Here is a 57,671-nt window from a genome sequence, read left to right as displayed (position 1 = left end):
GACGGGGACTGGGAGGTCTCGGCCATGACGGACAACGCGATCTCGTACCCGTCCGCCTCGGGCCGGTCGAGCTGCGCGTAGACGGTCCGCTTGCCGATGGCCTTCGACGCCCGGCTCCCCCGCGTGGCCCGAGCCAGCAGGTCGTCTGTGGCGGTGTCCAGCTCGTCGGCGGGCACCGCTCGGTTGATCAGCCCCCACTCCACCGCCGTGGCCGCGTCGATCACGTCCCCGGTCAGCACGAGCTCCATCAACCGCTTGCGCCCGATCGACCGCGCCACCGGCACCGCGGGCGTGTGGCAGAACCAGCCGGCCTTGCCACCGGGCAGCGAGAACCCGGCCGTGTCCGCCGCCACGGCAAGATCACACGACGCCACCAGCTGACACCCGGCCGCCGTCGCCAGCCCCTGCACGCGCGCGATCACCACCTGCGGCGCGGACTGGATGGTCTTCATCAGCACGGTGCACAGCTCCAGAAGCAGCCGCACACCCTCCTCGTCGCGTGCGTGCACGTCCGCGAAGTCGTGCCCAGCGGAGAACACGGGCCCTTCGGCGGCCAGCACGATCCCGGCCGCGTCCGACGCCCGCACCTCGCGGAACGCGTCCAGCAGCTCGCTGAGGTGCTCCGCGGACAGCGCGTTGCGCTTGGCCGCGCGGTTCATCGTGATCCGGACGACGGAACCTTCGCGTGCGATATCGACCATCCCCAGACGCTAACCCAAAACCTCGTCCGCGAGCCGCTGAAGCACACCCAGGTCTACCTTGCCGACGGCCTCGAGTGCCGCAGTCCATCCCTTGGAAGCAAGTACCTCCGCCACGTGACGACGCGCTGCCTCGGTCTCCCTGCCGTCCACGACGGCCTTCATCCTGAAGTCCCGCAGGAGGTTCTCGCGAAGCACGCTGTCGGCGATCAGGCCGACCAGCCGCACCGCGTCGCCGTGCTCGCCGAGCGCATCGCGCGCGACCGCGACGTCTTTCAGGGTCATGTCGCGGTAGAAGGTGTCCGTGCTGGTCGCGGCCGCCGCCTCGCAACGCGCCAGCCATTCCGAGGCCTGGGCCGGCTTTTGCGCGGTGGCCTCCCCCGCCACCACTCTAACCACGTCCGCCAGCACGCCTGGCTCCTGGACCGTGTCCACCAGCTCAAGCATCCTGTCGAACTCACCGATCGCGGCCAGCGCACCGACCAGATAACCGCCCTCGTACCGCTCCGGTTCAGCCTGGTAGTTCACCATCAGGACCATGATCTCCGCACGTGCCCTGGCCAGAGTCGGGCCTTCCGGTGCATTCCTGGCGATTGCGGCCAGAGCCGCGTAGCGGTCCCTCCCGCGGTCGAGCTCACCTATGTGCTCGAAGGCCTCCGCACACCGTCCGACTACTGCCAGCGCTTCGACGTAGACGACGAACAACTGCTTGTACTCGTAGTCAGCCGAGCTGGCCGCGAGCACGCTCTCGATCTCGTCCACAACCTGTTCGGCCGCCTCCACCGCGCCCGTGCGCGCGAGCAAGTCGAGCAGGGGCATGTAGCGCCAGTACGCCCTGTCTTCGCGCTTGACGCTGGCGGCCTCAGCTGCGAGCTCTCGGGCCCTGGCAGCGTCTCCTCGTCGCAGCACTCGCCTCGCGAGCCCGGAGAGCGCCTGCTCCTGGGGGACATCGTGCGCGTCCGACCGGGCCAACTGTTCGGCTCTGGTGTAGTCACCTGCCGAGCCCAGGACGTTCGCCAGCTGAACGAAGACCTTACCCGCGGTCCGGGTGGCGGCGTCCGATCGTGCGCATTCCTCGGCCGCGGCGCACAACGCGACCGCTCTCCGCACGTCGCCAGCCTCGGCGACGGTCCGGGCGAGCTCGACGATGCCGATCGCCCGGACCTGCGGATTCGGCACCTGGCCGAGGAACCCGAGCGCCCGGTCGTGATCACCACTGTTGGCTGCCGCGCGCGCGAGCGTGCGGAGCACGCCGGAACGGTGGTAGCCCTTCTCGGCTGCCTCCAGGTACAGAGCCGCACGATCGAACTGCCCGGATTCGGCCAGGACCTCGACGATCTCGCCACAGGTCCTGTTTCGGTCGTATGACCCGCTGAGCGCCGCGATGAGCCGCAACGCGCGGTCGTCATCCCCCTCGGCCGCCACCGCCTCCGCTGCGACGACGAGGTACCTGTTCTTCAGGTAGGTGCTGTCGGTCGACCCCGCGTAGACCTCGAGGGCCGCCTCGTCCTCGCCCAGTTCCACGAGAACGACCAGTTGCTCCATCAGGTCGAGCGTGGCAGCGCGGCGTGCCCAGACGGCAACGACCTGATCCGCACGTTCGACGTCGTCTGCGGCAAGCGCGGCCTCCAGCACCGCCCGGATCCACACCGACCTCGGATTGGACGCGAGTAGAGCAGGCACGAGGTGCGGCGCGCCGATCGCGGCCGCGACGTTGATCAGCGGCACGTCGTACCGAAGCCGCATGTCCTGGGAGACGTGGCTCTCCACGAGGCTCGACGCTCGTTCGACCAGACGACGTGCACGAGCATCATCAACGGCCCGCGCCGCGGTTTCGGCCAAGTCGACGATGCCGTCGAAGTAACTGCCAGCCGACCACGGCAGGCCGATCAGGATCTCCTCTGCCAGGTCTGCCGACTCCGTGTATCGGGCGGCATCGCCGCACTCCGCCGCAACGGCCGCCATCGCCGTAAACGCACGGGCTTTGGACACGGCGGTCCTGATCTGGTCGACGCGTTCGTGCGCGGCGAGGTGCAGCTGTCCCGCGCGGCCTTGCTCGCCGAGATCGCTCACGGCCGCCGCCAATCGGACCAACGCGACCGCCTGGTCATGTGGCCTCTTGATCTGGCTCACGAGCGTCTCGCCCACCGCCACGAACTCGGCCGCCCGCAGGGGTTCGCCAGCGCCAACGCAGTCCGATGCCAGCCGGGCCAGCACGCCCACCACCACCTCGGGCCCGGTGAGCGCTTCTGCGATCCGAGCCCTGCGGTCGATCCCGTCCAGCCGTTCGAAGAGCTCACCAAGCAGGTCGTCTGGATCGTCCGCGTCCAGCGCGTACCTCAACGCCCGGCCGTCGTCTCCCGCGTCCAGCGCATCTACGGCCAGTGTCCGCAACCGGTCGTTGGTCTTGTACCTGTATCCGAACCGGTCGTCAGCGTGACGAAGGAGCCTCAACGCGAGTTCTGGATCGCTTCTCGCCTCGTGCGCCAGCGACCACAGCACCTCTTCGAACTGGTAGGACTCTTTGAGACACTCCGCGTACCGGAGCCCCAGTTCGTGCTCCCCAGCCAGCGGCAGCGATGCGACCACTGCATCGCGCCGGTAGTCCGCGGACATGGTCGCGAGCAGTTCGAGCGCGTGCTCGTGCTCGCCTTCGTCGAACGCCAGTCGCACGAGATCACCGAGCACGTTGTCACGTTCGTACGGAACGTCGATCAACTCCACGAGAGCTTCGAGACCACTTATGACCCGCCGCGCCCGTTCGTCCTCCGCACCCTCCAGCAACATCCTGGCGAACCGGATCATCACGCTGTAGGGCTGCCCGAAGCTGTAGGTGGTCAGATCGACACTGCGCTCCACGTCGTCCGCAAGCACGGCGATCCGGTCGTGCTCTCCTCTGGCCTGCAACTCCTCGATGATCCGCACGAGCGCTTCGGTCCTCAGCCCGCCGGAAAAGCTTTCGGCAAGGGCGACCGCTCGGTCGGTGTGCCCAAGTCGTGCCCAAAGGGGAGGCAGGGCGTCCGGGATGTTGAGGTTGCGCCCGCTCAGCCGCGATCGCGCTACGGCAACGCGCACCAGTCGGTCCAGGTCGGGTTCAGGTGCGCGGGCCAACAGCCCGGCCACAGACGCGATCTCGCTCATCGCGAGGCCGTCGCCACCGGTCACGGCCAGCATGCGGTCGTGCCGCAGGCGGTCAAGTGCGCAGGCCACCAAACGGTCCACGTCACCGCGCGCGGCGAGCAGGCTGGGATAGCCGCGGAACAGGTAGAGAGGCGTATCTTCTGGCCAGTCCCGGTCGCGGTAGCTGTCGGCCCACGCGTGCACCTTCGCGCGATGCTCGGCGATTTCGCCCTCGAGCCACTTCTCTGCCTGCTCGCGCAGGGTGTCGTGGGTGAACGTGTAGACGGGTTCGTCCTGGTCTCGGGAAGCGCTGGCACCGACGCTGCGTCCGACCATGCTGCCGAGGAGCACTGTCAGCGCGTAACGAGACTGGCCGAGCAGCTCCCTCAAATCGCGTTGCGTGAGGCCGCCGCCGGACGCCGTGATCAAAGCGAGCAGTTCGCGTTGCACGCCCTCGTTGCCGAGCAGGAAGTACAGCTCCTGGTAGGCCGCGGTCCTCAGGTCGCTGGCGTAGGGCGAAGGAGTCAGCTGTCGCGGCTCGACCCTCCTGAGCGGATGCCCCGCATCCACGTCCGGTGGGAGGTCAGGGTGGGGGCGGCTCGCCACCAGGACGCGCAGGCCTAGCTTGGAACGTTGTGGGAGCAGGCTGGCGATGCTTGGGCGTTCCAGTCCGTCCTTGCGGCTGGTGTCCTCGTCCAGACCGTCGACCACGAGCAGCAGGGTGCGTCCTCTCTCGTGGCGCTCCTTCGCCGCGGTTTCGAGCAGGTTCAACATGTTCCTGTGCACGGACCGAACAGGTTCGAAGGACGCGTCGACCATCTCCGTCAGCTGTAGCACCACCTCCTCGATGAAGGCGTTGCTGTCCGAGTCACCGACGCGCCTCGCCTTGACGAAGAACGCCACGACGTCCACGTTCTCAGGTGGGTGCAGTGCGAACCACGCCAGCAGCGCCGACTTGCCGGCCCACGGGCCTGCTTGCCACCACGCGCAAGGCTCGCTGCCCGCGCAGAACCTGACGAGTTCGTCGATCTCCCGTTTGCGGTCGTGGAGGTGTTCGGGGGCCGTCTCCCGGACTTCCGACCAGTAAGAGCCGGAGAGACGTTCGCGCCGTGACTCGCCCGGGACGCCGGGGAACGGCGCACGTGCCTCCAGGACCTCGCTCAACGTCGTGCCGCGAGACGGATCCACCTGGTCCAGTGCCAGGTCCAGGCGGGCCGCGGCCAGGCGTTCCAGGCCGTCGCCGGGGTGGTGCTTCACGATCACGCCGACCACGTGGTCGTCGGACCACAGGACCGCGCCGGACATCCCCTCCCACGGGGACCGCTCGTCGTCGCGGGCTCTTGGGGGACCCTCCACCACTACTTCGAGGGTTCGTTCGCGCCAGTTCGAGAAGACCGGGACCTTGCCGACGGCGTGGGCCGAGTCGCGGTACGTCCGAGAGTCCGTGCGCATCTTCCAGAGCGGGAAGCCCACGGCCACAACGGGAAGGACAGCGGCGCGGTCGTTGATCGAGCCGAAGCGGACCGGCGGGACCACGTCGTCATGGCGCGGTTCGATCGTGAGAACGGCGATGTCCGAGACCGGGTCCGACCACCAGGACGTGGCGGGAACCGTCCACTCCTCCGGCAGGCCAGGGGCGAACTTCACAGTCACCGAGTCTGCGCCGTCCACCACGTGCGCGGCGGTCAGGACGGCGCCGGAACGGATCCGGTAGCCAGAGCCTCTGCTCCCCTCACCAGCTCGGGTCACGATCAGTTGTGCAACCCGGAGCCTGTCGAGGTGCTGGGCAGTCATTCCTCGCCCTGCACCTCGCGACCGGAGATCACCGGGGAAGTGGTCTCGCCGCGGCGGCGCGGGTCCAGGATCAGCTTGATGGTCTGGGTGGTGGCGGAGGAAATGCTGACGTCGGCACCCAGTTCGACCACCCAGAACTTGACCTTGGCACCAGGCTTGGCCTCCTTGGTGACCGCCACGGTCAGCTCGAGCTCGACGGGGCCGAGCACGAAACGCAGGTCCTCGTTCTCGCCGGCGTGCATCGCCTCCGTGAGTTCGGCCCTCAGCTGGCCGATGAGATCCGCGAGCTCCACAGCCATCGAACGCCCCTCCCCGTGTACTGACGAACTACGGGGAGGTCGGGTTCGACGGGTGTTTTGTTACCGGGTCACCCGAGCTCGCGCACCTCTCGAATGACCGTGACGATCTCGTCCATGATCTCGGTCAGCTCGTAGTCCTTGGGCGTGAACACCCGCGCCACACCGCGCTCCCGCAGCTTGGCCGCGTCGTCCGGCGGGATGATGCCGCCGACGATCACCGGGATGTCCCCGGCACCGGCCGCGCGCAGGCCGTCGACCACCGCGGGCACGACCTCCAGGTGCGAGCCGGAGAGGATCGAGAGGCCCACGACGTGCACGTCCTCCTGCACGGCCGCCGAGACGATCTGCGACGGCGTCAGACGGATGCCCTGGTAGACGACCTCGAAGCCGACGTCGCGGGCGCGCACGGCGACCTGCTCGGCGCCGTTGGAGTGGCCGTCGAGGCCCGGCTTGCCGACCAGCATGCGCAGCCGTTCGCCCAGGTCCTCGCCGGTGGAGCGCACGCGGTCGCGCACGCGGGCGATCTCCGAGCCCGCCTCGCCGGACGCCGACGCGCCGGAAACGCCTGTGGGGGCACGGTATTCGCCGAACGTCTCACGCAACGCCTGCGACCACTCGCCCGTGGTCACGCCGGCGCGCGCACACGCCAGCGTCACCTCCACGAGGTTCTGGTCGGTCTTCGCGGCCTCGCGCAGGGCGTCCAGGGACGCCTCGGCCGCGGCGTTGTCCCGGGTGGCGCGCCACTGCTGGATCGCCTCGACGGCGTGCAGTTCGACGATCGGGTCGATGGTCTCGATCGCGTTCGCGCCTTCGGCCTGCAGCGGCGACGGCTCGGTCGTGTCGAACTTGTTGACGCCGACGACGATGTCCTCGCCCGCCTCGACGCGGCGACGGCGATCGGCCAGTGACGACACCAGGTTCGACTTCATGTAGCCGGACTCGACGGCCGCGACGGCACCGCCCATCGCCTGCACGCGGTCGATCTCCTCGCGGGCTCCGGCGAGGATCTCGTTCACCTTCGCCTCGATGACCGGTGAGCCGTCGAAGATGTCGTCGTACTCCAGAAGGTCCGTCTCGTAGGCGAGGACCTGCTGCATGCGCAACGCCCACTGCTGGTCCCACGGGCGCGGCAGGCCGAGGGCCTCGTTCCACGCGGGGAGCTGGATGGCGCGCGCACGGGCGTTGCGGGACAACGAGACCGCGAGCATCTCCAGCACGATGCGCTGGACGTTGTTCTCCGGCTGCGCCTCGGTCAGGCCCAGCGAGTTGACCTGCACGCCGTAGCGGAACCGGCGGTGCTTGGGGTTCTCGACGCCGTACCGCTCGCGCGTGATCTCGTCCCACAACTGGGCGAACGCGCGCATCTTGCACATCTCCTCGATGAACCGCACGCCGGCGTTCACGAAGAAGGAGATGCGGGCGACGACGTCACCGAACTTCTCCTGCGGCACCTGCCCGGAGTCGCGCACCGAGTCGAGGACCGCGATCGCCGTGCACATCGCGTACGCGACCTCCTGCGCCGGCGTCGCGCCGACCTCCTGGAGGTGGTAGCTGCAGATGTTGATCGGGTTCCACTTGGGCACGTTGGAGACGGTCCACGCGACCATGTCGGTGATCAGCCGCAGCGACGGTCCCGGCGGGAACACGTAAGTGCCGCGGGACAGGTACTCCTTGATGATGTCGTTCTGCGTCGTGCCGGCGAGCGCCGACGGGTCCGCGCCCTGCTCCTCGGCCACGGTGACGTAGAGCGCGAGCAGCCACATGGCCGTGGCGTTGATCGTCATCGACGTGTTGGCGCCGCCGAGCGGGATCTGGTCGAACAGCTGCCGCATGTCGCCGATGTGGCTGATCGGCACGCCGACCTTGCCGACCTCGCCCTTCGCGAGCTCGTCGTCGGGGTCGTAGCCGGTCTGCGTCGGCAGGTCGAACGCCACGGACAGGCCCGTCTGGCCCTTGGAGAGGTTCCGGCGGTAGAGCGCGTTGGACGCCGCGGCCGAGGAGTGGCCCGCGTACGTGCGCATCACCCAGGGGCGGTCGCGCTCCCGGTCAGCGGGGTACGGCACAGCAACCTCCCACATCGTCGTTCTCCGGAGCGTACTGGCCGGTAACCAACGCTGCGCGTGCGATTGCTCACTGAATCGAGAACGCTGGGAGCATGATGAAGAGGTGACGGGGATTTACCAGACGGTCGTCGTGTTCGCGGTGCTCGGCCTGCTGGCGTTGACGCTCAGGTACTTCGCGGGCAACGACAAGCGGCCCGTGCCGGATCTGGACGGCACGGACTTCGGGTTGCTGAGCGAGGTCGCGGTCGTCCCGACGGAAGAGGCCGCGAACGTCCTCGTGCAGAAGCTCAAGCGCAACGGCGTGCGCGCCACGCGTTCGAGGAACGCGCCCTACCAGGTGATGGTGTTCCCGGCGGACGTCCCGAACGCGCGGCTCGTGCTCAAGAGCTGACGCGCTCCACGTCGGCGCCCAGCTTCCGGAGGTTCTCCACGAACCCGGGGTAGCCGCGCTCGATGTGGAAGATCTCGTAGACCTCGGTGGCCCCGTCCGCGCACAGACCGGCGAGCACGAGCCCCGCACCAGCGCGGATGTCCGACGCCCACACCGGCGCGCTGGACAGCTTCTCGATGCCGCGGATGACGGCGTGATGCCCGTCCGTGCGCGCGTCGGCGCCCAGTCGGATCATCTCGTCGATGAACCGGAACCGGGACTCGAACAGGTTCTCGGTGATCATCGACGTGCCCTCGGACACCGTGGACAGCGCGATCGCGAACGGCTGGTTGTCCGTGGCGAAGCCGGGGTAGGGCAGCGTCACGAAGTCGACGGCCTTGGGCCGCCCTTCCATGACGACGCGGAACCCCTCGTCCTCACCCTCGTAGACCGTGACCTCGGCACCGGCCATGCGCAGCTTCTCGAGCACCAGGTCGAGGTGGTGCGGGTTCACGCCGCGCACCCGCACGTCACCACGCGTCATCGCGGCGGCGAAACCCCAGGTGGCGCCCACGATCCGGTCACCGATCACGCGGTGCTCGGTCGGCTTGAGCTCGGTGACGCCGTGGACCGTGAGGGTCGACGTGCCGGCGCCCTCGACCTTCGCGCCCATCTGGTTGAGCATCAGGCAGAGGTCGACGATCTCGGGCTCGCGCGCGGCGTTGTCGATGACCGTCGTGCCGTTGGCCAGCACGGCCGCCATCAGGATGTTCTCGGTCGCGCCCATGCTCGGGAAGTCGAGCCAGATCTGCGTGCCGTGCAGCCCCTCGGCCTCGGCGACGATGCACCCGTGCTCGATCCACGTGGTCGCGCCGAGCTTCTCCAGCCCGCTCTGGTGCATGTCGAGCGGCCGCGACCCGATCGCGTCCCCGCCCGGCAACGCCACCACGGCACGCTTGCAACGCCCGACCAGCGGCCCGAGCACGCAGATGGACGCCCGGAGCTTGCCCATCGCCTCGGAGTCGGCCCGGTGGCTCAGCTCGGCGGGCGTGGTGATCCTCGCCACGTCGCCTTCGAGCTCGACCTCACAGCCGAGGCTCCGCAGCGCGTCCGCCATCAACGGCACGTCGAGGATGTCCGGGCAGTTGGTGATGGTCGTCGTGCCCTCCGCCAAGAGGGCAGCGGCCATCAGCTTGAGCACGCTGTTCTTGGCGCCGACGACATCAACTTCGCCGACCAGCCTTGCGCCACCGTGTACCCGGAAATGCTCGCTCACGCGGCAATCCTACGTACGGCCCTAAAGTGCCAGCCATGGCGGTACATCTCACCAAGATCTACACCCGCGTGGGCGACGACGGCACGACCGGCCTCGGCGACTTCTCGCGCGTCCCGAAGACCTCACCACGCATCGAGGCCTACGCCGACGTGGACGAGACCAACGCGTCCCTCGGCGTGGCCCTGGCCCTGGGCAACCTGGCCGAAGACGTCCACGACGTGGTGCGCAAGGTGCAGAACGACCTCTTCGACGTCGGAGCGGACCTCTGCACCCCGATCGCCCCCGACCCCAAGTACCCCCCACTCCGCGTCACCCAGGCCTACGTGGACCGCCTGGAGACCTACTGCGACACGTTCAACGACCGCCTGGGCAAACTCGACTCGTTCATCCTGAACGGCGGCACCCCGGGAGCGGCCCTCCTGCACCAGGCCCGCACCATCGCCCGCCGGGCGGAGCGCCGCGCGTGGTCGCTGATCGAGGACGACCCGGACCGCACCAACGTGCTCACGGCCAAGTACCTGAACCGGCTGTCCGACCTGCTGTTCATCCTGGCGCGGGTGGCGAACCCGGACGGCGACGTGCTCTGGCAGCCGGGCGAGAACGCCTGACGGAGACGCGCGGGGAGGCAACGGCTCGCCGGTAGGCGCGCAGCCACCGCGATACCAACCGCAGTCGCCCGAGCAAGGCGACCACACCGGCAGGCCAGGCACGCGGTGCCAACCGCAGTCGCCCCCACAAGGCGACCACACACGCAAGCCCGGCGCGCGGTGCCAACCGGACAGCCACCAACGCAAGCGAACCACGCACGCAGCCTGGCGTGGCGATGCGCAGCGAGCCGTCCGAACTATGAGGCGATGGGCAGCGGTGCACACCTGCATTGGCGATTGGGGCTTGACCTTGAGGGGCGGGGTGCTACCCCTTCGGGCACGGCCGGGCGCTTTTCAGCCCGGCCTTTTCCGGCCGTCAAGCACCCCGCCAGAGGCTCAAGGTCAAGCCCCAATCGCACACACAAACTCGTCAAGACCCGCGCAACCACCCTCGCAAGGCGACCCGACCCCACAAACGCGACCAACCCCGCTGGAACGCAACCAACCCGCGAAACCGGCACCAGCCCCCACCAAAACCGGCACCAGCCGAACGCAAAACGACCCCGCCGAAACCCGACGGGGTCGTTCACGAAGAACCTCAAGAAGCCCAGGGAATCGATCGCCCAGGCGGAGCGGACTCGAGCCAGGACAAGAACCCGGTGAGCGCGTCCGGCCCCATGGCGATCTCGACCTCACCGGAAGCGGACCGGCACCGCAGCACCGTCGCCCCCACGGGCATCGCATAGGCCTCGGGCCCGGTCGGCTCCCGCCGGGCGTCGATCTCCAGCCCGTCCCGCGAGATCAGCTGGTTCGGCCCTGATCCGAGCGACAACACCCGGAACCAGGCGAACGAGTCCCCGCGGTAGTGCCCCACACCCAGGTGCCAGCCACGCCCGCGGTCGTCGAAGACGCTGCGCAGGGCGACGTGCACACCCCCCTCGCGCAGCAGCCGGATCCGGCGCCAGGCGAAGTAGGTGATGACGATCGCCACCCCAAGAAGGATCAGGCCGGCAATCTCGGTGATCCCCACGGCTGCGGCCTCGTGCCCGGTCTCAGGCCGACTGTTCCACGGCCCGCACGCGCGCTGCCGCACGTGCGCGCTCTGCGTCGTCCGCGTCCTGCAGCGCCGTTCGCGCCGCGTCCACGTCGATCTCGCCCGCGAGCTCGGCGTCCTCGGCGAGAATGGAAACGCCGGTGCCGGTCACGGAGAGGAAGCCACCGTGCACAGCGGCGGTGACCAGGCCACCGTCCGTCGTGCGCACGCGCACCACGCCACCCTCGACCAGCTGGCCGAGAACGGGCTCGTGACCGGGCAGGATGCCGATCTCGCCCTCGGTCGTCTGCGCCGAAACAGAGGTGGCCTTACCGGACCACAGGCGGCGTTCAACGGCGACCAGTTCAACGGTCATCTCGGCCACGCGTATCTCCCTCGTCGTCTGGAGTCGATCTGAGTCTAAACGGTCGCCTGACAACCTTGCCGCCCGCCCGGTGTCAGCAGCTTCGACGACTGCCGAAGAGAGAACACGCAGGACTTCGAGGACTACGTGGCGTTGCGTTCGCAGGCATTGCTGCACACGGCGGATCTGCTGTGCGGCGGCGACAAAAGCGCCGCACAGGACATTCTGCCGGACATCCTGATGATCAGGTACGGCAAGTGGCGCCGACACCAGGTCCTCGCCGCTAGGGCCGGCCGTGGGAGCGGGACGAGCCCGTGACCGAAGTCTCGTCGCAGCTCGGCCCGCACCGTGCGGGAGGAGGGGTTCCCGGCGAGCCCTCTAGCCGTGCCACGAACGCCAGAGCGTGGCGTAGACCCCCTCCCTGGCCACCAGCTCGGCGTGAGTGCCCAGCTCCACGACACGGCCCGCGTCGACGACCGCGATCCGGTCGGCGTCCTGCGCGGTCTGCAGGCGGTGCGCGATCGCGATCACCGTGCGGTTGTCCCGCACGGCCGCGATCGCGCGCTCCGCGTGCCTGGCCGTGGCCGGGTCGAGCGAGGACGTCGCCTCGTCGAGCACCAGCGTGTGCGGATCGGCGACCTCCACTCGTGCGAGCGCGAGCTGTTGCGCCTGCGCGGGATCAAGTTCCACGCCGCCCGCGCCGAGCTGCGTGGCGAGCCCCTCTGGCAGTTCGTCGAACCAGCTCGCGCCCACGGTGCTCAGCGCCCCGAGCAGCCGGTCGTCCGAGGCGTCCGGTGCCGCCATCGCGAGGTTCTCCCTCACCGTGCCGATGAACACGTGGTGCTCCTGCGTCACCAGTACGATCCGCTGCTCACCCGCCGCCACGAGATCCGCGACGGGCACGCCACCGACGAGCACCGAGCCCTCGGCCGGCCGGTCGACACCGGCGATCAGCCTGCCCAGCGTCGACTTGCCCGCGCCGGAGACACCGACGATCGCGAGCCGCTCTCCCTGCTGCACCACGAGATCAACGCCGTGCAGCACCTCGTGGCCGTCCACATAGGAGTAGCGGACGCCGCTCACCTCGATGCGGTCGCCCGCCGGTTCCGGGACGGCGGGCGCGGGCTCGACGTGGGCCCCGATGCCTTCGATCCGGGCGAACGACGCACCGCCGCGTTGCAGGAACTCGACCCAGAACATGATGCGTTCCAACGGCTCGATGAGCCGCCACACGTAGAGACTGCCCGTGACGACGACCTCGATGCCCACCCCGTCGGCCGCGTAGAACAGGCCACCGGCGAGCAGCACCAACGCCGTCGGCACCGCGCTCACGAAGCTGATGACCGGGAACAGCACGTTCCGCAGGCGCAGGGTCCGCATCCTCGCGCGGAACGACCGCCCGATCGCACCTTCCGCGACCCCGACGAGCCTGTCCCGCAACGCGTACGTCTCGATCGTCCGGCTGCCCTCACCGACCGCGGCCGAGATCTCCGCCACGTCCCCCGCGGCCTGACTCTCCTCCAGGTACGCGTCACGCGCACGGGCGAGGTACCAGCGCAGCACCCACGCCACGAACGGCATGCCCACCAGCGCGACGAGGCCGAGCACGGGGTCCAGCAGGAAGAGCGCCACGTACACGACCACCAGGTGCACGACACCCGTGAACACCTCGGGCACGCTGTCCCGCAACGCCTGCCCGACCGTCCCGACGTCGCTCGTCATGCGGGTGAGCAGGTCGCCGGTGCTCAGCCGGTCCACCACCCGCGCGGGCAACGCCAGCGTGCGCGCCACGGCCTCCTCGCGCAACGAGGCCAGCACCCGTTCACCGAGCCGCGCGGCCTGCAAAGCGCTGTACCGCACCAGAACCAGGTTCACCACGGCCGCCCCGAGCACGCCCAGGGCGAGTCCATCCACAGTGGACAGCGTCAGGTCGCCGGCCTCGATCCCGCCGACGATCTTGCCGAGCAGGTACGGCCCGACGAGCCCCAGCACCGCTGTGAGCGCGGTGAGCACGAGCACCACGACCAGCGCCCGCCGTTCACCCCGCATCAGCCGCATGGCCGCCCGCCGCACCTCGCGGCGGTCCGCGATCGGGAGGCGGGTCACCGGCCGTTCTCCAGGTGCACGACCTGATCCGCCTGACCTGCCCACAACGGCGACGACGAGACGACCACGGTGGTCAGCCCGGACCGTCTCTCCCGCACCCGTCTCGCCACCGCCGCCTCGGTCACCGCGTCGAGCGCCGACGTCGGCTCCACCAGCACGAGCAGCTCCGGTTCGCTGAGCAGGGCCCGCACGAGCCGCAACCGCTGCCGCTGGCCGCCGGACACGTTGCGCCCCTGCGACTCCAGGTGGGAGTCGAGCCCGTCCGGCATGGCCTCCACGACGTCCACCGCGGCCGCCGCCCGCAACGCCTCGTCGAGCGCCCGGTCGTCGTGATCGGCGACCGACACCGCCTCGCGCACCGTCCCCGGGAACAGGTAGTCGTCGTTGTCCGCCACCACACCCGGCAACCGCTCGACCGCTTCCCGTGCCAGCGCGGCGTTCGAGGACACCACGACCGTCAGCGCACCCGCCTTCACGTCCAACGTCCCGGCGCCGTCGTCCTTCTCCTCAGGCTTCAGCCGCAACACGTCCACGACCCGCCGCGCCGACACCAGCGCCCGCGGGATCATGTCCGCACCTTCGACGAAGAAGCTGACGGGCACGATCAACGTCGTGACGTACAGGTAGACCGCGACCATCTCCTCGACCGAGATCTCCCCGGTGACCGCCATCCGCGCCACGATCCAGGTGACCACCGCGAGGAACAGCGCCGGCAGCCCCCACGTGAGTGCCTGCACCCAACTGAGCCACGTCGACACCCGGTAGCCGTCCCGCAGCACCTCCTGCGACCTGCCCCGGAAGCGCTCCTCGAACGCCGGCTTCCCGCCGATCCCGGACAGCACCTTCAGCCCGCCCACGATGTCCCCCGCCCGTGCGCTCAGCTCCCCCAGGCTGTGCCGATAACCGGACTCCACCGCGTGCAGCCGCTGCAGCACCGGACCGGTCACCAGCGCGAGCACCGGCACGCCGAGCAGCACGACGACGGCGACGAGCGGTGAGATCCGCACCAGCAACACCGCGGTGACCGCGTACGCGACCACCGCTCCGACTCCGGGCCCGGTGCTGGTGAGCGCGTGCGCGATCCGCTGCGTGTCGCCGTTCTGCAGGTACGTCAGCTCCCCGGTGGACAGCTTCCGCCGCACCACCCCGCCGAGCCGCGTGACGTGCCGGACCACGACCTGCGCCGTCCTGAGCGCGGCGTCCGTGCGCACCAACGTCATCGTGCTGTGCCGGGCGATCCCGACGAGGGCCAGCGCCCCCGCGGTGACGAGCAGCGCCGCGCACCACCACGCCAGCGCGACGCGATCGCCGCCCCGCAGACCGTCCTCAATGGCCCGTGAGATGAGGTACGGCGGCAGGATCAGCCCGCACATCCACAGCGATCCCCACCACGCACCGGCCAGCACCCGCCCGCGCTGCATGACGACGAGCCACCACAGGTACCGCGCTGGGGATCGGACGTCCGGCGTTCCGGGGTCGTCGTACGGAGCATGTCGGGCCATGCACCTGACCTTGCCATCACCCGGCGGGCGTCACGACCGATTTCGCCTTCAGCCCAATTGCACCAACGGCCGTTGCGCCCAACGCCGCGATGAACGCGAACGCGTAGAAGCCCCACGGGTGCGCCAATCCTGCCGTGAGCAACGCACCGCCCAACAGCGGCCCACTGATCGCACCGAGCCGCCCAACGCCCGCGGCCCACCCGATCCCGGTAGCCCGGTTCTCCTCGTAGACCCGCCCCGCGTAGGCGTAGACGAGCACCTGCGCGCTGAACACGAAGCAGCCGGCGAGGAACACCGCGACGTACACCCCGACGCCGGGCAGCTTGATGCTCAGCAACGCCAGGAACACCACGGCCCCGGCGAACCACCCGATGGCAGCGGGCCTCACGCCGATCCTGTCGGCGACCGCACCGGCGATCAGAAGTCCAACAACAGCACCGATGTTGAGCGTCAGCAACAACGCCAGCGCCGTCCCCAGCTCGTACCCGGCACTGCGCATGATCTGCGGCAACCACGTGTTCAGCCCGTACACGAGCAACAGCCCCATGAACGACGCCACCCAGAATGCGATCGTCGCCTTCCTCAGCCCCGGCTTGAACAGCGACCCGACCGCCTCCAGCGCGGGCGCCCTGCGCACCGCGGTCTCCGGAAGGTGCTTGACCATCAACGGAATCAGCACCAACGCGGGCAACGCCCCCACCACGAACAGCGCCCGCCACCCCAGCTGCGGAATGAGCACGATCCCCAGCAACGCCGTGATGACCGCACCGACGTGGTACCCGGTCATGATGAGCGTCGTGGCCCGCCCGCCCTGCTGAGGCCGAGCCTCGTTGACCAGCGCGATGGCGGTGGGCAGGCACCCGCCGAGCCCGAGTCCCGCGAGGAACCGGAGGACGCCGAACGTCGTCGCGTCCGGCGCGAACGCGCAGGCGAGCGTGAACACGGAGAACCCGGCCACGGCGTAGATCATCACCTTGCGACGCCCGATGACGTCGGTGATGGTCCCGATGACCAGCGCGCCGAGCATCATCCCGACCAGCCCTGCCGTGGACACGACGCTCGCACTGGCCGTGGTGAGCAGCTTCTCCTGCAGCAGCACGGGAATCACCGTGCCGAGCACCACGAGGTCAAAGCCGTCGAGCAGGACAGCGGTCCAGCACAGCGGCAACACCCACTTGTTCACGCGCACTCTCCTCGTCGAGGGCCAGGTGACGCTGTGCATCGTGCGACCTGGGAGCGCGCGTGCGGGAGTGCGGTTTCCGTTCAGTGGAAACGTCATGACCCCGGAAAGCCCGAAGGGCCGTCCCTCCACAAAGGAGGAACGGCCCTTCGGAAAGCCAGGACTCAGCTCAGTTGCCGGCCAGCTTCTTGGCGTTGGCCTCGACGTCGTCCAACCCGCCGCAGGAGAAGAACGCCTGCTCCGGGAAGTGGTCGAACTCGCCCTTGCAGACGCGGTCGAACGCCTCGACGGTCTCCTTGATCGGCACGAAGGAGCCCTTCTGGCCGGTGAACTTCTCCGCGACGAAGAAGTTCTGGCCGAGGAAGCGCTCGAGACGACGCGCGCGACCGACGAGGACCTTGTCCTCCTCGGAGAGCTCGTCCATGCCGAGGATGGCGATGATGTCCTGCAGCTCCTTGTACTTCTGCAGGATCCGCTTCACCTCCTGGGCCACCCGGTAGTGCTCCTCGCCGACGATCGACGGCTCGAGGATTCGAGACGACGACGACAGCGGGTCGACGGCCGGGTAGATGCCCTTCTGGGAGATCGGACGGGAAAGCTCCGTCGTCGCGTCCAGGTGGGCGAAGGTGGTCGCCGGGGCGGGGTCGGTGTAGTCGTCAGCGGGCACGTAGATGGCCTGCAGCGACGTGATCGACTTACCGCGCGTCGAGGTGATGCGCTCCTGGAGCTCACCCATCTCGTCCGCCAGCGTCGGCTGGTAACCCACGGCGGAAGGCATGCGGCCCAGCAGGGTCGACACCTCGGAACCGGCCTGGGTGAAGCGGAAGATGTTGTCGATGAAGAGCAGCACGTCCTGGTTCTGCACGTCGCGGAAGTACTCCGCCATCGTGAGAGCGGACAGCGCGACGCGCATGCGCGTGCCGGGCGGCTCGTCCATCTGACCGAAGACGAGAGCGGTGTCCGGAAGAACACCCATCTCTTCCATCTCCAGGTGGAGGTCCGTGCCCTCACGGGTGCGCTCGCCGACACCGGCGAACACGGAGGTACCGGAGAACTCACGGGCAATACGCGTGATCATCTCCTGGATGAGCACGGTCTTGCCGACACCCGCGCCGCCGAACAGGCCGATCTTGCCGCCCTTGACGTACGGGGTGAGCAGGTCGATGACCTTGACGCCGGTCTCGAGGATTTCGGTCTTGCCCTCGAGCTGGTCGAACGACGGAGCCTTGCGGTGGATGCCCCACTGCTCGCCGTCGCGGCCGAGGCCGGGCTCGTCGAGGCAGTCACCCAGGGCGTTGAACACGTGGCCCTTGACGACGTCGCCGACGGGCACCGAGATGGCCTTGCCGGTGTCGGACACCGGCGCGCCGCGGACGAGACCGTCGGTCGGCTGCATCGAGATGGTGCGGACGAGGTTGTCGCCGAGGTGCTGCGCGACCTCGAGGGTCAGCGTCTTGGCGACGGCCTCGAACGTGATCTCCACGTTCAGGGCGTTGAACAGCTCGGGCACGGCGTCGCGCGGGAACTCCACGTCGACGACCGCACCGATCACCCGGACCACACGGCCGGTGCGGGTGGTGGTGGCAGTAGCACTCATGTCACTCATCACTTCCTGCGCCACCGGTAAGCGCGGCAGCGCCACCGACGATCTCGCTGATCTCCTGGGTGATCTGGGCCTGACGGGCCGAGTTCGCCGCCCGGCTGAGGTTCCGGACCAGCTCCGTCGCGTTGTCCGTCGCGGCCTTCATGGCCGTACGACGGGCAGCCGACTCCGAAGCCGCCGCCTCCAGCATGGCGGAGAACAGGCGAGTCTTGACGTACTTGGGCAGCATCGCGCCCAGCAGCGTCTCCGCGCTCGGCTCGAAGTCGTACACCGCGCGCGGACCCTTGGGGGTCTCGCCGAGGTACTCGACCTCCATCGGCGCGATGCGCCTGGCGGCCGGCGTCTGGACCAGCATGGACTTGAACTCGGTGTACACGACGTGGATCTCGTCCACGCCTTGCGCGCCGTTCTCCGTGCCCTCCAGGAACGCCTCCACCACTGCGTCACCGGCTTCGACGGCGTTCACGTAGTGCGGGGTCTGGGAGAACCCGCTCCACGCGCCCGTGACCTCGCGGCGGCGGAACTGGTAGTAGCCCTGCCCCTTGCGGCCGGTCACGTACAGCACCGGCTCCTTGCCCTCGGACCGGAGCAGCTGCAGCAGCTGCTCGGCGGCCTTGAGCACGTTGGCGTTGTAACCGCCGCACATGCCCTTGTCGCTCGTGATCACCAGCACCGCGGCGCGCTTCGGGTTCGTGCGCTCCGTCAGCAGCGGGTGGTCGAGGTTCGCCGAGGCCTCGGCCAACGCGGAGAGCACGTGAGTGATCTCTTCCGCGTACGGCCGGGAGGCCGCGACCCTGGTCTGCGCCTTCGCGAGGCGAGACGTCGCGATGAGCTCGTAGGCCTTCGTGATCTTCTTGGTCGAGTTGACCGTTCGGATCCGTTGGCGGAGCTCCCGAATCTGTGCGCCCATGGCTCAGATCACTTCTTGGTCGGCTCGGGCTTGTTGACCTTCACCGATTCCTGGCCGACCTTGTCGGCGTCGAGCGCCTTCTCGGGGGCCTCGTTGACGATGGTCGAGCCGTCCGAAGCGGTGAACTGCTTCTTGAACTCGTTCACGGCGTCGACCACGCGACGCTGGGCGTCGTCACCGAACTGCTTGGTCTCGACGATCGAGCCCAGCAGGTCGGAGTGGTTGCGGCGCAGCGAGTCCTTGAAGTCGGCCACGAAGCGACGGATGTCGGCGACGGGGACGTCGTCCAGGTGGCCCTTGGTCGCGGCGAAGATCTCGACGACCTGCTCCTCGACGGGGACCGGCGAGTACTGGCCCTGCTTGAGCAGCTCGACCAGACGGGCACCGCGGTCCAGCTGGGCGCGCGACGCGGCGTCGAGGTCGGACGCGAACGCGGAGAAGGCCTCCAGCTCGCGGAACTGCGACAGGTCGAGGCGCAGCGAGCCCGCGACCGACTTCATCGCCTTGATCTGCGCGGCACCACCGACGCGGGAGACCGAGATACCCACGTTGACGGCCGGGCGGACACCGGCGTTGAACAGGTCGGACTCGAGGAAGCACTGACCGTCGGTGATCGAGATGACGTTGGTCGGGATGTACGCCGACACGTCGTTCGCCTTGGTCTCGATGATCGGGAGACCCGTCATCGAGCCGCCGCCCATCTCGTCCGACAGCTTCGCGCAACGCTCGAGGAGACGCGAGTGCAAGTAGAAGACGTCGCCGGGGTAGGCCTCGCGGCCCGGCGGGCGACGCAGCAGCAGCGAGATCGCGCGGTACGCCTCTGCCTGCTTGGTCAGGTCGTCGAAGATGATCAGGACGTGCTTGCCCTGGTACATCCAGTGCTGGCCGATGGCGGAGCCGGTGTACGGCGCCAGCCACTTGAAGCCGGCGGAGTCAGAGGCCGGGGCGGCGACGATCGTCGTGTACTCGAGTGCGCCCGCCTCCTCCAGCGCGGTCTTGACGCCCGCGATGGTGGAGCCCTTCTGGCCGATGGCGACGTACACGCAGCGGACCTGCTGCTTGGGGTCGCCCGACTCCCAGGCCTTCTTCTGGTTGATGATCGTGTCGATGCAGACCGCGGTCTTGCCGGTCTTGCGGTCACCGATGATCAGCTGGCGCTGGCCGCGGCCGATCGGCGTCATGGCGTCGATGGCCTTGATGCCGGTCTGCATCGGCTCGGACACCGGCTGGCGCTGCAGCACGGTGGCGGCCTGCAGCTCCAGGGCGCGGTTGTCGTCGGCGACGATGTCACCGAGGCCGTCGATCGGCTCGCCGAGCGGGTTGACGACGCGACCGAGGAAGCCGTCGCCGACCGGCACGGACAGGACCTTGCCCGTCCGGCGGACCTCCTGGCCCTCTTCGATCTTGTCGAAGTCACCGAGGATGACCGCACCGATGTTGCGGACCTCGAGGTTCAGGGCGACGCCGAGGACGCCGCCGGGGAACTCGAGCAGCTCGTTGGTCATCGTGCCCGGAAGGCCCTCGACGATGGCGATGCCGTCGTAGGTCTCGGAGACGGTACCGACCTCTTCCCGGCTGACCTCCGGGGAGTAGCTCGAGACGTACTTCTCGATCGCACTGCGGATCTCGTCCGACGAGATCGTCAGCTCCGCCATGTCGTTCCTGCTCTCACTTCTTCGTTCTTGGGAAAGGGCTCGGGGGCTAGCTGGCGAGATTGCGGCGCAGTGCCGCCAACCGGCCGGCGATGCTTCCGTCGATGATCTCGTCGCCGATCTTGATCGTGAGACCGCCGGCCAGAGCCGGGTCGACCTCGACGTGCAGAGCGATCGGGCGCGAGTAGATCGTGGTCAGCGTCGCGGTCAAGCGGTCGACCTGCTCGGCCGTCAGCTCCACAGCGGACTTCACGTGCGCGACGGAACGCTGACGGCGCTTGGCGGCCAGGTCGGCGAGCTCGGAGAGCCCGTCCGCCACGCGCACTCCGCGCGGGTTGCGAACCAGCTGGTCCACCAGCGTCTTGGTGACCGGGCTGACCTTCCCCTGGATCAGGGAGCCGACCAGCGCGACCTTGCCGGCGACGTCACCGGCGGGGTCCGCCAGCAACAGCTCGAGCTCGTTCGAGCCGGCCACGATGCGGCCGAGCCGGAACAGCTCGTCCTCGGTCGAGTCGAGCTGACCGTCGCGCTCGGCGCGCACCAGCAGCGTGGTGCGGGCGAGCGACTCGACCCCGTCGACGAGCTCGCGCGGGCTGGACCAGCGCGCGGTCACGACGGCGACCAGGATCTGCAGGGTCGCGTCGCTCACCTTGCCCGTGAACAGGCCTCGGGCCAGCTGCTCACGACCGCCGGCCTCCGAGGAGGCGTCGGCGAGCGAGCCGCGCAGCGTCCGCTGCTCGATCAGCAGGCCGAGCACGGCGAAGAGCTCCTCGCCGAGCTTGGCGAGGTCGTCCGTCGACGTGGTGGCGTCGGCCAGCTCCAGCAGCCGCAGTTCAGCGGCTGCCAGAGCTTCACGACTTGCGGCATGCAACGTCATCGGCAGCCTCTACTTGCTCGCCGGCGCCGCGACGGCGTCCAGCTCGTTGAGGAAGCGGTCGACGGTGCCGCGGCGGCGGGAGTCGTCCTCGAGGGACTCGCCCACGACCTTGCTCGCCAGCTCGACAGCGGTGCGGCCGAGGTCGGCACGCAGCTCCGCGACGATCTGGGCGCGCTGAGCGTCCAGCTGGTGCTGGCCCTGCGCGACGATGCGCGCGGACTCGGCCTGCGCCTGCTCGCGCAGCTCCTCGACGATCTGCAGGCCCTCGGCCCGAGCGTCGTCGCGGATGCGCGCGGCCTCGGCGCGAGCCTCGGCCAGCTGCTCCTTGTACTGCTCAAGAGTGCGCTGAGCATCGGCCTGAGCCTGCTCCGCCTTCTCGATGCCACCCTCGATCTTGGCCGTCCGCTCCTCGTACAACGCCTCGAAGCGCGGTGACACGAACTTCTTGATGACGAAGAAGAGGAGCAGGAACGCGACCAGACCGAGAATGATCTCCGCCGGGTGCGGAATGACCGGGTTGACTTCGTCACCCGCAGCCACGATCAGGGTGTCGATCACGACGACTCCTAACGCGTTGAAGGGTTAGGTCAGGCCGCGGTCGCGATGAAGTACACGACGAAGCCGATCAGCGCGAGGACCTCGACGATGGCGAAGGTGGTCCACGCGAGACCGAGCAGCACGCCGCGGGCCTCGGGCTGGCGGGCGGTGCCGCTGATGACCGAGGAGAAGATCAGACCGACACCGATGCCGGGGCCGATGGCCGCGAGGCCGTAGCCGATCGCAGCAAGACCCGGGTTGATGTCTCCGGCCTGGGCAAGAACGACGGAAGCGCTCACTGTTGCTGTTCCCTTTCACTTCGGTCCGCCGGGAGTTGGCGGATCGGAGGCTTTGTTTTTCTCAGTGCTCTTCTGCCAGCGCCATGCCGATGTAGCTGGCAGACAGCAGCGCGAAGATGTAGGCCTGCAGGCACATGATCAGCGCCTCCAGGAAGGTCAGCGCGATGGCGAAGGCGAAGGACACCGGCGCCACGATGACGGTGATCCCACCGTTGAAGAGGAGGAACTCACCGGCCAGGGTGAACACCAGCAGAAGCAGGTGTCCCGCGAACATGGCGGCGAAAACTCGGATCGCCAACGTGATCGGGTTCAGGATGAACTTCTGGAAGAACTCGATCGGAATCAGCAGCGGGAGCACGAACCACGGCGCGCCCGGCGGAACCGTCTGGTGCTTCAAGTAGCCCACGAAGCCGTGCCGCTTGAACCCGACGAAGTGGTACACCGGGTAAACGACGAACAACGAAACGGCGAGCGGGAAGCCGATGTGCGACATCGTCGGGAACTGAACGATCGGGATGAGCCCGAACAGGTTGTTCACCAGGACGAAGCAGAAGATCGAGACGATCAGCGGGACGAAGGGCTTGAAGTCCTTCGCGCCGATCTGCTCCCGGGTGATGTTGTTGCGCCCGAAGTCGTAAAGCGACTCGGCGGCGAACTGGAACTTGCCGGGAACGACCTTCAGGTTGCGGGTCGCCACAATGAAGAAGGCGCCGATGATCAAGATCGACAGCACCAGCAGGACCATCGGCTTCGTGACGTCACCGAAGATCGGCGGGAGGAAGAAGTCCTTCACACCGGGAGCGACGAACTCGCCCCCCGAAGCCAGCAACTTGGTCACTGTGTTCCTTCCGGTTCTCCCGGCCGGCGTTCACTCCGCCGGGGGAATCGTCACGATCTGGACTTAACGTACCTTACGGTTCGCAAGCGACTACCAGAGGCACCCCTGCTATCGGGTGTCCCTGGTCACGCGGACCATATCAGCAGGTCTAGACGCCGTCGGAGGCGGGGACCACCATCTGACTGCGGCTCCGCTTGGAGGCTCTGGCCTCCAGGAACGACGTCACGAGGACAGTCGCCACCAGGGTGATTCCGAGCGCCTTGGGCTCGAGCCACGGCTGGTTGCGGAGCAAGATCACTGCGAGTAGCAGCACGATCAGCTTGCCCATGAATCCGCCGAGCGCGGCGACCATCACGAACATGGGATCGAGTGCTGCGGTCTTACGCATCAACAACAGCGTGAGAAGACTCGAACCGATGGCGATCGCACCACCGATCAATGACCCGAAGAGACCAGGGGTCCCCCAGATCACAGTTGACACGACGACGCCGAGGACAAACGTGCCGAGCGCGGCCCACGCGGCCTCGCGGAACATTTCCCCGGCGAGTCGCTGGACGGTCAGCTCGTGCGTGACGGCCTTGTCCGCGTCGCTCATGTCCCGAAGTGTAGGAACTCGCGAACCCGACACTGCGGGCAGCCCCTCGTTAACGGCGGTTAAGCGGACCCAAACAAGACGGCGCACCAATTTCCCGGCCGCTCAGGATCTGCTCGTGCAACTCCGCCAGGCGCCGCCCCGGCCGAACTCCCAGCTCGTGGGCGAACATCCGGTGAACATCGCGATAGGTCTTCAGGGCGTCCGCAGAACGCCCTCCCCTGTGCAACGCGAGCATCAGGAACTCCGTGAACCGTTCGCGCAACGGGTGCCGCCGGGTCAGCTCGCTCAGTTCGGGGACCAGCTCGCGGTGCGCGCCGAGTTCGATCTCGAGCTCGATCCTGCGCTCCACCACGACGAGTCGTTCCTCGTCCAGCCGGTCGGCCTCGAACCGCAACGCCTCGGAGGTCACGTCGGCGAGCGCCGGCCCTCGCCACAGCGACAACGCCTCGCGGAGGTCGCCGAGTTCGGTGCGGCGGTCGGGGTCGTGACGCGTGACCAGCCGACGGAACCTGTGCACGTCCACCAGGCCGGCGTCCACGTCGAGCCGGTAGCCCGTGCTGCTGCGCACGACGGATGAACCGAGAGAGCCAAGCGCTTGCCTCAGGCGCACGACGTAGACCTGGAGGGTCGAGCCGGCTCGTGCCGGTGGCTCGTCCCAGACCTGCTCGATGAGGTCACGTTGCGACACCGGCCGTCCCACGCGCAGCAGGAGTGCGGCGAGCAGGCAACGCAGCTTGGCGGCCTTGAGGGCCACCGCGCCGTCGTTGATCGAGAGTTCTCCGAGCAGTCCGAAGCTGCAGCTCTCCATGGCTGTCATCCCCCCAGGTGGTCAACCAGGACGGACGCTACTCCGTTCGCCTACTTCCCATGTAGGTGATTTGGAGCAACGGATGGTTAGCGTCGGTCCCGTTGGCCACCACCTCTTGGGGGATCCGATGAGCAAGGTTCGAACGACCGCGATCGCACTGGCCGCCGTGGCGACCGGACTTCTGGGGACGGCACCTGCCGCGCATGCCGACGAGAGCGGGACGAGTGGCGGAATCACCGTCACGGCCCGTGGCAGTGGTGGTCATGTCACCAACACCTACGTGACCGTCAGCTCGTTGAGCCCGTTCCTGTCGTTCACCGGCTTCTACAAGGTGTACGGCCCGGACTACAGCTCCGTGTCGCCCACGAAGGAGTGGGGCACGTCCCGCATCTGGAACGTTCAGGTCGGCCGTGACTACGCAGCCGGGCAACAGCACTGCGCCGAGGCGTGGGCCGAGCGGGACGGCGGCAGGTTCGAGCTGATCGGGCGCCCCTGCGTCGAGAACCCGATCTAGCGTCAGGACTTGCTGCGGGCGTCCCTGAGCCGCGGGATCACGGAGACCACGAACGTCACGATCAACCCGATGACGAAGCACGTGGCCACGATGATCGGGTCGAACAGCGTCAGCGCCACCGCGCCGAACGCCAGCACCCCGGCCCACAAGTAGATGAGCAGCACGGCGCGGCGCTGCGAGTGCCCGATCTCCAGCAACCGGTGGTGCAGGTGCATCTTGTCCGGGGAGAACGGGCTCTCGCCGCGCCTCGTCCGGCGGATGATGGCCATCAGCAGGTCGAGCAGCGGCACGAACAGCACTGCGGCGACCACGATCAGCGGTGAGAGCAGACCGAGCAGGTCGGCCGCGCTGCCGGAGGCCTGGTTGATCTTGCCGGACGCGCTGGTGGTGGCGGCGGCGAGCATGAGGCCGATGAGCATGGAGCCCGAGTCGCCCATGAAGATGCGCGCCGGGTTGAAGTTGTGCGGCAGGAAGCCGAGGCACGCGCCGGCCAGCACGGCGGCGATCAGTGCCGGTGGGTAGGCCTCGACGGCGCCCTGGCGTTCAACGAGCAGACCGATGGAGAACACGGCCGTGGCCGCGGCGGCGATGAGGCCGATGCCGGCCGCGAGTCCGTCGAGGCCGTCGACGAAGTTCATCGCGTTGATCATCGTGACGGCGAGCAGGACGGTGAGCAGCGCGCCCTGGTTCTGGTCGAGGGAGATGGTCGCGCCGCCGTCCCACGGCACCCACGCGATCATCCACTGGAGACCGAACAGCACCAGGATGCCCGCTGCGGTGACCTGTCCGGCGAGCTTGGTGAGGGAGTCGAGCTCGAACCTGTCGTCGATCGCGCCCACGAGCACGATGACGCCGCCCGCGACGATGACGCCCCACGGGTCGTTGGAGAAGTCGAACGCCGCCCGCAGCACCGGCAACTGGTGCGCCACGAACATGCCGCACAGCACGCCGCCGTAGATGGCGACACCACCCATGCGCGGCATCGGCTGCACGTGCACGTCTCGTTGCCGCGGGTAGGCGACCGCCCCGAGCCGGAACGCCAACGCGCGCACCAGACCCACGAGCAGGAACGTCACCACTGCAGCGATCAACGCAACGAGCAGGTACTCGCGCACGGGAAGGACGAACGAGGATGCGGGCCCCACGGGCCTACCAATCAATCGGGGGTGTCGGGGTGCTCGCCACGGTACTCGCGGCGACCATGATCAATTCTGGCAGCCGCTCACTACCGGGCGATCTCGACCTCGACACCGAGCACCTCGTTGACCTCCGCCGCGCTGACCGCACCCTCGCGCAGGATCAGCGCGTCGGGCCCGGTGAGGTCGACGATGGTCGAGGCGATGTTCTCTCCGCTCAACCCACCGTCGAGGTACACGGGCACGGCGTCACCGAGCTGGTCACGAGCCTCCTGCGCACTGGACGCCGGCGCGTGCCCGGTCCGGTTCGCACTGGACACGGCCATCGGACCGACGTCCCGGAGGAGTTCCAGCGCGACCGGATGCAGCGGCATCCGCAACATCACCGTGCCGCGCGTCTGCCCCAGGTCCCACGCCAGGCTGGGCGCGTGCGGCAGCACGATGCTCAACCCGCCGGGCCAGAACGCCTCGATGAGCGCACGGGCCTGCCGCGGCACGCTGAGCACCAGCCCGTCGATCGTGGTCCAGGACCCGACCAGCACGGGCACGGGCATGTCGGGCCCGCGCCCCTTGGCGTCGAGAAGACTCCGTACCGCTTCGGCGTCGAAGGCGTCGCAGCCGATCCCGTAGACGGTGTCGGTGGGCAGGACGACGAGGCGCCCGCTCCGCACCGCCCCGGCGGCCGCGGCAAGACCCGCCGCGCGGTTTTCCGGTTCGCTGCAGTCGTAGACCGTGCTCACCTCGGTGAGCCTAGCCAGCCACCACGACAGGGTGACGCGCTGCCCGCCCACTCACGACGGCGAACCTGTGTCCTCGTTCTCACTTGGAGCGCCCGAACACCCTCCGACCAGGCAAGGTTTCGACCCGAACGGGTCAGTTGGTTCAACGCATCCCCCAAACGGACGCGCAACTGTAAGGTCATGGGTCGACCACAGAGCGCAATCGGGGGAGGGTCGAGCTTCTGTGTCTGAAGAAGTGGTGACGAGCGGCAAGGTCGGCGGCTTCGCCGACAGGGCTTCCGGGGGAGCTTGGGACGGCATCTTCAGCGGCGGTCTGAGCGCTGTGATGGACGCCGGCAAGGCCGTGGCGGTGGCTGTCGAGACCCAGCAACTTTCCGTCGACCCGCAGCTGGTCGACGCGATGATCAAGAAGCTGACCGCGATGCAGGACGAGCTGGAGAAGGTCGCTCGGCAGTCCTCGGAGTTGAACCAGGAAACCAAGCTGGGGGGTGGATACGCCGAGGCGATCAGCCAGAACAACAGGACTTTCGGCACCGCCGCGCAGGCGACCCTCACCGACCTCAGCAAGGCGATCGACGAACTCAAGACGCAGATCGAGAAGAGCCGCGCCTCCTACCAGAACGTCGACCAAGCGGGTGCCAACTCGCTCAAGAAGCTTGGGAAGTGATGAAGCGCATCCTCATTGCCACGGCCATCGGCCTGGGCGTTCTCGTTTCCGGCTGTACCGGTTCGAGCACGACCGGCACTCCGACGCCGACGTCCGGCGGCTCGACATCAACCAGCGGTTCCGACACCTCAACGGGCCTGGAAGCGATCGCTCAGAAACCGTGCGACCTGCTCACCCAATCTGAGGCGACGAGCATCAACGTCAGCCCGACGGGCGAGGCGGAGAAGGTCGGTACCGCGGAGGGCTGCGACTGGAGCGAGAGCGGCAGGGGCGGGCTCCGCGTGGGCGTTCGCGCCAAGTCAGGTGTCAAGGACCTGACCCTCAACGGCGAGAGTTCGCAGATCAAGGTCGGCAAGTACGACGTGACCAAGGTCGAGGCACCGGACGGCGCCAAGGGCATGTGCACGTACTTGATCGCCGTCAGCGAGTCCTCGTCTGTCTCGATCATCGGAAGCGTCGGCCTCACCTCAACCGACACCGCGGCCGCCTGTGACCGCGCGGCCAAAGCAGCCGAACTGATCGCACCGAAACTGCCGTAGCAACTCCCTGGGGGATTCTCATGGCGCCCGTCGTCAGATCCGCTGTCCCGACGCCGAACGCGAACTACCCGGGCCAGCAGCACGAACAGATGCAGGCTCAGGTCACGCAGAACTACTCGCCGGACACGGCGACAGCGGTCAGCGACGCCTGGAAGTCGCTCGGCAAGTCGTTCCAGGAACTGGCCACCGACTTCACCATCCTGGTCAACGGTTCGCAGTCGGCATGGACGGGCAAGGCGGCCGAGGGGGTTCGGACCGCGCTCTCCAAGGTGGGGACGTTCGCCGAAACGACGGGCGACGGTTTCATGCGCACCTCCGATGCCATTGCGCAGCAACGAGATGCCTCGGTTCAGGCGAACAAGAGCATGCCCGAGCCGGTCAAGTTCAGCCCCCTGGACACCCTGAAGAAGTTCGCGGTCCCCGCCGTCATCTTCCCGCCGGCGATGGCGGGCGCCCCCTTCGAGATGATGGCCCAGCACAACGCGCAGCAAGAGGCCAAGGCCGAAGCGGTCCAGGTCATGCAGACGCGGGACAGCACGATGATGTCCGCCGCGATGTCCATGCCCACCATGGAATCCACGCCGCAGGTCACCCAGGACCAGGGCGTCACGCAGCCGAGCAGCACCACGAGCTCGCAGAGCCTGAACAACGTCGGCTCGAACCAGCGCTTCAGCAACAACAACGCGGGCATGCCGTCGAGCTCCAGCAACGGCACCACCAACGCCGCGTGGGTCGCGCCTCAGGTCAAGGACCCGTCGCTGCAGCAGCCTGGCGGTGGCAACAACCAGAACAACCCCGGCGGCCAGAACCGGCCGCCGTTCACGCCTCCCGGCATGTTGCCGCCTGGCATGCGTCCGCCCGGTGGCGGGCAGGGCCGGCCTCCCGGTGGCGGACCGGGCGGCATGCGCCCCAGCGGTCCTGGAGGCGCAGGTGGTGGTGCCGGCGGCCGGGGTATGGGTCCCGGCGGCATGGGTGGCATGGGTGGTTCCGGCCGCGGCATGGGCAGCTTCGGGCCCGCCACTCCCGGTGGCAGTGCCGGGGTCGCCGGTAGCGCCGCTGGCGGTCTCGGCGGTGCGACGGGTGCGGCCGCCGGCCGGGGTGCTGCGGGTGCCGGTGGCATGGGCGCCGGAGGTGGCGCCGGCGCGGGCAAGGGCGTCGAGGAGGACAAGGAGCACAAGTCCAACTACCTCGTGCCCACCGACGAGTTCTTCGACGACGATCGCATGGTCGCGCCGCCGGTGATCGGCGGATGAGGCAGATCGCGCGGCTCTCCCTGCCCGCGTTCGAGGTCCTCTGGGAGGACCTGCGGGCGGGAAGCGTCCCGTATCCCTTCGACGTCAGCACGCACGGCGAGACGCTCGACGAACGCGCGCGCGTCAAGGCTGCCGTGCACGCCGACCTCGAACGTCGGAACCTCGCACGCCGCGGCAGGCCGGAGCCCGAGCTGGAGGACGCGCTGAACCTGTTGGCGCGCCCCGAACTCCGCGTCATCGCACTGTGCATCCCCGACGTGAACGCGGAGACGCTGGTCCGCGCGAGTGTGGTGGCACGCGGCGGTTACGCGGTTTTGGTGACCCAGGAGGACACCTCCGTCACGCTGAACCTGGTGCAGCCCAACGAGATCGCCACGAGTCTCGCGAACGCGATGCCACCCGGCCGGCCGGGTCCTGGCAAGCCGGTGACGGTGCCGGCCCAGGCGTTCGAGGCCCAGCCGAAGCAGGAGGGCTTCCGTCAGGCGGTCCGGACGACGGAGAACGACGACGTCCGCCTCGCCAAGCAGATGCTGACCGGACCGGCGATCGGCAACGGCCACTTCATCGTGCAGATGGGTCAGGGCCGCGCCAAGCGCGACTTCCCGCCCGTCACGTGGATCGACACGAACGCGGGCCGCTACGCCAACGTGCCCGCCCGCTCCGGCTGGTTCACGATCAGCCCGGTCGACAACACGGGCCTGGCACGCCACCTCGGACAGGTTCTGGCGATGACCAGCGAACGCTGAACGGCGCCTCAGCAGGCGCACACGCGGTCACGCGCGAGGCGGCGGTTCCTCAGAGCGCGTGACCGCGTGCCCTCCCCGCCGAGAAACCTACGTCCATTCGGCCTCAACGTGACGAAACGTCGTGTATTTGGCCAGGATTTGGCCATCGAGCCCCACACCCGGCGACAACGCTCGGGCGAGCACGTGTCGGCACCCGAGACGTGTGTCATTTGCACTCGTTCGACGCATTGACAATTCGCGTTTCTGCGGACTCCGTCCCATTCCGATCAGGAACGACTATTGTTCCAGCAGCGGTACGAGAATTCATGTTGTTGTTGTCTCACCATGTCCCTGACCAGCACAGATGCGAAGTGCTCGATTCAATGACAGAAAGTGGACAGGACAATGTCAACTCCCGCGGGGGCGACGGGAAACGATTCGACGAGGTTACGCGACGACACCACCCGCTTCCTCTGCGGAGCCGCTCACCGCGACGAGGAGTTCGCGGATTCGGCCATTCGCGAGTACCTCGTGGAGGCCACTCGGTCGATTCCGCGGTCGCCGGGCGTCAACTCCGGCGCGGTGTTGCGGGAGGCGGTGGCGGCTCGGACGCGGCGCAAGGTGCGCGACGGCGTGTTGCTGGCATTGGCGCTGCTGGTGCTGATCGCCGGCAGCGGGACGTTCCTCGGGGCTTGGCTGGTGGTCGCGGTGGTCGTGGCGCTGGGGACTGGCGCGCGGCTGGCGTTGAACCGGCCGCGGAGGGTGATTCCGACGCACTCGCGCGCGCCGGCCGCGCTCGGCGCGATCGCCAGCGCCATCGCGCTCTACTTCGTGCTGTTCAAGTACATCGCCGAGATCGAAGCCGCCGACAGGTACTCCAGCAGGTACTGCAGGCCCAGATCCGTGGAGTGCGTGGACGAGAGCAGCGGCGGCTCGGCGGCGCCCCTGGTCATCGGGATCGCGCTGATCTTCGCGGTGCTGCTGACGGACCGGATCACGACCTGGCTGCTGGTCACGAGGAGCTTCCGGCGCGCCGGGTTCCGCACGAGCAAAGGCGCGCGAGAGCTGTGGCGAAACGAGTGGACCTTCCGAAGGCTTGGGCACTCGAACTACGCCGAAGCGCTCGGGCGCTACCCGATCGACGAAGACGACGCGCCTGACGACCCGGACGACGCGCAGGTGATCGTCTACCACGGCTATCGCCCGTTCGTCGGCTCCGGCACGATGTTCGAGCCGTGGTCCATGGCGCTGCCCCTGAAACGCGCTGAGGACAAGGCCGACGTGCCGCTGCCCGGTTTCGCCCTGCCGGAGCTGTACGAGCGCATCACGGCCGAACTGGTCAAGACGGGTCGCTCGCCGTCGCTCTCGCCGGGGCACCGGCTGAGCGAGCTGAGGACCGGCGACCGCGTCGTCATCTCCTCGGTCGAGCTGATCGACCACGTCGAGGACGACGAAGCGCGGATCGTGTTGCCACACAAGAACCACTCGCCCGAGATGACGGTCGGCAGGTCCGTTGTGGACGATCTGATCGCCAGGCCGATGGAGTGGATGCGCCACTTCCGCTCGTTCCAGGTCGAGACGTGGGACCGCGACGTCGTCGTCTCCGCCTACCTGACCTTCGGGCTCGACGAGCAGATGCTCTACGTCGAGTGGACGCCCTGCATCCTGTACCCGATCCACTCTCAGCACCGGAAGATCGACGTGCTGCCGGAGCAGTCGCTGCGGCCGTTCTTCGAAGCGGTGGTCGACCTGCTGAAGTTCCCCGCGTCGCTACCGAAGCGGTTCGCCACGGCCGTCGGCTGGATGACCCCGATCCGCCAGCCGGAGGGCACGTTCGTCGCGGAACGCTACGGCGCCAACGTCAGCCTGCGCGAGCTCGCGAGCATGAACCAGGTCGACAACTACTTCCAGCTCACGGACGTTGAGCGCTACGTCAAGGTCCTGGAGTCACGGCTGCTGCGCACGCTCGGCGAGTTCCTGGAGGGCAAGGGCATCTCGGTCACCGAGTTCATGGAGCAGGCCATGCAGGTGACGAGCAACAACGTGCACATCACGGGCCCGGTGATCTCCAGCAACGTCGGCACGACCGGCAAGGCGCGCACCGGCAAGACGACCGTCGGCAGGGGAAGCTCATGAACGAACGCAACTTCGAGATCCAGGGCCCCGTGATCGGCAGCAACATCGGCACGAGCGGTCGCGCCAAGACGGGGGACGTCCACATCGGACACATCCAGGACGTCAGCGCCGTGCTGCGGCTGCTCGACGAGCTGCGCGAGAACCTCAACGAGGCGCAGGCGCCCACGACCACGATCGAGGTCGTCGACGACCTGCGCGCGGAGGCCCGCAAACCCAGGCCCAGCAGGGACGTCGCGGACCACCTGATGGACAAGCTGGCGGACCGAGGTCTGGGAGAGCAGATGAAGGACCTGTCGAAGGCCTTCGACGCGCTCTTCTAGAGCTGACCGGCTCGGCGGGCGGTGGCGAACCGCGGCCGTCCCGCCAGGTCGGTGTGCGCGGCGACGTCCGTGAGCGCCCGGCGCGCGGACAACAGCGCCGGCACGGACTCGCCCTGCGTGTCGTCGTGCTCGATGCCGACGGACCCGCCGGGCTTGAGCCACCGCGCGGCCGCCCACACGACGTGCCGGATCACGTCCAGCCCGTCGGCGCCGGAGAACACCGCGTGGTGCGGGTCGTGCTCCCCCACCTCGGGCTGCACGGGAGTTCCCTCCGGCACGTAAGGCGGATTGCACACCAGGAGGTCGACCTGTCCGTCCAGATCGGACAGCAGCGACGGATCGGTGGCGTCACCGAAGTGCAGCCGGATCGGCGTGTCCCCTGCCGCTGCCCGCGTGTCGGCGTTGCGGCGCGTCCACGCGAGCGCCTTCGGGTCGATCTCCACCGCGTGCACCACCGCGTCCGGGCGGGCGGCCGCGATGGACAACGCCAGCGCGCCCGTGCCCGTGCAGAGGTCCACGACGACCGGCGCCGACACGCCGACCAGCGCTTTCAGGCCCCACTCCATCAGCAGCTCGGTCTCGGGCCGCGGCACGAACACGCCGGGCCCGACCTCGACGGAGATGGCGCCCATCGGCGCCCAGCCGAGGATGTGCTGCAACGGGATGCGCGAGGCGCGCACGCGAACGAGCTTGTGCAGCTGGTCGATCACCGACGGATCGACCAGCGGGATGAGCGGCAGCCGTCCGCGCTCGACTCCGAGCACGTGCGCGGCCAGGTACTCCGCGTCGACGCGCGGGCTGTCGACCCCCGCCTCGGCGAGGATCTTCGCCGCCTCGGAGATCGCGAGGCGGAGCGGCTGCCGGTTCATCATCGGGTAAGAAGCTATCTCAGAAGTTGATCATGTGCCCGGCCAGGCCGTGCACCGCTTCCTTGACAGCCTCGGACAGCGTCGGGTGCGCGTGGACGTTGCGCGCGACCTCGTGGACGGTGAGGTCCCACTGCTGCGCCAGCGTGAGCTCGGGCAGCAGCTCGGTCGCCTCGGGGCCGATGATGTGGCCGCCGAGCAGCTCGCCGTGCGTCTTGTCGCTGATCAGCTTCACGAAGCCGCCGGGCTCGGCCAGGCCGTGCGCCTTGCCGTTCGCGGTGAACGGGAACTTCGAGACCTGGACGTCGTAGCCCTTCTCGCGGGCCTGCTTCTCGGTGTAGCCGAAGGAGGCGATCTGCGGCTGGCAGAACGTCGCCCGCGGGATCATCACGTAGTCGAGCTCCATGGTCTCCGCGCCCGCGATGGTCTCGGAGGCGATGATGCCCATGGACTCGGCGGTGTGCGCGAGCATCAGCTTCGCGGTGACGTCACCGATCGCGAAGATGTGCGGCACGGACGTGCGGCCGCGGCCGTCGATGTCGATCGCGCCCCGGTCGGTCAGCTTCACGCCGGTGTTCTCCAGGCCGTAGCCCTCGACGCGCGGCACGAAACCGATGGCCTGCATGACCTTGTCGGCCTCGATGACCTCTTCGGCACCGTTCTTCGACACGGTGACGCGGACCTTCGGGCCGGACTCGTCGATCGACTCGACGCGGGTGCCGATGCGAACGTCGACGCCCAGCTTCTTGTAGCGCTTGAGGAGCTCGGCGGACACCTCTTCGTCCTCGAGCGGCACCATGCGGTCGAGGAACTCGACGATGGTGACCTTCACGCCGTAGTTGTGCATGACGTACGCGAACTCGACGCCGATGGCGCCCGCGCCGGCGATGACGATCGACTCGGGCAGGTCCTCGGTCATGATCTGCTCTTCGTACGTCACGACGCGGTCGGACTTCTGCGTGTTCGGCAGCATCCGGGTCGTGGCGCCCACGGCGATGATCGCGTGGCCGAAGGTGATCGTCTCGTCCCCGACGGTCAGGGTGTGGTCGTCGGTGAAGTTGGCCCACCCGTTGAACTCGGTGATGCCGTTCTTCTTCATGAGGAAGTGCACGCCCTTGACGCGCCCGTCCGCGACCTTGCGGCTGCGCTGCCACGCCGCGCTGTAGTCGAAGCTGACCGTGCCGTCGACCTTGATGCCGAACGTCTTCTGCTCGTGCGTGAAGATGTGCGCCAGCTCGGCGTTGCGCAGCAGCGCCTTCGACGGGATGCAGCCGACGTTCAGGCAAACGCCGCCCCAGTACTTCTCCTCGACGATGGCGGTCTTCAGCCCGAGCTGAGCCGCACGGATCGCGGCGACGTACCCGCCGGGACCCGCACCCACGACCACGACATCAAAGTGTGCGCTCATAAGCACAACCTAGCTCTTGAGCTGCACCTGCAAGAACTCAACCGTCCGTTTCCAGGCGTCCGCGCGGGCGTGCGCGGTGGCCTGCGGCGAACCACCACCCGAGAAGGTGACACCGGGCCCCGGATAGGTCACGTCGGTGGACGGACGGTGCGGCGGGCCCGCGATCAGGTGTCCTGCCTCGGGATACACGACGTGCTCGTACGGGAACGCGTGCTCGTGGTCCTTCAACCGTCGCATCGCGACATCGCTCAACTCGGTGCTCGGCCACCCGTCGTCCTGTCCGGACGAGATGAGCAACACACCGCCGAAGATCTTCTCGACGGGGATCTCGGTGTCCTCGGGCACGCCGTCCTCGGTGCTGAAGGCGAGCCTGAGCGGCACCGGCACGTCGTTGACGATCCTCTGCCGGAGCTCGTCACCGATCTCGTACGGCAGGTACGGCAGCGGCTGTCCCTTGAACGTCCACGACGCGGCCTCGTACGAGAGCTTCTGCAGCAGGTTGCCGCCGGGACCGATGGCCTGGGTGACGACGCCGCTGCCGACCACGCTCACGACCGCGCTCACCTGGGGGAACGTGGCGCCGATCAGCAGTGCCAGCTCGCCGCCGCGCGATCCGCCGACGACACCGATCTCGCCCGCGTGCCCGGAGAGGAAGTCGATCGCCTCGCCGAAGTACTCCAGCGGGATGTCGACGAGGTGCTCGGGCAGGCCCTTGAGGCCGAAGTAGCCGAGCGCGAACGTGACGAACCCGTGCGCGGCCAGGAGCGCCGCGTCGGTCTCGTGGAGGCCGCCCTCGGACCCGCTGAGCACGATGACGCCCGGCAGCTCGCCTCCGTCGTCCTCAGGGGCGAACAGCGTGCCCACGAGGCCGTTCTCGCGGACTTCGAGCCGCTCGACGCCTTCGGGGACCTGCTGCCGTTCGAGGACCCGGTCGCCGACGCCCTCCACGGAGAGCACGGTCGGTCCGGACTTGCCGCCGGTGCGTTCCAACGACCAGAAGAGGCCCATCGGGTCCACGCCGCGATAGCTGCCGTCGAGCGGTGCGTGCCGGGTGAGATCTACGACACCATGGTCGTCCGCCTCGAACACGGCATGAGAGGCGCGATCACCTGTGGACAGCTGGACGGTGACTGTCTGGCCGGGTTTCAGCCCCGCGACCCGCGTCTCGACCGGTTGGTCGAGGGGCGCTGTCTGAGGATTCACCAGGATCTCGGCCACAACGCGCCCCTCTCACGTCGGATTACCCGCCTGCGAGCCGTTCTGCCCGGTCAGCGGCGGCCAAGGCTTCCACCACCGCGTCCAGGTCTCCGTCGAGCACCTGGTCCAGGTTATGCGCTTTGTACCCAACCCGGTGATCGGAGATGCGTGATTCGGGGAAGTTGTACGTCCTCACCCGTTCACTGCGGTCAACGGTGCGGATCTGGGTGCGCCGCGCGTCCGACTGCTCCTGCGCCTTCTGCTCCTCGGCGAGGGCGATCAGGCGGCTCTGCAGCACCTGCATGGCGCGGGCCTTGTTCTGGAGCTGGCTGCGCTCGTTCTGGCAGGACGTGACGATGCCGGTGGGCAGGTGCGTGATGCGGACCGCGGAGTCGGTGGTGTTGACCGACTGGCCGCCCTTGCCGCTCGACCGGTAGACGTCGATGCGGAGGTCCTTCTCGTCGATCTCGACCGCGGCGGTCTCCTCGGTCTCGGGGAAGACCAGGACGCCGGCCGCGGAGGTGTGGATGCGGCCCTGGCTCTCGGTCACGGGCACGCGCTGCACGCGGTGCACGCCGCCCTCCCACTTCAGCCGGCTCCAGACGCCGTCCGGGGTCGTCGCCTTGGCCTTGATGGCCACCGTGACGTCCTTGAAGCCGCCGAGGTCGGAGTCGGTGCCGTCGAGCATCTCGACCTTCCAGCCCTGCCGCTCCGCGTACCGCGTGTACATGCGCAGCAGGTCCCCGGCGAACAGCGCGGACTCCTCGCCGCCCTCACCGGACTTGATCTCCAGCAGCACGTCGTCGCCGTCGTGCGGGTCGCGCGGCAGCAGCAGCTCGGTGAGGCGCTCCTCCAGCCTGGGGAGCTGCTCCTCGATCTCGTCGACCTCGCTCTGGAACGACTTGTCCTCTGCCGCGAGCTCCTTGGCCGCCCCGAGGTCGTTGCGGGCCTGCTCGATCTCCCGCGCGGTCTTCACGATCGGGCCGAGCGCGGCGTACCGCTTGCCGAGCTTGCGCGCCCCCGCCTGGTCAGCGTGCACGGAGGGGTCCGCGAGCTTCTTCTCCAGCTCGTCGTACTCGGCGAGCAAGCTGTCCAGCGACTGCGACACGACTCCTGCTTTCGGTTCTGGGTTCCCTCTGGAAACGGCGACGGCGCCCGCCCCGGCCGTGAAGGCCGAGGTCAGGCGCCGTGAAAGCAGCTACTTGTTGCGCTTGCCGTAACGCGCCTCGAAGCGCGCGACACGACCGCCGGTGTCCAGGATGCGCTGCTTGCCCGTGTAGAACGGGTGGCAGTTGGAGCACATTTCGACGCGAACCTCGGACGCCGAGGTGGTGCTGCGCGTGGTGAACGCGTTGCCGCAGCTGCAGGTCACTTCGGTGACCGTGTACTCGGGGTGGATTCCACTCTTCAAGATCTTGTCCCTTTCAAGGATGGCCGCCGGGTCCCTGTTGGTGAACGGGTGAACCGGAGCCGGACTCGACCGTTTAGTTTGCCAGACCGTTCAACACGTGCAAAAACGCGGTTGTTCCCGAGCGCCTGCCGTGGCTCATGTCACAACCGCTTAACCTCGCCGGTACGCCGTTCGGCGCAAGGTGTCACCGTTCGGCCAGATGCGGCTGCGTGTTGTTGGTGGGTGTCCATCAGACTGTGTGCCGTGTTCTGCACCCTAGAGCGGCCCATGGACCAGCGGTTGTGGCTGGTCGTGCCGTTCGTGTTCTCCGCCGCCGTGTTCGGCCTGATGGGGTCGGCCGGGCTGCTCACCGCCGCCTGGAGTTCGGTGCCGTTGTCTCCGGTCGTCTCCGGGGCCGGTGTCGCCGTGGCTGCCGCCGTGTCCGGTGGGGTCCGGTGGAGGCGCGCCTGGCAGCGGACCTGGCTGCGGTGGCCGTACCTGGCCGGCGTGCTGGCCCTCGGCGTCGTGGTCGGGGCCGTGGAGGTGCCGGCCGTGGTCGCGACCGTGGTGGGGCTGCCGGTGCTGCTGGGGCTGGTCTTCCAGTGCCTCGTGCAGAGCGATGAGCGCCGGCAGGCCGCTGACTGCCGCTGACGGCCCGTTCGCGCAGGCCTGCCCGTCTTCTTCGGCATTCGAGTGATGCGCACGAAAAAGCCCCCGCTGACCTGCAGCGGGGGCAATTTCACGTGAAACTTACGCCGGTCGTCAGTCCTGCTCGGCGCCCGGCGTCGTCTTCGCCACCTGCATCAGGAACTCGATGTTGGTGCGGGACTTGCGCAGCCGGTCCAGCAGGAGGTCGATCGCCTGCTGGCCGTCGAGGGCGTGGAGCACTCGGCGGAGCTTGTGCGTGACGGCCATCTCGTCCGGCGAGAGCAGCAGCTCTTCCTTGCGGGTGCCGGAGCTGTCGACGTCGACCGCCGGGAAGGTGCGCTTGTCGGCGATCTTGCGGTCGAGCTTGAGCTCGGCGTTGCCGGTGCCCTTGAACTCTTCGAAGATCACCGAGTCACCCGCGGAGCCGGTCTCGACCAGCGCCGTCGCGATGACGGTCAGCGAGCCGCCGCCCTCGATGTTGCGAGCCGCACCCAGGAAGCGCTTCGGCGGGTACAGCGCCGTCGAGTCGACACCACCGGACAGGATTCGGCCGGAGGCCGGGGCTGCCAGGTTGTAGGCGCGGCCGAGACGCGTGATCGAGTCCAGCAGGACGACCACGTCGTGACCCATCTCGACCAAGCGCTTCGCCCGCTCGATGGCCAGCTCCGAGATCGTCGTGTGGTCCGACGGCGGGCGGTCGAAGGTCGAGGCGATGACCTCGCCCTTCACCGAGCGCTGCATGTCGGTGACCTCTTCCGGACGCTCGTCCACGAGGACGACCATCAGGTGGCACTCGGGGTTGTTCGTCGTGATCGCGTTCGCGATCGACTGGAGCACCGAGGTCTTGCCGGCCTTCGGAGGCGAGACGATCAGGGCGCGCTGGCCCTTGCCGATCGGCATCACCAGGTCGATGACACGGGTGGTGAGGATGTGCGGCTCGGTCTCCAGGCGCAGGCGCTCGTTCGGGTAGAGCGGCGTCAGCTTCGTGAAGTCCGGGCGGTTGCGCGCCTCTTCCGGGTCCAGGCCGTTGATCTTGTCGACGCGGACCAGCGGGTTGAACTTCTGGCGCTGCTGCTCGCCGTCGCGCGGCTGGCGGACGGCGCCGGTGAGGGCGTCGCCGCGGCGCAGGCCGTACTTGCGGACCAGCGAGAGCGAGACGTAGACGTCGTTCGAGCCGGCGAGGTAGCCGGAGGTGCGGACGAACGCGTAGTTCTCCAGCACGTCCAGGATGCCCGCGACCGGGAGCAGGACGTCGTCGTCGCGCACCTCGGTCTCGCGGTCGCCACGACCGCCGCCACCCTGCTCGTCGCCGCGGCCACCGCGCCTGCGGCGGTCGCGGAAGCGGCCACGACGGCCGCCCTCGTCGTCGTCGGACGGGCCGCCACCCTGGCGGTCGCCGCCACGGTCGCCGCGGTCGCCACGCTCGTTGCGGTCGCCGCGGTCGCGGTTGCGGTCACGGCCGCCGCGCTCGTTGCGGTCACCACGGTCGCCGCGGTCGGAACGCTCGGAGCGCTCCCCGCGGTCCTGGCGCTCACCGCGGTCGGAACGCTCACCGCGCTCGGGCCGCTCGCCGCGCTCAGGGCGCTCGGCGCGCTGCTCGGACTGCTGCGGCTGGCCCTCGCCCTCGGCGTTGCCGCCGCCACGGCCGGAACGGCGGCGACGGTTTCCGCGACGCCCCCCGTCCTCGGACGAGCGGGCGTCGTCGCCGGCGGGAGCCTCGGCGGCGGCGGGCTTCTCCGCTACCTCGAGCTGCTGCTGAACAGGCTTTTCGACGGGCTTCTCGACGACCTTGGCAGCAGGCTTCTCAGCCGGGGCCTCGGCCTTCGCGGCAGCCTTCTCGGCTTTCGCGGGCTTCTCGGCCTTCGCGGCCGGGGCGCCGGAGCCCTGCTTCTCCTTGATGGCCGCGATCAGGTCGCCCTTGCGCAGGCCTGCGGTTCCGGTGATGCCCATTTGGCCGGCGAGCTCGCGGAGTTCAGCGAGCACCATGCCGGACAGACCCGCGCGGCGGCGCGGCGTCGTGCCGTTCGATGGGGTGGACAGAGCGTTCTCCTCGGCTCCAGAACCAGCGGCAGCTGCGACTTCGCTGCTCAGCAAATCGGTGTTGGTCACACAAGTCCTTCCTGACCAGGCCCCGCCTCCTACGCGGCCCAGCGGACCCGCCTTCCCACTTCAGCGGGGAACGGCGGTCAAGTCCGATGAAGACGGAAGCACGACGGCTTCCCTCCAGCACGGGACTTTTCTCAGATCACGGCGATCGGGTGCCTTTTCGCGTCCGCCCCGCCCCGCACGGCACAGAGCCGGAACACAAAAGGATTGCGACCCGGAACGAGTGTCCGAGCGCGACACCGGCGCCCGTGCGCGCAGTGACTGATCGCCCCCGAGGGTAGACGCCGGTCCTCCGCCATGCAACAACCGGGGTCGCGCGTGTCAGTCCAATGGACGAACGCGCACGCCGGAGGCGTCGACGTCGAGTCTGCGCACGTCGAAGCCGTGCGTGTCGACCTCGGCCGGAAGATCACCGAAGGCGATCACGGTGGGTCCCGCTCCGGACACGCAGGCGGGAACTCCGAGCTTGCGAAGATCGTTGATCACCCGAACGGTGTCGGGCCATGCGGGCTCGCGGTAGTTCTGGTGGAGTCGATCCTCAGTCGCGGCAAGGAGAACGGACGGATCCCGCGTCAGCGCGTGCACGGCGAGGGCAGCGCGCCCCGCGGCGTGCGCGGCGTCCACGTGCGGCACCTCGGCCGGGAGCAGGCCGCGCGTCGTCTTGGTGGACGACTCCTGCGACGGGATCAGGACGAACGGGCGCACCCGTGCGTCGGCGTCCATCCGGACGGCGCGGTAACGCTCTCCTTCGGACCACGCAACGACAACTCCGCCGAACAGCGAGGCGGCCGCGTTGTCCGCGTGCCCCTCGAACTCGGCGGCGATTTGCAACGCGTCCGTGTCCGACTCGCGACCCGTGAGGGTGAATCCGGCTACGACACCCGCCACGATCGCGGCGGCCGACGAGCCCAGCCCGCGTGCGTGCGGAATGGCGTTGCGGCACTTCAGCGCCAGCCCGCCGGTGTAGCCGGTGGCGCGGACGGCCCGCACGACGAGATGGGTCTCGTCGAGCGGGACGTCACCGGAACCGGCACCCTCCACGGTGATCGAGAGGAAGCCGGCCTCCGCGGAGGTGACCTCCACCTCGTCGTGCAGGGCGAGCGCCATGCCCAGCGCGTCGAACCCCGAACCGAGGTTCGCGGTCGACGCGGGGACGGAGACGAGGAACTTCACGCGAGCTCCAGCGCGTGCGCGACGGCGCCGGGGTCGACCGGGACCGGCTCGACCTCGGTGGTGCCGAGCAACGCGGTGTCGGGGTCCTTCAGACCGTGGCCCGTGACGGTGCACACGACCGTCGAGCCCTTGGGCAGCCTGCCGTCCTCGGCGGTCATCAGCAGACCGGCGATGGACGCGGCCGACGCCGGCTCGACGAAGATGCCCTCGGACGACGCCAGCAGGCGGTACGCGGCGAGGATCTGCTCGTCGGTGACGGCGTCGATCAGGCCGCCGGACTCGTCGCGGGCCTTGACGGCACCCGTCCACGACGCCGGCGAACCGATCCGGATGGCGGTCGCGATGGTCTCCGGGTTGGCCACCGGCGCACCGCTGACCAGCGGCGCGGCTCCCGCGGCCTGGAAGCCGAACATCTTCGGCAGGCCCATGTCGTACGACGTGTAGCCCTTCCAGTACGCGGTGATGTTGCCCGCGTTGCCGACCGGCAGGCAGTGCACGTCCGGCGCGTGGCCGAGCACGTCGGCGACCTCCCACGCGGCGGTCTGCTGACCGACGAGCCGCACGGGGTTGACCGAGTTCACCAGCGTGACCGGGTACTCGGCCGCGGTCTTGGACGCGAGTTCGAGGCAGTCGTCGAAGTTGCCGTCGATCTGCAGGATCTTCGCGCCGTGCATGACGGCCTGCGCGAGCTTGCCCATCGCGATCTTGCCGCTGGGCACGAGCACGGCCGCCGTGAGGCCCGCCTTGGCCGCGTAGGCCGCCGCGGATGCCGACGTGTTGCCGGTCGACGCGCAGATCACGGCCTTGAGGCCGGAGGCGAGGGCGTACGTCATCGCCACGGTCATGCCGCGGTCCTTGAACGAGCCGGTCGGGTTCGCGCCCTCGACCTTCACGTACACGTCGCAGCCCGTGGCCGCGGAGAGGCGCTTCGCGTGCACCAGCGGCGTGCCGCCCTCGTGCAGCGTCACGACCTCGGCGCCCTCGGGGATCTCGATGCAGTCCCGGTAGGCGTTGATGAGACCGGGCCAGCCTGCTCTCGCGACGTTCATTCCTTCTGGGCTCACTCTTCGCCCTCCACCCTCATGACGCTGACGACGTCCCGCACCACGGGGAGGCCACCGATTTTGTCCACAGTGGACCGCAGCGCGGCGTCGGTCGCCGCGTGCGTGACGATCACCAGGCTGGCGTCCTCGGTGCGGCCTTCCTGGCGCACCGCGGCGATGCTCACGTCGTGCTCGGCGAACACGGCGGCGACCTGCGAGAGGACACCCGCCTTGTCCGCGACGTCGAGGCTGATGTGGTAGCGGGTGGGCGTGTTCCCCATGGGCTGCGCGGTCAGCGCGGCGTAGGCCGACTCGCGCGGGCCGTGCCCGCTCGCGACCATGTTGCGCGCCACGGCGACCAGGTCGCCGACGACGGCGCTCGCCGTGGGGGCGCCACCGGCGCCCTGCCCGTAGAACATCATCTCCCCCGCCGCGTCGGCCTCGACGAACACGGCGTTGAACGCGCCGTTGACGCTCGCCAGCGGATGCGTCCTGGGGATCATGGCCGGGTGGACTCGAACGGCGACTGACTCCTGGCCGGACGGGCTGACCACGCGTTCGCAGATCGCGAGCAGCTTGACCGTGCGGCCGAGGCCTTTGGCGGCCGCGATGTCCGCCGCGGACACCGCGCGGATGCCCTCGCGGTACACGTCCGACGCCGTCACTCGCGTGTGGAACGCAAGGGACGCAAGGATCGCGGCCTTCGACGCGGCGTCGAACCCGTCGACGTCCGCGGTCGGGTCGGCCTCGGCGTAACCGAGGCGCGAGGCCTCTTCGAGCGTCTCCGCGTAGCCCGCGCCCGTGGCGTCCATGGCGGACAGGATGAAGTTCGTCGTGCCGTTCACGATGCCCATGACGCGCGTGATGCGGTCTCCCGCGAGGGACTCCCGCAACGGGCGCAGCAACGGGATCGCGCCGGCGACGGCGGCCTCGAAGTAGAGGTCCGCGCCGGACGCGTCGGCCGCCTCGAACAGGTCAGGGCCGTGCTCGGCCAGCAGCGCCTTGTTCGCCGTCACGACGGACTTGCCGTTGCGCAACGCCTCCAGCAGAAGGCCGCGCGTGGGGTCGATCCCGCCGATGACCTCGACGATCACGTCCACGTCGTCCGACTTCACGAGCGCCGCGGCGTCCGTGGTGAGCAGGTGCTCCGGCACTTCACGGTGTTTGTTCGGCCTGCGCACGGCGATGCCGGCGAGCTCAACCGGCGCACCGATGCGCTGGGTGAGGTCCTCGGCCTGGTCCGTCAGCAGCCGGACTACCTCCGTGCCCACCGTGCCACAGCCGAGCAAGGCGACCCGAATCGGTTTCACGGCTTTCATACCTCCAGACGGAACAGGTCGTCCTCGGTCTCGCGACGCAGCAGCAGCCGCGCCTCCCCGTCGGTCACCGCGGCGAGCGCGGGCCTCGGGAGTCGGTTGTACCCGCTCGCCATCGAGTAGCAGTAGGCCCCTGTGGCGGCGATCGCAACCAGGTCACCCGGCGCGAGGTCGTCGGGCAGCCAGCAGTCCCGCACCACGATGTCACCGGACTCGCAGTGCTTGCCCACCACACGACACAGCACGGCCCTCGATTCGGGCTCGGACGCGCGTGAGACCAGCTTGCAGTCGTAGACCGCGTCGTACAGCGCGGTGCGGATGTTGTCGCTCATGCCGCCGTCGACGCTGACGTACCGGCGGCGCGCGCCACCGTCGAGCTCGATGTCCTTGATCGTGCCGACCTCGTACACGGTGACCGTGCCGGGGCCGACGATCGCGCGGCCGGGCTCCACCGCGATGCGGGGCATCTCCAGGCCGTTGTGCTCGCACTCCTTCTGCACGATGTTGTGCAGCTGCCGCGCGAGCTCGGCGGGCGGGGGCGGGTCGTCGTCCGGCGTGTAGGCGATGCCGAGACCGCCGCCGAGGTCGACGACGTTCAACGACGGGACGTCGCCGTGCTCCTCGCGGATCTCGGAGAGCAGGCCGATCACGCGGCGCGCGGCGACCTCGAAGCCGGAGGCGTCGAAGATCTGCGAACCGATGTGGCTGTGCAGGCCGACGAGTTCCAGGCCACTGGCCTTGAGCACGCGGCGCACGGCCTCGGCCGCGTCGCCGGAGGACAGCGAGAAGCCGAACTTCTGGTCCTCGTGCGCGGTCGCGATGAACTCGTGCGTGTGCGCCTCGACGCCGACCGTCACGCGGATCAGGACCTTCTGCACCACACCGCGTTCGCGGGCGATCTGGTCCAGGCGCGCGATCTCGTGGTACGAGTCGACGACGATCCCACCGACGCCCGCCTCGACGGCCGCGACCAGTTCGGGAACGCTCTTGTTGTTGCCGTGCAACGCGATGCGCTCGGCCGGGAAGTCGGCCCTGAGAGCGATGGCGAGCTCGCCGCCGCTGCAGACGTCGATCGAGAGGCCCTCTTCCGCCACCCACTTCGCGACCTGCACGCTCAGGAACGCCTTGGAGGCGTAGTGCACGAGCGTCGGGTCGCCGAACGCCTCGGCGTGCTCGCGGCAGCGCGCGCGGAAGTCCTGCTCGTCCATGACGAACAACGGGGTGCCGTACTGCTCGGCCAGCCCGCGCACGTCCACGCCCGCCAGCTCCACGACGCCGGCGTCGTTGCGCTTCGCGTTGCGGGGCCACACGTGCGGCGTCAGGTAGTCGAGCTGGTCCGCGGTGGAGGGGCGGTCGCCGGCGGTGTTGCCGGGGACCATGACGTCGGCGTGCCGGGGTCCGGCCGGATGCGCGCGCATCACATGCGCTCCGGGGCGGTCACGCCGAGCAGGCCGAGGCCCGCGGCGAACACGCGCCTGGTCGCGTTGACGAGCTGAAGCCTGACCTGGTGCAACGGAGTCGTCTCCTCATCGCCGCGCGGAAGGACGCGGCAGTCCTGCTGGAAGCGGTGGTACGTGCCCGCGAGCTCCTCGAGGAAGCGGGCGACGCGGTGCGGTTCGCGCAGTTCGGCGGCGGTGGCCACCACTCGCGGGAACTCGCCGATGGTGCGGATGAGATCGCCTTCGCGCTCGTGGGTGAGCAGCGCGAAGTCCTCACCTGGGGTGATGCCGAGGTCAGCGGCGTTGCGCAGGATCGACGACGTGCGCGCGTGGGCGTACTGCACGTAGTAGACCGGGTTCTCGTTGCTGTGCTTGCGCAGCAGGTCGAGGTCGATGTCGAGGCCGGAGTCGACGCTGGACCGGACCATGGCGTACCGGGCGGCGTCCACGCCGACCGCGCCGACCAGGTCCTCCATCGTGATGACGGTGCCGGCGCGCTTGCTCATCCTGACGGGCTGGCCGTCGCTGACGAGGTTCACGAGCTGGCCGATCAGCACCTCGACGCTGTCCGGGTCGTCGCCCAGCGCGGCCGCCGCGGCCTTGAGGCGCGCGATGTAGCCGTGGTGGTCGGCGCCGAGCATGTAGATGCACAGGTCGAAGCCGCGGCCGCGCTTGTCGACGAGGTAGGCGATGTCGCCCGCGATGTACGCCGGGTCGCCGTCGCTCTTGATGACGACGCGGTCCTTGTCGTCACCGAAGTCCGTGGACCGCAGCCACCAGGCGCCGTCCTTCTCGTACAGCGAGCCGTTGGCCTTGAGCTTCTCGACCGCCTCGTCCACGCGACCGCTGCGGTGCAGCGAGTCCTCGTGGAAGTAGACGTCGAAGTCGGTGCCGAACTCGTGCAGGCTGCGCTTGATCTCCTCGAACATGAGCCCGACGCCGACCTGGCGCACGGTCTCGGGGTCGCTCAGGGCCCCTGGTTCGCGGCGCAGGACCTCGGCGGCGATGTCGCTGACGTACGTGCCCGCGTAGCCGTCCTCGGGGGCCGGTTCGCCCTTCGCGGCGGCGATCAGGGACCGGACGAACCTGTCGATCTGCGCGCCGGCGTCGTTGAAGTAGTACTCGCGGGTGACCTCGGCGCCACGGGCCTTCAGAACCCTGCCGAGCGCGTCACCGACGGCCGCCCAGCGCGCGCCACCGAGGTGGATGGGGCCGGTCGGGTTCGCGGAGACGAACTCGAGGTTGATCCGCTTGTCCTGGAGCTCGGAGCCGGTGCCGTAGCCGTCCGTGAGAGCCGCACGAACGATCGCTCCCTGGGCCTCGGTGGCGATGGTGAGGTTCAGGAAGCCCGGCCCGGCCACGTCGGCCTTGGCGATGGCGTCCTGGGCCAGCAGGGCCTCCGCGAGCCACGTGGCGAGGTCGCGCGGCGGCACCCCGGCCTTCTTGGCGAGTTGCAGGGCGACGTTCGTGGCGTAGTCCCCGTGTTCGGGGTTCCTGGGTCGCTCGACCGTCACCTGCTCGGGGAGCGCGGTGGCGTCCAGGCCTCGGTCGTTCAACAGCTGGGCAACCGTGGTCCGGACCAGATCGGCGAGCACTTCAGGGGTCACGACAGAAGAGTTTAGAGAAGCGTTGTCGCAGGTCTCGACCGGGTTACCGGGTCTCGGAGGGTGAGACGGCAAGTGTTAACGCGCACGTGGTAATGCCCTGCGCTGACAGTGATCAGACACGATGTCCCTACACTGGCGCCGGTTGACCAGGACGACATCTGAGGCGGACATGACCAGCGGCAAGAAGACGAAGGCCACGCGCAACAGCGTGGCCGCGGCCCGTTCCTCGGTGGTGGCGAGCAAGCCTAAGCCGTGGGGCACGATCATCGCGGTGATCGCCGTGCTGGGCCTCGCGGGCGGTGTTTTCGGATATGCGTACTCGCAGATCCACGCGAACAACGTCAAAGAGGCCGCCCTGGCCAAGTGGAAGCCCTCCGACACGAACAAGGACCCGTCGACCGCGCTCGCGGGCATCGTGATCAAGGAGTACAAGGGCTCCCGTCACGTCACGGCCGACCAGCGCGTCGCCTACGACCAGACCCCGTCGTTCGGCGGCCCGCACGACGCCACGTGGGCCGACTGCACCGGCGTCGTCTACGACAAGGCGATCCGCACGGAGAACATCGTCCACGGCCTGGAGCACGGCGCGGTCTGGATCGCGTACAACCCGGACCAGATCAAGGACGAGGCCCTCAACAAGCTGAAGGTCAAGGTCGAGGGCATCCCGTACATGGCGCTGTCGCCGTTCCCGGGCCTCGACAAGCCGTTCTCGCTGCAGTCGTGGGGCCACCAGCTGAAGCTGGACAACGTCGACGACGAGCGCGTCGACCAGTTCATCTCGTCGCTGCTGCGCAACCCGAACACCTACCCCGAGGTCGGCGCGTCCTGCGAGAACCCGCAGTTCCTGTCGAACCCGGCCCCGTTCGTGGCCGAGAAGCCGGGCGCCGACGCCGTGCCGATGGACGGCGGCAAGGACGACTCGCAGACCGAGGGCCAGCCCAACACCAGCACGCCGCCGTCGTCGAACTCCGTGTCGACGCCCCCGTCGAGCTGATGACCGCTCCGACCGACACCGACGAGAGGTCCGGCGGCCCTTCGGGGCTGACCCGGACCCTCGTCATCGGCGCGGCCGTGCTGGCCGTGCTCCTGCTGGGCGCGGCCGTCGGCCTGCTCGTGAAGCTCCCCGGCTCCTCCTCGTCGTCCGCGGCCCCGGCCTCCGGTTCCGTGGACGTCGGGTTCTGCCAGGACATGTCCATGCACCACCTGCAGGGCATCCAGATGGCGAACATCGCCCGTGACCGCTCCACCGACCCGGAGATCCGCCAGCTCGCGTTCGACATCTCCTCCACCCAGCTCGAACAGGTGGGGCGGATGAAGGGCTGGCTGATGATGTGGAACGAGCACGAGCAGAACATCTCCGGCGTCTACATGAAGTGGATGGACGCGGCCGGAGTGCACGGCCACGGCGCCACCACCCCGGAGGCGGGCAAGCCGATCATGCCCGGCATGGCCACCACCGAGGAGCTCACCAAGCTCCGCACCGTGACCGCGGGACGAGACTTCGACGTCTACTGGCTCCAGCTGATGCTGCGCCACCACCAGGGCGGCGCCCCGATGGCCGAGTACGCCTCGACCGCCGCCGGTCAGCCGTTCATCAGGACGCTGTCCGACAACATGCTGAAGTCGCAGTCCGCCGAGACCGAGCTGATGAAGGACTACCTGGCGAAGCGCGGAGCCGCCCCGCTGCCGTAGCCGGTACCGCTGATCAGTGCGATTGGGCCGTCCCCGAGGGTTGGGGGCGGCCTTTTCGCTTGCCCGCACAAGGCGACCACACACGCAGCAAGCCGCCAACCGCAGTCGCCCTCGCAGGGCGATCCCGCACGCATGCCAGGCGCGTGGTGCCAACCGGACAGCCGAAGGCGCAAGGCCGACCACGCACGCAGCCTGGCGTGGCGATGCGCAGCGAGCCGTCTGAACTATGAGGCGATGGGTAGCGGTGCACACCTGCATTGGCGATTGGGGCTTGACCTTGAGGGGCGGGGTGCTACCCCTTCGGGCACGGCCGGGCGCTTTTCAGCCCGGCCTTTCCGGCCGTCAAGCACCCCGCCAGAAGCTCAAGGTCAAGCCCCAATCGCACACACAAAATCGTCAAGACCCGCGCGAGCACCCTCGCAAGGCGACCCGACCCCACAAACGCGACCAACCCCGCCAAAACCGCCACCAGCCCGCATTCCCGACCCGCACAACCCCACCCGCACCCAACGTGCCCATTCGCCGCTCAACCCATGGACAACCGCCTACCCCTGAGTAACGTGGGTCACACCCCTACTCGGAGGTAACCATGACCGTCGACGAGCGCGCGGCCAGGCAGGTCGCCGAACAAGCACGGGAAACCCGCTGGCAGCGACCGAGCTTCGGCAAGGAGCTCTTCCTCGGTCACTTCCGCATCGACCTCATCCACCCGCATCCGAGTGGCACCACCGAGGACCGCACCCGAGGCGAGGCCTTCCTCGCCAAGCTCCGCGAGTTCACCGAGAAGCACATCGACAACACGGTGATCGAACGCGACGCCCAGATCCCGGACGAAGTCCTGAAGGGCCTCAAGGACCTCGGCGCGTTCGGCATGAAGATCAAGCCCGAGTACGGCGGCATCGGCCTGACCCAGGTCTACTACAACAAGGCCCTCATGCTGGTCGGCAGCGCCAGCCCCGCCATCGGCGCGATGCTGTCGGCACACCAGTCCATCGGCGTCCCGCAGCCGGTCGCCATGTTCGGCAGCCAGGAGCAGAAGCAGGAATTCCTGCCCCGGTGCGCCAAGGGCGAGATCACGGCGTTCCTGCTCACCGAACCGGACGTCGGCAGCGACCCCGCCAGACTCGGCACCATCGCGACGAAGGACGGCGACGACTACGTCCTCAACGGCGTGAAGCTCTGGACCACCAACGGAGTCGTGGCCGACCTCCTCGTCGTCATGGCCCAGGTGCCGGACAGGGGCATCACGGCGTTCGTGGTCGAGGGCGACGCCGAGGGCATCACCGTCGAGAACCGCAACGCGTTCATGGGACTGCGGGGCCTGGAGAACGGCGTGACCAGGTTCCACGACGTCCGGGTGCCGGCGAAGAACGTGATCGGCAAGGAGGGCGCCGGTCTCAAGATCGCGCTCGCCACCCTCAACACCGGACGGCTGAGCCTGCCCGCCCTCTGCGCCGGCAGCGCCAAGTGGTGCCTCAAGATCGCCCGCGAGTGGTCGGGCGAACGGATCCAGTGGGGTCTTCCGGTCGGCAAGCACGAGGCCGTCGCGGGCAAGATCGCCTACATCGCCGCGACCGCGTACGCGCTGGAAGCCGTGCTGGACCTCAGTTCCGAGCTCGCGGACGCGGGCAGCCACGACATCCGCATCGAGGCCGCACTGGCGAAGCTCTACGCGAGCGAGAAGGCCTGGCTGGTGGCCGACGAACTGGTCCAGATCCGCGGCGGGCGCGGGTACGAGACGGCGGAGAGCCAGGCGGCGCGCGGGGAACGCGGCATCGCGGCCGAGCAGGTGCTGCGGGACCTGCGCATCAACCGGATCTTCGAGGGCTCCACCGAGATCATGCACCTGCTGATCGCCCGTGAGGCGGTGGACGCGCACCTGAGCGTCGCCGGCGACATCATCGACCCGGACGCCGACCGGCAGGCCAAGGTGAAGGCGGCGGCGAAGGCAGGCGGTTTCTACGCGAAGTGGTTCCCGACGCTGATCGTCGGCAAGGGCCAGACCCCGGTCGGCTACACGGAGTTCGGACCGCTCGCGAAGCACCTGCGGTTCGTCGAGCGGGCGTCGCGCAAGCTGGCGCGGCAGACGTTCTACGCCATGTCGCGGTGGCAGGGGAAGATGGAGCGCAAGCAGCGGTTCCTGAGCCGGATCGTGGACATCGGCGCCGAACTGTTCGCGATCAGCGCCGCCTGCGTCCGGGCCGCTCAGGACGGCAACCCCAACTCCCAGGTGCTGGCCGACGCGTTCGCCAAGCAGGCGCGGATCAGGGTCGACGAGCTGTTCGAGAAGCTCTGGAAGAACACCGACGACAGCGACCAGGCGGTGGCCAGGCAGGTCCTCGCCGGTGAGTACGCGTGGCTGGAGGAGGGCGTCGTCGACGCGTCCATTCCTGGCCGATGGATCGCGGACTCCACACACCACGAGTCGACGGCGGCGAACGTCCACCGGCCGACGCCCCGCTGAGCCGTTGACTGCCCCACTGGACCGTTGACTGCGCTGAGCCGTTGACTGCACTGGGCAGGCTGATGGTGGTGCGGGCGCGGCACCTGCCCAGTGCACGGTCGGTAGGGGGCTACGTCCCCCGCATCCCCCTACCGACTCCCCTTGCAACGGAAGGACACAACCCTCCAGGAGGAGGTGCCGGTAACGCTAAGCCACAAAACACCGTTAACAGTTACGACAATTGAGTGAACTACCAGGTGAGGGGTACTCAACTACTCTCAGAGAGTAACTTCGAAGACCAATTCACGAGCGGCTTCGAGACCCATCGCGATGGCACCGGAGAGCACCGCCCCGTCCCCCAGCGAGCCCGCCACGATCCGGGGCGCCAGCGGCGTCATCGTGCGCAGCCTCGCCTCCATCGGTTCGAGCAGCAGGTCGACGTTCGACCCGACCCCACCACCCAGGACGACCAGCTCCGGGTCGATCACCGCGGCGACGGCGGCCACCAGGAACGCGAGCCGTTCCGCCTCCGCCCGCACGACCTCCAGCGCCGAGGCATCGCCGGAACGCGCCTGCGAGAAAACCTGACGAGCCGAGCGCGCCGTCAGCCCGAGCTCACGTGCCCGCGCCACAACGGATCCCGCCGACGCCGCGTCCTCGAACTGTCCACGACGGACGTCCGAAGAGGACTCACCGAACGGCAGGAACCCGACCTCCCCCGCCGCGCCGTGCGCGCCGCGGAACAGCTTGCCGTCCACGACGATGCCCATGCCGACACCGGTGCCGACCGTCGCGCACACGAACACGCGGGCGTTCCGCGCCGCCCCGTAGACGTGCTCGCCCAGTGCGGCCAGGTTCGCGTCGTTCTCCACGACCAGCAGCGGACCGAGCGACGACTCCAGTCCGTCCATCACGCCGAGCGACTCCCAGCCCGGCAGTTGCGGCGCGTGCCGCACGACCCGCGAGCGCTGGTCGATCACTCCCGGGCTGCCGATCACCTTCACCACGACGTCCGTGAGAGCGATCCCAGCGTCCGCCACGGTGCGTGAGGCCAGGTCGGTCACGGTGCGCACGAGCGCGGCGGCCGACCGGCTGCGGTTGCGCTCGTCCACGCGGGCCACCACCGACCCGCCCAGATCGGCCAGCGCCGCCCGGATCCGTTCGCGGCCGATGTCGACGCCGAGCACGTAGCCGGCGAGCGGGTTCGGCTCGTAGACCACGGCTGACCGGCCAGGACCCGCTGTCGTGCGGCCGATCGGGCGCACGAGCCCGTGACGTTCGAGATCGGCCAGGGCCTGGCCGACGGTCGGTTTGGACAGCCCGGTGTCCTTGGCGACCTGGGGCCGCGTGGCGGCACCCAGACGGCGCAACAGGCCGAGCACAGCGCGTTGGTTGAGCACGCGCATGCCCGCTGGTGTACCCACCTCTGGCGGCTTGCGGTCGCTCACCACGCGATTCTAGATCTTGATCGCCGGTGGTCACGGGCAACTGTTGAGAGGACAGGTTGCACGACAATTCCCGTCTTGTCCCTTGACAACGATGTCAGGTGCAGAAACGCTCCCTCCCAAATGGGGCAGGCGGCGGAAGGGTTGCAATGAGGCACCTGCGCAAGAGACGAACTACAACCCTGTTGAGCGTTGCGATCACTGCGACACTGGTGTGTGGCGTTACCAACGGCTTCGCGGCCGCCGCACCAGAGGAGCCAGGAGTGGGTTTTTCGTCGTCCTTTGAGGACGGTCAACCTCAACCGTCGTGGTCGAACACGGTCGAGACCGGCGCGTCGGGCAGCCCGAAGTCGTCGGGCGTGATCGGCTCGGACGGCTCCGGCATCCCCGGCAACGTGTCCGACAAGGTTCTCGAGGTCAAGGCCAACGGCGAGTACGCGGACGCCGGCGAGGTGAAGGAGAACCTCGTCGACGGCAGCGTCAACACCAAGTGGCTGGTCTTCACCTCCACCGGTTTCGCGTCGTTCCGCTTCGGCGAGCAGCAGACGATCAGGAAGTACGCACTGTCGTCCGCCAACGACGCTCCTGAACGCGACCCGAAGAACTGGACGCTGCAGGGCTCGAACAACGGCACGGACTGGACCGTCGTCGACACGCGCGCCGGCGAGACCTTCGCCGAGCGCTTCCAGACCAAGAGCTACGACATCGCGACGCCCCAGGCGTTCAGCCACTACAAGCTCGACGTGACGTTGAACAACGGTGGCACCAACGTGATGCAGCTCGCCGAGGTGCAGCTCTCCGACGGCTCCACCACGCCGCCCGCGCCGAACATGCGCAGCGTCACCGGCAGCGGTCCCACGGGCGGGTACACGGCCAAGTCGCGCGCCGGCTGGACGGGCGTGAAGTCGTTCCGCACCCAGGGCAGGCACACGACCGAGGGTCGCGCGTACAGCTACAACAAGGTCTTCGACGTCGACGTCCCCGTCAGCGCCAAGACCCAGCTGTCGTACATGATCTTCCCGGAGTTCGTGACCGACAACCTGGACTACCCGAGCACGTACTCGGCGGTGGACCTCGCGTTCTCCGACGGCACGTACCTGAGCGACCTGAAGGCCGTCGACCAGCACGGTGCGACGCTGTCGCCGCAGGGTCAGGGCGCGGGCAAGTTCCTGTACACCAACCAGTGGAACAAGGTGGCGTCCACGATCGGCGCCGTCGCCGCCGGCAAGACGATCAAGCGGATCCTGGTCGCCTACGACGGTCCGAAGGGCCCGACGGACTTCGCCGCCTGGTACGACGACATCCGCATCGGCGACGTCGTCACGAAGCAGTACGCGAAGCCTTCCGACTACGTGCTGACCACGCGCGGCACGAACTCGAACGGCTCGTTCTCGCGGGGCAACAACTTCCCGGCGACCGCGGTGCCGCACGGCTTCAACTTCTGGACCCCGATGACCAACGCGGGTTCGCAGAGCTGGCTGTACGAGTACGCGCAGCGCAACAACGCGCAGAACCTGCCGACGCTGCAGGCGTTCACGACCTCCCACGAGCCCAGCCCGTGGATGGGTGACCGCCAGACGTTCCAAGTCATGCCCTCGAACGTCGCGCCGACCCAGGACCGCGCGCTGCGCGCCCTGCCGTTCAGGCACGACAACGAGGTCGCGAAGGCGCACTACTACGGCGTGACCTTCGAGAACGGCATGAAGACCGAGATCGCGCCGACGGACCACGCCGCGGTCTTCCGGTTCACGTTCAACGACGACGCCCAGAAGAACCTCGTCTTCGACAACGTGAACAACTCCGGTGGCCTCACCCTCGACGCCGCCAACGGTGTCGTGACGGGCTTCTCGGACGTCAAGAGCGGTCTCTCCACCGGCGCGACCCGCCTGTTCGTCTACGGCAAGGTCGACAAGGCGGTGACGGCGAGCGGCAAGCTCACCGGCGCGGGCCGTGACAACGTGGGCGGCTACTTCTCGTTCGGCGACAAGACCGTCGAGCTGCGGATCGCCACCTCGCTGATCTCCGTGGACCAGGCGAAGTCGAACCTGGAGCAGGAGGTCACCGGCTCGGACACGTTCGACTCGGTGCGCGACAAGGCGCAGGCCGCGTGGGACAAGATCCTCGGCATCATCTCGGTCGAGGGTGCGTCCGAGGACCAGCTGATCACGCTGTACTCGAACATGTACCGGCTCTACCTCTACCCGAACTCGGGCTTCGAGAAGGTCGGCGACAAGATCCAGTACGCGTCCCCGGTGTCGCCGCTGGTCGGTGAGAACACGCCGACGAAGACCGGTGCGAAGATCGTGGACGGCAAGGTCTACGTCAACAACGGGTTCTGGGACACCTACCGCACGACCTGGCCCGCGTACTCGTTGTTCACGCCTTCCAAGGCGGGCGAGATGGCCGAGGGCTTCGTCCAGCAGTACAAGGACGGCGGCTGGATCTCGCGCTGGTCCTCCCCCGGTTACGCGGACCTGATGACCGGCACGAGCTCCGACGTGGCGTTCGCCGACGCGTACCTGAAGGGCGTCAACAACTTCGACATCAAGGCTGCCTACGACGCCGCGGTGAAGAACGCGTCCGTCGTGCCGCCGAGCAACAACGTCGGCCGCAAGGGCATGGACCGGTCGGTCTTCCTCGGCTGGACCGCCAACGACCAGCTGCACGAGGCGTGGTCGTGGGCGATCGAGGGCTACCTGAACGACTTCGGCATCGCGTCGATGGCGAAGGCCCTGCACGAGAAGACGGGCGAGAAGCGCTACGCCGAGGAGTACGAGTACTTCCTCAACCGCGCCCAGAACTACGTGCTGACGTTCGACAAGCGGATCGACTTCTTCCAGGGCCGCAACACCGACGGTTCGTGGCGCGTCGAGGACCCGTCGAAGTACAACCCGCAGGACTGGCGCTACGACTACACCGAGACGAACGGCTGGAACATGGCGTTCACGGTGCCGCACGACGGGCAGGGTCTCGCGAACCTGTACGGCGGGCGGGAGAAGCTGGCGCAGAAGCTCGACTCGTTCTTCACCCTGCCGGAGACCGCGAAGTTCCCCGGCGGCTACGGCGGCGTGATCCACGAGATGATCGAGGCGCGGGACGTGCGGATGGGCCAGTACGGCCACTCCAACCAGCCGTCGCACCACATCGCGTACATGTACAACTACGCCGGCAAGCCCGCGAAGACGGCGGAGAAGACGCGGGAGATCCTGTCGCGCCTGTACGTCGGTTCGCAGGAGGGCCAGGGCTACGCGGGCGACGAGGACAACGGCGAGATGTCGGCCTGGTACCTCTTTTCCTCGCTGGGCTTCTACCCGCTGCAGATGGGCAAGCCCGCCTACGCGATCGGTTCGCCGCTGTTCACCAAGGCGACCGTGAAGCTGGAGAACGGCAAGAAGCTCGTCGTCAACGCGCCCAAGAACAACACGAAGAACATCTACGTGCAGGGCGTGAAGGTCAACGGCAAGGCGTGGAACAAGACGTCGCTGCCGCACGACCTGCTCGCGGCCGGCGGGACGATCGACTTCGACATGGGCCCGAAGCCCTCTGCCTGGGGCACGGGCGCGAACGACGTGCCGGACTCGATCACCACGGGTGACGCGGTCCCGACGCCGTTGCGCGACGTCTCCTCGGGTGTCGGCACGGAAGCGTTGGTGGACAACAACTCCTCGACGTCAGCGGTGGTGAAGTCGTTCGACTTCAAGGCCTCCGACGCAAAGGAGAAGGTGGAGTTCTACACGCTGACCAACGGCAAGACGGGCACGTCGCCGTCGGCGTGGGAGCTGAAGGGCTCCTACGACGGCAAGACGTGGGCCACGGTCGACAAGCGCACCGGCGAGAACTTCCAGTGGCAGCAGTACACCCGGTCGTTCAAGATCGCTTCGCCGGGCCGGTACAACTTCTACCGGCTGGAGTTCACCGGCGACGTGACGCTGTCCGAGTTCGAGCTGCTCTCGAAGCCGCTGCCGGCCGCCACCACCACGGTGACCGGCACGGTCAACGGACCGCTGCAGGTCAAGGGCGTGACCTATGTGGACGGTGCCACGATCAGCGGTCCGGTGACCGTTGCACGGGGCGCGACGCTCTACGTCTTCGGCGGCGAGATCAAGGGCCCGCTGTCGGCGGCGGACGCGTCGTCCGTCGTGCTGGTGGGCACCCGCGTCAACGGCCCGGTGACGGTGCACGGCGCCGCCACCGAGGTCGCGATCGAGAACACCTCGGTCGGCGGTCCCGTGTCGCTGACGTCGAACAAGACCAGGTCGGTCGTGGCAGCGTCCACGGTCGGCGGACCGCTCTCGTGCACGGGCAACAACCCGGCGCCGTCGAACAACGGCTTCGCGAACGACGTGAAGGGTCCGAAGGCAGGACAGTGCGCTGGGCTGTAGCGAGTAGCCAGCCGCTCTGACGAGGAAGGCCGCGTTCCGTCACGGAACGCGGCCTTTCCCGTTCACCTGAAAGGATCTATCCCTTTCAGACATACTCCGATGAGATCTTGTCGACTCGTGTGCGGTGACTGGGGAGGCTCTTGTGGTGCCGTTCGAACGAGGCCGTGTCTGGGCCGCCGTGCCACAACCCCGCCAGCCGGTCGTTCCGTCACGAACGGGCGCGCAGTCCACCAAGGACGAGATCCGCGACCTGCCCCGATCACCAGCTGAGCTCCCGGCACCGCTGCGCTGACGAGCCGCCCTCGACCTGCAGCGTCGCGTGCTCGATGTGGTACTTGGCTTTGAGCAACGACTGCGCCTCCTTCAGCACGATCGCGTGATCGGCGTCCTCGGCCGTCGTGAGGTGAGCGGAAGCCACCTCCATGCCACTGGTCAGCGTCCACACGTGCAGGTCGTGCGCCTCGGTAACGCCAGGCAGTTCGGTGAGCGCCTTCTGCATCTCCGTGACGTCCAACCGCTCCGGCGCGTGCTGGAACAGGATGTGCAGCGCGTTCTTGGCCAGGCTGTAGGTCCGCGGCAACACCCACACGCCGATCAGCACACCCATGATCGGGTCCGCGTACTTCCAGCCCGTCGTGATCGTGACCAGAGCCGAGATCAGCACACCCACCGACCCGATCAGGTCGGCCAGCACCTCAAGATAGGCACCCTTGACGTTGATGCTCTCCTTCGCGCCCTCCTTGAGCACGCTGAAGGAGACGAGGTTGGCCGCGAGCCCGAGCGTCGCCGCGATGAGCACAGGCCACCCCGGCACGCTCGGCGGGTCCTGGAACCGCCCGACCGCCTCGTAGATGACGTACCCGGCCACGCCGAAGAGCAGGATCGCGTTGGCCAGCGCCGCCAGAACCTCGGCGCGGTAGAACCCGAACGTGCGGTTCTTCCCGGCCTTGGCCCTGCGCGCCACCATGATCGCGG

At 68.5% G+C, this 57,671-nt stretch carries 49 protein-coding genes (3 of these 49 running past the window's edge); 15 read left to right on the top strand and 34 right to left on the bottom strand.

Annotation, left to right across the window (positions count from 1 at the left end):
• Window positions 1–28, top strand: partial view of a helix-turn-helix transcriptional regulator gene (locus tag ACFWN2_RS27650; protein WP_382432149.1) — the final stretch only. Its footprint begins 827 nt before the window's first position; 28 of the gene's 855 nt are visible here — the last part of the coding sequence; its start codon lies off the left edge, out of view; it ends in the stop codon at window positions 26–28.
• Here the strand turns inward: ACFWN2_RS27650 and ACFWN2_RS27645 are convergent.
• The 4 genes from ACFWN2_RS27645 to ACFWN2_RS27630 all read right to left on the bottom strand — a co-directional run.
• A protein-coding gene (locus tag ACFWN2_RS27645) for an enoyl-CoA hydratase-related protein (protein ID WP_382432147.1) crosses the window boundary here: on the bottom strand, window positions 1–701 show its 5' portion. It extends 58 nt beyond the left edge of the window; only the first 701 of its 759 coding nucleotides appear in the window; it begins with the start codon at window positions 699–701; the stop codon falls past the left edge of the window. The genes ACFWN2_RS27650 and ACFWN2_RS27645 overlap by 86 nt on opposite strands.
• Window positions 702–710: 9 nt before the next feature.
• A complete protein-coding gene (locus tag ACFWN2_RS27640; RefSeq protein WP_382432145.1) occupies window positions 711–5,612 on the bottom strand; it encodes a trypsin-like peptidase domain-containing protein in 4,902 nt (1,633 codons plus the stop codon).
• Window positions 5,609–5,911: a trypco2 family protein gene (locus tag ACFWN2_RS27635; RefSeq protein ID WP_382432143.1), complete on the bottom strand. Its 303-nt coding sequence runs from the start codon at window positions 5,909–5,911 to the stop codon at window positions 5,609–5,611. The genes ACFWN2_RS27640 and ACFWN2_RS27635 overlap by 4 nt, the downstream gene beginning before the upstream one ends.
• 68 nt (window positions 5,912–5,979) lie before the next feature.
• Window positions 5,980–7,974, bottom strand: coding sequence for a protein meaA (locus tag ACFWN2_RS27630; RefSeq protein WP_382432141.1), 1,995 nt, complete (start codon window positions 7,972–7,974; stop codon window positions 5,980–5,982).
• Between the two features lie 103 nt (window positions 7,975–8,077).
• Here ACFWN2_RS27630 and ACFWN2_RS27625 point away from each other — a divergent pair, with 103 nt between their 5' ends.
• On the top strand, window positions 8,078–8,365 hold the full coding sequence (locus tag ACFWN2_RS27625; RefSeq protein WP_382432139.1) for a hypothetical protein: 288 nt from the start codon (window positions 8,078–8,080) through the stop codon (window positions 8,363–8,365).
• On the opposite strand, the gene murA is transcribed toward ACFWN2_RS27625, so the two are convergent.
• Window positions 8,355–9,620 carry a UDP-N-acetylglucosamine 1-carboxyvinyltransferase gene (murA, locus tag ACFWN2_RS27620; protein ID WP_089921573.1) on the bottom strand — a complete coding sequence of 422 codons (1,266 nt, stop codon included), beginning with the start codon at window positions 9,618–9,620 and terminating at the stop codon, window positions 8,355–8,357. The two genes, ACFWN2_RS27625 and murA, sit on opposite strands and share 11 nt — an antisense overlap.
• Before the next feature lie 35 nt (window positions 9,621–9,655).
• On the opposite strand from murA, the gene ACFWN2_RS27615 reads away from it, so the two are divergent.
• The gene (locus ACFWN2_RS27615; RefSeq protein WP_382432137.1) at window positions 9,656–10,228 is read left to right on the top strand and encodes a cob(I)yrinic acid a,c-diamide adenosyltransferase; all 573 of its coding nucleotides are present in this window, start codon (window positions 9,656–9,658) and stop codon (window positions 10,226–10,228) included.
• 577 nt (window positions 10,229–10,805) lie between these two features.
• Here ACFWN2_RS27615 and ACFWN2_RS27610 read toward each other — a convergent pair.
• The 14 genes from ACFWN2_RS27610 to ACFWN2_RS27545 all read right to left on the bottom strand — a co-directional run bounded on the left by ACFWN2_RS27610 (window position 10,806) and on the right by ACFWN2_RS27545 (window position 24,511).
• On the bottom strand, window positions 10,806–11,237 hold the full coding sequence (locus ACFWN2_RS27610) for a DUF2550 domain-containing protein (protein WP_382432135.1): 432 nt from the start codon (window positions 11,235–11,237) through the stop codon (window positions 10,806–10,808).
• Window positions 11,238–11,259: 22 nt separating this feature from the next.
• Window positions 11,260–11,625: a F0F1 ATP synthase subunit epsilon gene (locus tag ACFWN2_RS27605; protein ID WP_089921576.1), complete on the bottom strand. Its 366-nt coding sequence runs from the start codon at window positions 11,623–11,625 to the stop codon at window positions 11,260–11,262.
• A gap of 357 nt (window positions 11,626–11,982) precedes the next feature.
• Window positions 11,983–13,710, bottom strand: a complete 1,728-nt coding sequence (locus tag ACFWN2_RS27600; protein ID WP_382432132.1) for an ABC transporter ATP-binding protein — start codon at window positions 13,708–13,710, stop codon at window positions 11,983–11,985.
• Window positions 13,707–15,212: an ABC transporter transmembrane domain-containing protein gene (locus ACFWN2_RS27595; RefSeq protein WP_382432130.1), complete on the bottom strand. Its 1,506-nt coding sequence runs from the start codon at window positions 15,210–15,212 to the stop codon at window positions 13,707–13,709. Before ACFWN2_RS27595 ends, ACFWN2_RS27600 begins: the two co-directional genes overlap by 4 nt.
• Window positions 15,213–15,228: 16 nt before the next feature.
• On the bottom strand, window positions 15,229–16,434 hold the full coding sequence (locus tag ACFWN2_RS27590; protein WP_382432128.1) for an MFS transporter: 1,206 nt from the start codon (window positions 16,432–16,434) through the stop codon (window positions 15,229–15,231).
• Window positions 16,435–16,561: 127 nt separating this feature from the next.
• Entirely contained in the window at window positions 16,562–17,998 is a 1,437-nt protein-coding gene (gene atpD / locus ACFWN2_RS27585; RefSeq protein ID WP_382432126.1) for a F0F1 ATP synthase subunit beta, read from the bottom strand.
• A complete protein-coding gene (locus ACFWN2_RS27580; protein WP_382432124.1) occupies window positions 17,991–18,905 on the bottom strand; it encodes a F0F1 ATP synthase subunit gamma in 915 nt (304 codons plus the stop codon). Before ACFWN2_RS27580 ends, atpD begins: the two co-directional genes overlap by 8 nt.
• An 8-nt stretch (window positions 18,906–18,913) precedes the next feature.
• Window positions 18,914–20,560, bottom strand: a complete 1,647-nt coding sequence (gene atpA, locus ACFWN2_RS27575; RefSeq protein WP_382432122.1) for a F0F1 ATP synthase subunit alpha — start codon at window positions 20,558–20,560, stop codon at window positions 18,914–18,916.
• 46 nt (window positions 20,561–20,606) lie between these two features.
• Window positions 20,607–21,440: a F0F1 ATP synthase subunit delta gene (locus ACFWN2_RS27570; RefSeq protein ID WP_382432265.1), complete on the bottom strand. Its 834-nt coding sequence runs from the start codon at window positions 21,438–21,440 to the stop codon at window positions 20,607–20,609.
• 3 nt (window positions 21,441–21,443) lie between these two features.
• Entirely contained in the window at window positions 21,444–21,989 is a 546-nt protein-coding gene (locus ACFWN2_RS27565) for a F0F1 ATP synthase subunit B (protein ID WP_382432263.1), read from the bottom strand.
• Between the two features lie 32 nt (window positions 21,990–22,021).
• Window positions 22,022–22,270: an ATP F0F1 synthase subunit C gene (locus tag ACFWN2_RS27560; RefSeq protein ID WP_382432120.1), complete on the bottom strand. Its 249-nt coding sequence runs from the start codon at window positions 22,268–22,270 to the stop codon at window positions 22,022–22,024.
• A gap of 61 nt (window positions 22,271–22,331) precedes the next feature.
• The gene (gene atpB / locus ACFWN2_RS27555) at window positions 22,332–23,108 is read right to left on the bottom strand and encodes a F0F1 ATP synthase subunit A (RefSeq protein ID WP_382432118.1); all 777 of its coding nucleotides are present in this window, start codon (window positions 23,106–23,108) and stop codon (window positions 22,332–22,334) included.
• A gap of 148 nt (window positions 23,109–23,256) precedes the next feature.
• Window positions 23,257–23,703 (bottom strand): hypothetical protein, encoded by a 447-nt coding sequence (locus tag ACFWN2_RS27550; protein ID WP_382432116.1) that lies wholly within the window; start codon window positions 23,701–23,703, stop codon window positions 23,257–23,259.
• Window positions 23,704–23,752: 49 nt separating this feature from the next.
• Entirely contained in the window at window positions 23,753–24,511 is a 759-nt protein-coding gene (locus ACFWN2_RS27545) for a BTAD domain-containing putative transcriptional regulator (protein ID WP_382432114.1), read from the bottom strand.
• A gap of 127 nt (window positions 24,512–24,638) precedes the next feature.
• Here ACFWN2_RS27545 and ACFWN2_RS27540 point away from each other — a divergent pair, with 127 nt between their 5' ends.
• Window positions 24,639–25,025, top strand: a complete 387-nt coding sequence (locus ACFWN2_RS27540; RefSeq protein ID WP_382432112.1) for a hypothetical protein — start codon at window positions 24,639–24,641, stop codon at window positions 25,023–25,025.
• A 2-nt stretch (window positions 25,026–25,027) separates the two neighbouring features.
• Here ACFWN2_RS27540 and ACFWN2_RS27535 read toward each other — a convergent pair whose 3' ends face one another.
• Both ACFWN2_RS27535 and ACFWN2_RS27530 read right to left on the bottom strand, forming a co-directional pair.
• A complete protein-coding gene (locus ACFWN2_RS27535) occupies window positions 25,028–26,170 on the bottom strand; it encodes a glycosyltransferase family 4 protein (RefSeq protein ID WP_382432110.1) in 1,143 nt (380 codons plus the stop codon).
• A gap of 80 nt (window positions 26,171–26,250) precedes the next feature.
• Complete coding sequence (locus ACFWN2_RS27530; protein WP_382432108.1) at window positions 26,251–26,901, bottom strand: L-threonylcarbamoyladenylate synthase; 651 nt, start codon at window positions 26,899–26,901, stop codon at window positions 26,251–26,253.
• Window positions 26,902–27,139: 238 nt separating this feature from the next.
• On the opposite strand from ACFWN2_RS27530, the gene ACFWN2_RS27525 reads away from it, so the two are divergent.
• The 6 genes from ACFWN2_RS27525 (at window position 27,140) to ACFWN2_RS27500 (ending at window position 32,541) form a co-directional block, all read left to right on the top strand.
• On the top strand, window positions 27,140–27,568 hold the full coding sequence (locus tag ACFWN2_RS27525) for a type VII secretion target (protein WP_382432106.1): 429 nt from the start codon (window positions 27,140–27,142) through the stop codon (window positions 27,566–27,568).
• Window positions 27,568–28,107: a DUF3558 family protein gene (locus ACFWN2_RS27520; RefSeq protein ID WP_382432104.1), complete on the top strand. Its 540-nt coding sequence runs from the start codon at window positions 27,568–27,570 to the stop codon at window positions 28,105–28,107. The genes ACFWN2_RS27525 and ACFWN2_RS27520 overlap by 1 nt, the downstream gene beginning before the upstream one ends.
• Before the next feature lie 20 nt (window positions 28,108–28,127).
• A complete protein-coding gene (locus tag ACFWN2_RS27515) occupies window positions 28,128–29,360 on the top strand; it encodes a hypothetical protein (protein WP_382432102.1) in 1,233 nt (410 codons plus the stop codon).
• On the top strand, window positions 29,357–30,106 hold the full coding sequence (locus ACFWN2_RS27510) for an ESX secretion-associated protein EspG (protein WP_382432100.1): 750 nt from the start codon (window positions 29,357–29,359) through the stop codon (window positions 30,104–30,106). The genes ACFWN2_RS27515 and ACFWN2_RS27510 overlap by 4 nt, the downstream gene beginning before the upstream one ends.
• Window positions 30,107–30,490: 384 nt before the next feature.
• Window positions 30,491–32,221, top strand: coding sequence for a hypothetical protein (locus ACFWN2_RS27505; protein WP_382432098.1), 1,731 nt, complete (start codon window positions 30,491–30,493; stop codon window positions 32,219–32,221).
• The gene (locus ACFWN2_RS27500; RefSeq protein WP_382432096.1) at window positions 32,218–32,541 is read left to right on the top strand and encodes a hypothetical protein; all 324 of its coding nucleotides are present in this window, start codon (window positions 32,218–32,220) and stop codon (window positions 32,539–32,541) included. Before ACFWN2_RS27505 ends, ACFWN2_RS27500 begins: the two co-directional genes overlap by 4 nt.
• On the opposite strand, the gene prmC is transcribed toward ACFWN2_RS27500, so the two are convergent.
• The 5 genes from prmC to rpmE form a co-directional block, all read right to left on the bottom strand.
• Window positions 32,538–33,410, bottom strand: a complete 873-nt coding sequence (prmC, locus tag ACFWN2_RS27495) for a peptide chain release factor N(5)-glutamine methyltransferase (protein ID WP_382432261.1) — start codon at window positions 33,408–33,410, stop codon at window positions 32,538–32,540. The two genes, ACFWN2_RS27500 and prmC, sit on opposite strands and share 4 nt — an antisense overlap.
• Before the next feature lie 19 nt (window positions 33,411–33,429).
• Window positions 33,430–34,815: a dihydrolipoyl dehydrogenase gene (gene lpdA / locus ACFWN2_RS27490; RefSeq protein ID WP_382432094.1), complete on the bottom strand. Its 1,386-nt coding sequence runs from the start codon at window positions 34,813–34,815 to the stop codon at window positions 33,430–33,432.
• Between the two features lie 9 nt (window positions 34,816–34,824).
• Entirely contained in the window at window positions 34,825–36,033 is a 1,209-nt protein-coding gene (locus ACFWN2_RS27485) for an acyl-CoA thioester hydrolase/BAAT C-terminal domain-containing protein (protein WP_382432092.1), read from the bottom strand.
• 22 nt (window positions 36,034–36,055) lie between these two features.
• Complete coding sequence (gene prfA / locus ACFWN2_RS27480) at window positions 36,056–37,120, bottom strand: peptide chain release factor 1 (protein ID WP_382432090.1); 1,065 nt, start codon at window positions 37,118–37,120, stop codon at window positions 36,056–36,058.
• A gap of 90 nt (window positions 37,121–37,210) precedes the next feature.
• Window positions 37,211–37,423, bottom strand: coding sequence for a 50S ribosomal protein L31 (gene rpmE / locus ACFWN2_RS27475; RefSeq protein WP_089921602.1), 213 nt, complete (start codon window positions 37,421–37,423; stop codon window positions 37,211–37,213).
• 243 nt (window positions 37,424–37,666) lie between these two features.
• Between rpmE and ACFWN2_RS27470 the strand changes: the two genes are divergently transcribed.
• Window positions 37,667–38,053, top strand: coding sequence for a hypothetical protein (locus tag ACFWN2_RS27470; RefSeq protein WP_382432087.1), 387 nt, complete (start codon window positions 37,667–37,669; stop codon window positions 38,051–38,053).
• Window positions 38,054–38,164: 111 nt separating this feature from the next.
• Here ACFWN2_RS27470 and rho read toward each other — a convergent pair whose 3' ends face one another.
• The 6 genes from rho to argS all read right to left on the bottom strand — a co-directional run bounded on the left by rho (window position 38,165) and on the right by argS (window position 46,734).
• Window positions 38,165–40,159: a transcription termination factor Rho gene (gene rho, locus ACFWN2_RS27465; RefSeq protein WP_382432085.1), complete on the bottom strand. Its 1,995-nt coding sequence runs from the start codon at window positions 40,157–40,159 to the stop codon at window positions 38,165–38,167.
• A gap of 318 nt (window positions 40,160–40,477) precedes the next feature.
• The gene (thrB, locus tag ACFWN2_RS27460; protein ID WP_382432083.1) at window positions 40,478–41,329 is read right to left on the bottom strand and encodes a homoserine kinase; all 852 of its coding nucleotides are present in this window, start codon (window positions 41,327–41,329) and stop codon (window positions 40,478–40,480) included.
• Window positions 41,326–42,378 (bottom strand): threonine synthase, encoded by a 1,053-nt coding sequence (gene thrC / locus ACFWN2_RS27455; RefSeq protein ID WP_382432259.1) that lies wholly within the window; start codon window positions 42,376–42,378, stop codon window positions 41,326–41,328. The genes thrB and thrC overlap by 4 nt, the downstream gene beginning before the upstream one ends.
• A gap of 11 nt (window positions 42,379–42,389) precedes the next feature.
• A complete protein-coding gene (locus tag ACFWN2_RS27450; RefSeq protein WP_382432081.1) occupies window positions 42,390–43,691 on the bottom strand; it encodes a homoserine dehydrogenase in 1,302 nt (433 codons plus the stop codon).
• Entirely contained in the window at window positions 43,688–45,106 is a 1,419-nt protein-coding gene (gene lysA / locus ACFWN2_RS27445; protein WP_382432079.1) for a diaminopimelate decarboxylase, read from the bottom strand. The genes ACFWN2_RS27450 and lysA overlap by 4 nt, the downstream gene beginning before the upstream one ends.
• The gene (gene argS, locus ACFWN2_RS27440; RefSeq protein WP_382432077.1) at window positions 45,106–46,734 is read right to left on the bottom strand and encodes an arginine--tRNA ligase; all 1,629 of its coding nucleotides are present in this window, start codon (window positions 46,732–46,734) and stop codon (window positions 45,106–45,108) included. The genes lysA and argS overlap by 1 nt, the downstream gene beginning before the upstream one ends.
• Before the next feature lie 169 nt (window positions 46,735–46,903).
• On the opposite strand from argS, the gene ACFWN2_RS27435 reads away from it, so the two are divergent.
• The 3 genes from ACFWN2_RS27435 (at window position 46,904) to ACFWN2_RS27425 (ending at window position 50,890) form a co-directional block, all read left to right on the top strand.
• The gene (locus tag ACFWN2_RS27435) at window positions 46,904–47,728 is read left to right on the top strand and encodes a DUF3105 domain-containing protein (RefSeq protein ID WP_382432257.1); all 825 of its coding nucleotides are present in this window, start codon (window positions 46,904–46,906) and stop codon (window positions 47,726–47,728) included.
• A complete protein-coding gene (locus ACFWN2_RS27430; protein ID WP_382432075.1) occupies window positions 47,728–48,426 on the top strand; it encodes a DUF305 domain-containing protein in 699 nt (232 codons plus the stop codon). The genes ACFWN2_RS27435 and ACFWN2_RS27430 overlap by 1 nt, the downstream gene beginning before the upstream one ends.
• A gap of 589 nt (window positions 48,427–49,015) precedes the next feature.
• Window positions 49,016–50,890: an acyl-CoA dehydrogenase family protein gene (locus ACFWN2_RS27425; RefSeq protein WP_382432073.1), complete on the top strand. Its 1,875-nt coding sequence runs from the start codon at window positions 49,016–49,018 to the stop codon at window positions 50,888–50,890.
• 257 nt (window positions 50,891–51,147) lie between these two features.
• On the opposite strand, the gene ACFWN2_RS27420 is transcribed toward ACFWN2_RS27425, so the two are convergent.
• A complete protein-coding gene (locus tag ACFWN2_RS27420) occupies window positions 51,148–52,275 on the bottom strand; it encodes an ROK family protein (protein WP_382432255.1) in 1,128 nt (375 codons plus the stop codon).
• Between the two features lie 302 nt (window positions 52,276–52,577).
• Between ACFWN2_RS27420 and ACFWN2_RS27415 the strand changes: the two genes are divergently transcribed.
• Window positions 52,578–56,696, top strand: a complete 4,119-nt coding sequence (locus tag ACFWN2_RS27415) for a GH92 family glycosyl hydrolase (protein WP_382432071.1) — start codon at window positions 52,578–52,580, stop codon at window positions 56,694–56,696.
• Between the two features lie 259 nt (window positions 56,697–56,955).
• Here the strand turns inward: ACFWN2_RS27415 and ACFWN2_RS27410 are convergent, their stop codons facing one another.
• Window positions 56,956–57,671, bottom strand: the 3' portion of a protein-coding gene (locus ACFWN2_RS27410) for a cation diffusion facilitator family transporter (protein WP_382432069.1). Its footprint extends 193 nt past the window's final position; the window shows 716 of its 909 coding nt (coding positions 194–909); its start codon lies beyond the right edge, outside the window; its stop codon occupies window positions 56,956–56,958.

Origin of the sequence: Lentzea sp. NPDC058436 (assembly GCF_042721515.1) — a bacterium.
Taxonomy (GTDB): domain Bacteria; phylum Actinomycetota; class Actinomycetes; order Mycobacteriales; family Pseudonocardiaceae; genus Lentzea.
The sequence above is the reverse complement of the archived record's forward strand: the minus strand, read 5'-3'. Positions and strand labels throughout refer to the sequence as shown.

Excerpts from the sequence above, each read along its gene's own strand:
- ACFWN2_RS27615 (WP_382432137.1), top strand. The coding sequence starts at position 9,656 with ATGGCGGTACATCTCACCAAGATCTACACCCGCGTGGGCGACGACGGC.
- ACFWN2_RS27500 (WP_382432096.1), top strand. The coding sequence starts at position 32,218 with ATGAACGAACGCAACTTCGAGATCCAGGGCCCCGTGATCGGCAGCAAC.
- ACFWN2_RS27580 (WP_382432124.1), bottom strand. The coding sequence starts at position 18,905 with ATGGGCGCACAGATTCGGGAGCTCCGCCAACGGATCCGAACGGTCAAC.
- lpdA (WP_382432094.1), bottom strand. The coding sequence starts at position 34,815 with ATGAGCGCACACTTTGATGTCGTGGTCGTGGGTGCGGGTCCCGGCGGG.
- ACFWN2_RS27595 (WP_382432130.1), bottom strand. The coding sequence starts at position 15,212 with ATGGCCCGACATGCTCCGTACGACGACCCCGGAACGCCGGACGTCCGA.
- ACFWN2_RS27510 (WP_382432100.1), top strand. The coding sequence starts at position 29,357 with ATGAGGCAGATCGCGCGGCTCTCCCTGCCCGCGTTCGAGGTCCTCTGG.
- ACFWN2_RS27505 (WP_382432098.1), top strand. The coding sequence starts at position 30,491 with ATGTCAACTCCCGCGGGGGCGACGGGAAACGATTCGACGAGGTTACGC.
- thrC (WP_382432259.1), bottom strand. The coding sequence starts at position 42,378 with ATGAACGTCGCGAGAGCAGGCTGGCCCGGTCTCATCAACGCCTACCGG.
- atpD (WP_382432126.1), bottom strand. The coding sequence starts at position 17,998 with ATGAGTGACATGAGTGCTACTGCCACCACCACCCGCACCGGCCGTGTG.
- atpA (WP_382432122.1), bottom strand. The coding sequence starts at position 20,560 with ATGGCGGAGCTGACGATCTCGTCGGACGAGATCCGCAGTGCGATCGAG.
- ACFWN2_RS27590 (WP_382432128.1), bottom strand. The coding sequence starts at position 16,434 with ATGCACAGCGTCACCTGGCCCTCGACGAGGAGAGTGCGCGTGAACAAG.
- ACFWN2_RS27515 (WP_382432102.1), top strand. The coding sequence starts at position 28,128 with ATGGCGCCCGTCGTCAGATCCGCTGTCCCGACGCCGAACGCGAACTAC.
- lysA (WP_382432079.1), bottom strand. The coding sequence starts at position 45,106 with ATGCGCGCGCATCCGGCCGGACCCCGGCACGCCGACGTCATGGTCCCC.
- ACFWN2_RS27520 (WP_382432104.1), top strand. The coding sequence starts at position 27,568 with ATGAAGCGCATCCTCATTGCCACGGCCATCGGCCTGGGCGTTCTCGTT.
- ACFWN2_RS27540 (WP_382432112.1), top strand. The coding sequence starts at position 24,639 with ATGAGCAAGGTTCGAACGACCGCGATCGCACTGGCCGCCGTGGCGACC.
- ACFWN2_RS27545 (WP_382432114.1), bottom strand. The coding sequence starts at position 24,511 with ATGGAGAGCTGCAGCTTCGGACTGCTCGGAGAACTCTCGATCAACGAC.
- ACFWN2_RS27450 (WP_382432081.1), bottom strand. The coding sequence starts at position 43,691 with ATGAAAGCCGTGAAACCGATTCGGGTCGCCTTGCTCGGCTGTGGCACG.
- prmC (WP_382432261.1), bottom strand. The coding sequence starts at position 33,410 with ATGAACCGGCAGCCGCTCCGCCTCGCGATCTCCGAGGCGGCGAAGATC.
- ACFWN2_RS27435 (WP_382432257.1), top strand. The coding sequence starts at position 46,904 with ATGACCAGCGGCAAGAAGACGAAGGCCACGCGCAACAGCGTGGCCGCG.
- ACFWN2_RS27635 (WP_382432143.1), bottom strand. The coding sequence starts at position 5,911 with ATGGCTGTGGAGCTCGCGGATCTCATCGGCCAGCTGAGGGCCGAACTC.
- ACFWN2_RS27640 (WP_382432145.1), bottom strand. The coding sequence starts at position 5,612 with ATGACTGCCCAGCACCTCGACAGGCTCCGGGTTGCACAACTGATCGTG.
- ACFWN2_RS27430 (WP_382432075.1), top strand. The coding sequence starts at position 47,728 with ATGACCGCTCCGACCGACACCGACGAGAGGTCCGGCGGCCCTTCGGGG.
- ACFWN2_RS27425 (WP_382432073.1), top strand. The coding sequence starts at position 49,016 with ATGACCGTCGACGAGCGCGCGGCCAGGCAGGTCGCCGAACAAGCACGG.
- ACFWN2_RS27420 (WP_382432255.1), bottom strand. The coding sequence starts at position 52,275 with ATGCGCGTGCTCAACCAACGCGCTGTGCTCGGCCTGTTGCGCCGTCTG.
- ACFWN2_RS27550 (WP_382432116.1), bottom strand. The coding sequence starts at position 23,703 with ATGAGCGACGCGGACAAGGCCGTCACGCACGAGCTGACCGTCCAGCGA.